Here is a 57,671-nt window from a genome sequence, read left to right as displayed (position 1 = left end):
GCTTGCCATCGTCGATCTCCTCGAGCAGCTTGCGTAGTTCGGCGATGTCCTTGCGGCTCAGCTTGCGGTGCTGGCTGAAGTGCGCGACCAGCGGCGCAACGCGCCCGCCGAATAGCCGGTCGAGCAGGCTCTCGCTCTCATCCAGCACCCAGTCCTCGCGGCGCAGCACCGGCGCGTACAGGTAGCGACGCCCATCCTTCTCCGCGGTGATGGCACCCTTCTTCAGCAGGCGGTTGAGCAGGGTCTTGATCGTGGCCTCCTGCCATTGCCGGGCATCGCCCAACGCGGCTACCACGCCGTCGGCGGCCAACGGATGGCGACGCCAAAGCACGTCCATCACGATCGATTCGGCTTCGCTGATCTGCAACGCCCTCTCCGTTTACGTCCGTAATCATAATTTAGATTACACATGTAAATGACCCTGTCAAGCCCTTTCTTCCAGGCAGGGCGACACGGGCAGGAACGGGCAATGGCCAGGTGGCAGACGGGGCGACTCCGCCTGCCACCCCCTCAGTCGTGGCGCAACGCGGCGATCGGGTCCAGTCGCGCGGCCTGCCGCGCCGGGTACACCCCAAACGCCAGGCCGATGCCGGCGCAGAACCCCACCGACAACAGGATCGGCACCGGCGCCCACGCGACTTGCCAGTCCGCGAAGGCGGCAATGGCATAGGCCAGCAGCGTGCCGAACAGCAGACCCAGCAGGGCGCCCGCAACGCAGATCACCGTGGCCTCGCGCAGGAACTGGGCGATCACGTCGCGGCGACGCGCACCGAGCGCGCGCAGCAGGCCGATCTCGCGCCGGCGCTCCAGCACGTTGGCCAGCATGATGTTCATGATGCCGATGCCGCCCACCAGCAGGCTGACGCCGGCAATCGCACCCATCACCACGCGGAAGATGCGCTGGGTCTTCTGGTGCTGCTGGAACAGCTGCTGCGGCACCACCAGGCGGTAATCGTCCTCGCCCGCGTGGCGCTTCTCCAGCACTGCGTCGAGAACGCGCGCCCCAGCCGCCAATTGCTCCGGCGCGGTCAGGCGCAGCAGGAAGCGATCCACCTCATCCTCCTGCTCCTTGAAGGCGAAGCGCGCGCGGGCGCTGGCCAGCGGCACGTAGATGCGGTTGCTCTCCACGCCCAGCTTGACCCCTTCGAACTGGTCCTTGCCCAGGTCGCGGTCGGCCAGCACGCCCACTACGCGCAACCACACATGGTTGACCTTGAAATGCTGTCCCACCGCATTCCGCCCCGGGAACAGCGCGGTCGCGGCCTGGTGGCCGAGTACGGCCACCGCGGCCAGGCTGGCATCGTCGGCGGCGCTCAACGCGCGGCCGCTGGCCACGTTCAACGACGAGAGGCTGAACCACTCCGGGCTGACGCCGCTGGCTTCGGCGTCGACACTACCGAACTCGCTGAACACGCCGTGGGTGCGGATCGGTTTTTCCGCCGCATAGCGTTCCGCGCCGGGCACCACCGCAAGCGCGGCCGCGGCGTCGGCCAGGTTCAGGCCCAGGCTGCGCGCGCGCGTCTCCTTGAGGGTCTGCTCGTCCTGCGGCACCGCTTCGGCGATCAGGTTGTGCAGGCCCAGGCTCTCCACCATCGCCAGCGCCTCGCGCCGGCTGCCCTCGCCCACCGCCTGCATCGCGACGATGGCGCCCACGCCGAAGATCAGGCCCAGCAGCGTCAACAGCGTGCGCAGCCGGCGCCGCCACAGTTCCTCGATGGCCTCGCGCCAGATCGGTGGCAGTGCGTGCATCCAGCGGTTCATGCCTCGTCCTTTTTCTGGTCCTGCGTCGCCGCGTCGACGGCTTCGGCCTTGTCTTCGTCATCGTTCATACGCGTCAGCAGCACGGTCTCGCCGACGCGCAGCCCCTTGAGCACCTGCGAGCGCGCCGTGCCGCGTGCGCCCAGCACCACTTCGCGCCGCTGCAGTTCCCTGCCGGCCAGCACCTGGACGAAGCTCTTGCCGTCCTCGCTGCTGATGGCGATGTTGGGCACGCTCAGCGCGCTGGCCGCCTTGAACAGTTGCACCTGCGCGCGCATGCGCTGCCCCGGCACCAGGCGGAAGTCGCGCACCGCCGTCGCCGGCACCGGCGCCTTCATCGACACGTATTTCACTGGACTCTGCCGACTGCGCACCTTGGCGCCGCTGGCCACCCACGACAGCTTCGTGGTGATCGCCTGCCCGGGCCGACCGACCGGCGCCAGCAGTACTGTGTCGCCGGCCTTGAGCCCTTGCGCTTCCAACTGCGGCAGCGACAGTTCCACCTCCATCGCGGACACGTCCGGCAGGCTGCCGAACTCGAAGCCGGCGCGCAACGAAGAACCCACCTGCGGCTTGTCGCCGGTCCAGTTGGCGGCCAGCATCAGCACGCCATCGTGCGGTGCACGCAGTTCCAGCGCATCCAGGTCGTCCTGGCGGCGCTTGGCGTTGATCGTGTAGGTCGCGCGTTGCGCGTCCAGCACCGCCAGTTCGGCGCCGCCGCGGTGACCGAGCTGGCCCTGCCGCCATTGCAGGGTGTCCTGCTTGGTGCCGAGGAAACGCACGTCCTGCACCGCATCGAGCACCTCGTTGCGGGCGATGGTGTCGATGTCGGCATCGGCGTAGCGGCGGGCGATGCCCAACTGCGTACCCACCTGCGACAGGTCCACCGCGACACGCCCACGCCCGGTGGCCAGGTCGCCTTCCTTGCCCGCGCGCGCCAACGCATTGCGTTCCAGGTCGACCATGGCCTGGGCAAGCTCCAGCTTGCCCTGCTCCGCACTGAAGCGGGCGATGAGCTCACCCTTCCTTACCGGCGATCCCTCCGGCAGCGCCCATGCCAGTTGTCGCTCCGCCCATTGCGAGCCAGGCACCATCAGCGGCGTGGACTTGGCCGACTTCAGCTCGCCGTCGCCGTGCACGCTGAGCAGCAACGGGCCGGCGGTGACGGTTTCCACCACAGGCGCTGCCGCTTCATGGCCACAGCCGGCCAACGCCAGCAGCAACGACATCGCCACCACGCGCGGCGCGATCATGCCCCCACTCCCGCGCCCAGTTCGACGCTGACCGGTTGCCCCGGGCGGAGCTTGCTATCGCGATCGGACAGGGTGATCTCCAGGTCCAGGATCGGCACCGGCTTCACCCGCGATTTGCTGCGCACCGCACGGCCGATGCGCGTGACCTTGCCACGCAACGCGCTGCCGGCGCCGCCTTCCACCACCACGCGCGCCGGCGCACCCAGCACGACCTTGGCCAGGTCGCGCTCGGGCAGCTCGGCACGCACCGCCAGCGTGCGCGTGTCAGGGATCTCGGCCACGCCCTGCCCGCGCCACACCTGCGAGCCCACGTCGAACTTCTCGCCGCTCCAGGTGCTCTTGTGCATCATCAGGCCATCGCGCGGGGCGAGGATGTTGAGTGCGCCCAGCGAGCGCTGGATCACCGCAACTTCGCCCTGCAGCTGCGCCACCTCGGAACCGACCAGCCGCCGCTCCTGCACGCGCTGCTCGGCCGCCAGGCGTTGGCGGCGCTGGATCAATGCCTGGCGCTGCTCGGCCTTGCGCCGCTCCACCATCAGCTTGCGGTACTGCACGCCGGCAATCAGCGCCTCGGGCTGCTGGGTCTTGCGCTCGGCCTTCTCGCGCAGCGACACCGCCTCGGCGGTAGCCAGGGCTTCGTTGCGCTCGCGCTCGGCCAGTTCCAGCAGCAGCTTGTCCAACTGGGTCTGCTTTTCCTTGAGCACGCTCTGCTTCTCCATCAGGCGCTTCATCAGTTCGCTGCCGTCGAAGCCGAGCACCGGCTCGCCTTGCTTCACCGGCGCGCCGTCGGGCGCCAGCTGGGTGATGTTGAACTGCCACACATCGTCGATCGACGGTGGCATCAATGCAGCTGTCTCCCGCGCGAAAACCTCGCCATCGATCCGCAACGTGCGCGCGGCCGAGGACGCGGCGCCCTCGGCCTTGCCCGTCGGCGCTGCACCGTCGGCGGCGCAACCGCCCACGCCTGCCGCCGTCGCCAGTAACACCGCCAGCAACGTCCATTGCCCCATCGCGGCCCGCCTCATTGCGCACCTCCTGCGGCGACCCGAACGCTCATGCCCGGCAAGAGCTTCAGTCCGTGCCCGGGCTGAAATGCCACGTCCACCTGGAAATAGCGGCCTTCGCCCCACTCCTGCTTGCGGTCGGGCGCACCGGCAATCGCGGTGATGCGGCCAGCCAGCTGCCGGTCGGGCAACGCGTCGAACGCCAGGGTCACCGGCTGGCCGATGGCCAGGCCGCGGCGGTCCGGTTCCAGCGCCCAGGCGCGCACGCGCATCGCGCCGCCGCTGACCACTTCGCCGGCCTTGCTGCCCGGCATGGTGGAGGAGCCCTCGTCGATGCGCCCACCGATCCAGTTGTTGTTGAAACCGTGCAGCACCACGCCGTCACGGTCGGCGCGGACTTCGGCCTGGCCGACCTGCGCATCGTGATAGTCGCGCTGCACCTGCAGCTTGCGCACCTCCAGGCTGCCATCGCCCTGGCGGCGCGCCACCACGGCACGCGCCGTCGCCAGTTCCTCGCGCTTCAGTGCGGTCTCGCGCATCGCGCGCTCCAGTTCGCCCTGGTAGCGGTCGTAGTCCAGGCCCGAAATCAGTCCCTTGGGCAGGGCGGCATCGATCCGTGCGGTGGCCAGCGTGGCATCGGCGTCCACCAGCGCCAGTTCCGCATCCACCACCTTCACCTGCAGCTCGGCCAACTCCTTGGCCATGCGCGCGCGGGCCTGGTCGATCTGCGCGTCCAGCGTGCGGATCTGGCTGGCCGACTGCCCGGCGTCGATGCGCAGCACCACGTCGCCGCGCTTCACCACGGTGCCTTCCGGCACGTAGTAGCGCAGCATCACCGGCGACATGTTGGCCTGCGGGGTGTAGATCGGCTGCGCATCCAGCGACTGCAGTTCGCCGGTGATGACGATGGCTTCGGCTTCGGCGGACGCCTTCGGCGTTGCTGATTTCGTTACAGAGGTCGCGGTGGAATTCGTGGGCGATGCAGACCGGCTGCCCACCGGCAACGTGGCAGTCGCCGTCGGCACTGTCAGTACGTGCAATGCCGCTACCGCCCCCAGCCCAACCAGCAGCGAACCGCCGGCCAGCCGCGTGCGCGACGCACGACGCCGGACCGGGGGCACGCTGTCAACGCCGTTCGTCATGCTCGATCCTCCCGTCGCGCAGGCGCACTTCTCGCGGCGCACGACTGGCGATGTCGTGGTCGTGGGTGACCATCACCACCGTCTGCCCGTCCGCATGCACTTCGTCGATCAGCGCCAGCACGTCGGCGGCGCTGCGCGAATCCAGGTTGCCGGTGGGCTCGTCGGCCAGCAGCAAGGCCGGCTTGAGCAGCAGCGCCCGTGCGATGGCCGCACGCTGCATCTGTCCGCCGGAAAGTTCATTGGGGCGATGCTCCGCACGCTCGGCCAAACCGACGCGGGCCAACAACTCACGCGCACGCGAGCCAGCATCAGCGGGTGGATCGCGGTGGAAGCGCAGCGGCAGCAGCACGTTCTCCAGCACGGTCAGGCGCGGCAGCAGATGGAAGCTCTGGAACACGAAGCCGATACGGCGGTTGCGCACGTCGCTGGTGGCTTCGTCGTCGAAGCCGGCCACGTCCTCGCCTTCGATCAGGTAACGGCCGCTGCTCGGCCGGTCCAGGCAGCCGAGGATGTTGAGCAGGCTCGACTTGCCCGAGCCCGAAGCGCCGGTGATGGCGACGAACTCACCGGCCGCCACCTGCAAATCCACGCCCGCCAACGCATGCACGGCCTGCCCGTTCATGTCGTAGCAGCGCGTGACATGTTCCAGCGTGAGCAAACACGTAGCACCCTGTTCGTACCGTGCCGACATCCATCTCGTCCTCTTAACAAGATGCAATGCGCCACCGCCCGCTGGGCACTGCATCGAAAAAGTTCCTGGGCAGTTCCTACCGCGTTATTCTCCCAGCCCCGAGAGAGTCCTTGCCGGCACTTCGGCGATACGTGAATGCGAAGGCGAGTTTGATAGGAACAGGCTGCAGGACAGACGCGGCATCTTGACAGTCGACATCGGCCGGATGGGCTGGGCGGCACAGTGCGGCTGATACATACGACCAGTTACGAACCGCGCTCATTACCGCATCGCTGAACTCCAAGGCTAGCGCTGATATCGGCGCTTGGCATCCGTCCCCATCGACAACCGGCGCGACGGATTCCACCTCTCCAGCAATGTTTACGATGAACTCGACGCACACCGTCACAGGCGGAATGTTCGACGCATGCCCAACCGGCTGAAACACAGGCAAGGTCTCATCAACCGGGGCTGCCATGAGGAAGACTTCCCCGTCGTCCACCGTATGCCGCTCCGCGCCCGGTGGAAGCAGCATCCGGGTGTCCACGCGATCCAAGGAGAAGTGCGAAGTCCGGCAACCCGCCAGGATGACCACACTGAGCAGCCCGATAACCAACATCGTTGGAGATGAATATCGCACTTGCCAATCCTGGTCGCGATGCTCGAGAAGTGGCGCCGGCAGGACATGGCCTGCGCCACGAAGTGTTACTGCTGCTGGCGCTTATCGCGCACGCAAGTCACCTTTCCCCCAGAAGCAGTGCAGGTCCAGCCTGGCGGCGATGCCACCGGGCCATCCGGAAGACTGCCACCGGAGTCTTGCGCCAAGGCAGTTCCAGCAACCAGCGCGACACACATAGCTACGGCGAACAACACACGACTCTTCATATCCATTGCTCCTTGAGTTTGCACGTCCACAACCCCCAACATCCGATGGGGCATTTGATGGTACGGAATAAGGAAGCTTGGTGCCAGTGACATCCACGTCACCAGGGTCGCCGGTTGCATGGAACAGGCCTGGATCAGAATTCACCGGCTGCTTCGACATCGTCCGGGTGAGACAACACGCGCAACGCAGCTGCCTCGCTCGCAGGTGGGCTTGCCGACGGAAACCGTGCTGTCCAAGTCAGGCGACGCCGTCGATTCAATGTGCGATACCGCTGGGATCTCGCATCCGCGACCCCGCATCTACCACAGCACCAGACGCATCACCCCCGTCAGTGGGGCTGGCGATCGCATCGTTTGAATTTCATGCACGGGATGCAAAGCTGGGGCCGCCCAAATGGATGGTTGCGTGCAACCCGGCTTCACGCAAATGAGAACGGGGCCCCAAGGCCCCGTCTGGTTTCCGTGAAGCGCAGCCCGTTCAGAGCGCCCTCGCCGCCTCCACCACCTTCTCCACGGTGAAGCCGTACTTCTCGAACAGCCTCTCCGCCGGCGCACTGGCACCGAACGTGTCGATGCCGATCACCGCGCCATCCAGGCCCACGTACTTTCGCCAGAAGTCGCTCACGCCGGCTTCGATGGCCACGCGCTTGCGGCAGGCCTTGGGCAGCACGGCTTCGCGGTACGCCGCGTCCTGGCGGTCGAACACGTCAGTCGACGGCATCGACACCACGCGCACCTTGTCGCCCAGCTGCGCGGCGGCCTGCGTGGCCAGTCCGACTTCCGAGCCGGTCGCGATCAGGATGATCTCCGGCGCGCCGACGCTGTCCTTCAGCACGTACCCGCCACGCGCGATGTCGGCCACCTGCTGCGCGCTGCGCGGCTGGTGGGCGAGGTTCTGGCGCGAGAAGACCAGACAGCTGGGGCCGTCATGGCGCACGATCGCGGCCTTCCACGACACGGCGGATTCGACCGCATCGCACGGGCGCCACACGTCGTTGTGCGGGATATAGCGCAGGCTGGCCAGGTGCTCGACCGGCTGGTGGGTCGGGCCGTCCTCGCCCAGGCCGATGGAGTCGTGGGTGTACACGTGGATGGCCTGCGCGCCCATCAGCGCGCTCATGCGCACCGCGTTGCGCGCGTAGTCGCTGAACATCAGGAAGGTCGCGTCGTACGGGATGAAGCACTCGTGCAGGCCCAGGCCGTTGCTGATCGCGGTCATCGCGAATTCGCGCACGCCGTAGTAGATGTAGTTGGCGTCCGGGTCGTCGCTGGCGACCGACTTGCTGCCCTTCCACAGGGTCAGGTTGGAGTGGGCCAGGTCGGCCGAACCGCCGACCAGTTCCGGCAGCAGCGGCGCATAGGCCTCGATCGCCATCTGCGAGGCCTTGCGCGAGGCGACCACCGGACCCTCAAGCTGCAGCTTGGCGATGTAGGCATCGGCGGCTTCAATGAAGCCTTCCGGCAATTCGTTGCGGTTGCGACGCACCAGTTCGGCAGCCAGTTCCGGGTACTGCCTGGCGTAGTTGTCGAACAGGGTGTTCCACTGGTGTTCGCGCACGGTGCCGGCGTTGCCTGCGCGCCAGCCGTCGTAGACCGCCTGCGGGATCTCGAACGGCGCATGCGGCCAGGCCAGCGCCTCGCGCGTGGCGGCGACTTCATCCTTGCCCAGCGGTGCGCCGTGGCTGGATTCCTTGCCCGCCTTGCCCGGCGAACCAAACCCGATCATGGTGCGGCAGCAGATCAGGGTCGGCTTGTCGGTGGACTTCAGTGCGGTTTCGATCGCGGTCTTGATCTCCTGCGCATCGTGGCCGTTGACGCCGCGCACGACGTTCCAGCCGTAGGCCTCGAAGCGCGCCGGGGTATTGTCGGTGAACCAGCCGTCGGTGTTGCCGTCGATGGAGATCTTGTTGTCGTCCCAGAACGCGACGAGCTTGTGCAGGCCCCAGGTGCCTGCCAGCGAGGCGGCCTCGTGCGAGATGCCTTCCATCAGGCAGCCATCGCCCATGAACACCCAGGTGCGGTGGTCGACGATGTCCAGCTCGGGGCGGTTGAAGCGCTGTGCCAGCAGTTTCTCGGCCAGCGCCATGCCCACGGCATTGGCGAAACCCTGGCCCAGCGGGCCGGTGGTGGTCTCCACGCCCGGGGTGTGGGTGTTCTCCGGGTGGCCGGCGGTCCTGCTGCCCAGTTGGCGGAAGTTCTTCAGCTCATCGATGGGCAGGTCGTAGCCGGACAGGTGCAGCAGCGCGTACTGCAGCATCGAGCCGTGGCCGTTGGACAGCACGAAGCGGTCGCGGTTGAACCACTTGGGGTTGTTGGGGTTGTGGCTGTAGTAGTCGTTCCACAGCACCTCGGCGATGTCGGCCATGCCCATCGGCATGCCGGGGTGGCCGGAGTTGGCAGCCTGGACGGCGTCGATGGCAAGGAAACGGATGGCGTTGGCGAGGTCGCGGCGGCTGGGCGTCGTCATGGGGCGGCGTGGGCGTCTGGGAAGCGGAAGGAGGCGCGGCCGGGCCTGGACGGGCGGGCCGGACGCCTATTGTCCCATCCCCGGGGGGCTGTGTCGCCCTTGGCGCTGTTCAGCTTTTACTCCGCTCGAGGTTCGGCTCCGGAGGGGGCCGGCGATCTGGCCGGACATTGCTCCTCCGCTCCATCGCGGCATCCTGCCGCGAGTCGCGGCCGCGGGCCATCCATGGCCCGCTCTACGCAATACCCGGCCAGATCACCGGCCTCAATCGGCCAAAGTCCCTCGCTCCGTTGGGAGTGCGGTCCTGTGAGCCGCAGCCTTGGTGGAAAGAGCTTCGGCCCTCGCCTTCAACGTTCAAGCAGCCGGCGAATCCACTTCCCCGCGCGACACCACCGCAGCAGCCGCCAGGTCGCCGGTGACGTTCAGCGTCGTCCGGCACATGTCCAGGAACCGGTCCACGCCCAGGATCAGGCCGATCCCTTCCGGCGGCACGCCCACCATCCCGCAGATCAGCGCCACCACCGGCAGCGAACCGGCCGGCACGCCCGCGGTGCCGATGCCGCCCAGGATGCACACGAACATCACCGTCACCTGCTGCGCCAGCGACAGCTCCACGCCGAAGAACTGCGCCAGGAACAGCACCGTCACGCCCTCGAACAGCGCCGTGCCGTTCTGGTTGGCCGTCGCGCCCACGGTCAGCACGAAGCGCGACACCCGCTTGGGCAGTCCCAGTTCCTCCTCGGCCACGCGCAGCGCGGTCGGCAGCGTGGCGTTGCTCGACGCGGTGGAGAACGCCATCACCATCGCCTCCTGCGAGCCGCGGAAGAACTTCGCCGGCGAGTAGTTGCCGATGAACTTCAGCGCCAACGAATAGGTCACGAACATGTGCAGCGCCAGCGCCAGCACGACCACGCCCACGTACGCGCCCAACCGCACCAGCAGGTCCCAGCCGAACAGTGCGGCCAGGTTGAACATGAAGCAGAACACCGCGTACGGCGCCAGCTTGATGACCATGCCGATCAGCGTCATCGACACGTCGAACAGGCCTTCGATGGCGCGTTTGAGCGTGCCGGCGGCCTCGCTGCGCGTGGCGACCAGGCCAATGCCGAGCATCAGCGCGAAGAACATCACCGCCAGGATGGCGTTGTTGGAGGCGGCGGCCACCACGTTGTCGGGCACGATGGACAGCAGCATGTCCATGCCCTTGGGCTGTTCGGCACTGCTGCTGATGATCGACTGCGCGCGCTCGGAGCCTTCGGCCAGCATCTGCTGCGCAGCGGCCCGGTCCACGCCCGCGCCAGGCTGCAGCCAGTTGACCAGCACCAGCCCGATCAGCACCGCGATCGCCGACACCACGATGGTGTACGCCAGCGTGCGCCAACCGACGCGCCCGAGCGCGCGGATGTCGCCCATCTCGGCGATGCCCACCACCAGCGCGGAGAACAGCAGCGGGATCACCAGCATGAAGATCAGGCGCAGGAACAGCGTGCCGGCAGGCTGGGTCACGTGGCTCGTCAGCCATTGCACCCAGCCCGCATCGGCGCCGGCACTGTAGTGCACGAACATGCCGAGCAGCAGGCCGGCAAAGAAACCGATCGCCATCTTCCAGTGCAAGGGCAGCTTCTTCCTGCCTTGGGCGGCGGCGTCGGCTTCGGTCATCGTGCAGGTCCCCGTTTGAGTCCCGGGAGCTTAGCAAACCGCGCCAATGGCCTCAGCGCTCCGGGTAGAGCGGCGGCAGCAGGGGGGACGACCGGACGGCCGCGGCGGACTGCCAACGCGGCCCCTTGGCAAAGGCCTCGCGCAGCGCCGCGCGGGCGGCGCGGCCATCGCCATCGGCCCAACGCGCCTGCTGCAGCAGGTCGAGGGCCTCACGCTGCCGTCGATCCGCCAGCTGCCCGCGCAGCGCATCCATGCCGGTACAGGGCTGCGGCGCTATCGCGAGCAGCGCATCGGCGACCTCGCCCAGGCTGCCGGTATCCAGCGCGCGTCGCAGCGCGCTGGGATCGCCGGTGAGCGCACCGCCGCCCGTGGGCGGGGACGGCGGCACTGCCATCCCGGCGCGCGCGGCCCGCCCGACGGCTGGATCACGCGTGCCACGATGGCTCAACCACCACACCAGGGTCAGCAGCCACAGCACGGCAAACACGACGGTGGCGACGATCCATGGGTTGTAGCGCCAGGGCGGCCCGTCCCCTGCCGCGGCCGCCTGCGTCGATGGCAATGCCAGACGGGAGGAATCGCGCGGCGCGCTGGCGGCACCGGTGCCCGGTGCGGGCGCCGCCGTCAGTCGCAACGGCGGCAGGCTCGCGATCCTCGCACTGTCCGTGCCCACGTCCCACCACGTCACCTTGACCGAGGGCACGCGCACCTCGCCGGCGGCGGTGGGCACCAGCGAGAACCGGCGCACCAGCTTCACCCGCGGCCGACCGCCGGACAGTCCCTCGTCAGCCTGTACCGGGTCGGCGAATACCTGCGCACCTTCGACCGACGACAGCTGCATCTCGGGCATCTGCGCCGCGGTCGCGCCATCGGCGATGGCCTCCACCACCAGGTCGGTGGCCGCGCCTGCGCGCAAGGACTTCGGCACGGCGCGATAGCGCAGCTCAAGCGTGTGCAGGGGTAGCCATGGCTGCGGCGCATTGGCGGGCGGCGCCTGCACCTGCAGGAAGCGCGGGCGCGCCTGCGCCTGCAATGCGCCGCCGCGGTCACCGAACAGATCGTCGAAGAATCCGCCGGTACCGCGCCCCTCGAAACTCGCGCCGGGCAGGGTGAGCGTCCCGCTGCGCTCGGGCACCAGCAGGTAGCGGCGCTCCACCACCATGTAGCGGCGCCCACCCACGTCACGCATGTACTGCGCGTCCTCGCCCACCCGTTGCAGCGCGGCGCCTTCCGGTGGGGGCTGGTCGAGCTGGCCGGACACCAGCGGCACCGCGGAGTACAGCCGCACCACCCACCCGACCGCCTGTTGCACATACGGCGATGCATCGTCGGCTTCGCTTTCGATGAACACGTTGTCGCCGCTGCGCGCCGGTGCCGGGGTGGCGGCTGCGCCCGCCACCACCAGGGTCAGCGGCGCGGTGCGGGCGTTGCCCACCACCAGCGCCGGTACGGTGAGCACGCCATCGCGGCGGGGACGCAATGCAACGCCGTACAGCGAGCGCATCGTGGCGGTGCCGTTGCGCATCTGGAACTCGCGCCGGCTGGTGTTGCCGCTCACCACGAAGTCGCGCTGCAATGGCGCGAAATCGGGCGTGGGATTGCCCGGCTGCGTCGTCTCGACGTTGAGCGTGACCGTTTCGCCGGCACCGATGCGGTCGCGGTCCAGCCACGCGCGTGTCTGCGCGGCAGCCGCCGGCATCAGTGCGAGCTGCAGGGCGATGGCGCACAGCCATGCGCCGATGACGCTACGCGCGATGGTTGCGGGCGAACGGGTGGAGACAAGACTCACGGCGGTGTCGTTCCCGGCTGCAGGCGTCGCTGGTGCTCCAGGCGGAATTTCGCACGCAGCAGGCCGCCCGGATCGTCGGGGACGCGACGCAGCGCGGCTTCATTGGCGATGCGGCGCTCGCGCTCGGCCGGTGTTTCCGAGCGCGGTGCCTGGCCTGCCGCCGGGCGTTGCGGCTCGCCGCCCCTGCTGCCCTGCGCGAGGGCCCGCTGCATGCGCGCACGTTGCGCCTGGTCAGCCTGGGCCTGGGCGGCGGCATCCACGGGCTTTTCCCGCTCGCCCTCGGCCGTGCTTCCGGTCCCGTCGCGCTCGTCGTCGGTCCCGTGGTCGGGTTGGGAAGTACCGTTGGCGCCACGACCGGACGACGGCTGCGCTGCGCCAAGCTCACCCGCGCCCGTCGACCGGGGTGAGCCAGAGGGATTGCCTGGACTTCCGCGCTGACCCCCGTCCTGTCCCTGCGCACCCTCATTGCGTCCCGGAGGCGGCTTGCGCTGCATGACCGCCTGCACCGCGCGCCGGTTCGCCTTCGCGTCGCCCATGCCGGGCGCCAGCCGCAAGGCCTGGTCATACGCCTGGATGGCCTCGGCATAACGGCCCGCCTTGGCGAGTGCGTTGCCGCGGTTGTAATGCGCATCCGCGTTGTCGCCTTGTGCGAAACCCTGCGCCGCCGCTTCGAAGTCGCCACGCCGGTACCGTTGCGTCGCTGCCTCCATTGCCGCGTGTTGCGCCTGATCCGGGCGCCGCCACCATTCCGCGGCCTGTACCGCGCCCCATGGCCAACCGATGCCAACGACCAACAGCATCGCGGCCGCGCCACGCCGGAACGCCGGCAGCACCAGCAGCATCACCAACGGCAGCAACCAGTAGCCCTCGTCGGCCCAGTGCCGCCCGCTGCCCTTCGCCGTTCCCGGCGCATCCGCGCCGCGCGGTGCGAGCACGCCGAGTGCATGCAGGTCGGCGTCGTCGACGGTGATCCGCTGGTACGTGCCACCCCCTGCCTGGGCGAGTCGCCGCAGCGAGGCCTCGTCGAATCCCGGGGGTGCCGGACCCGCGGCTGCGCCTACCCCCAACACCGAAACACGCACGCCATTCGCCGCAGCGGCGGTTGCAGCGGCCACATCGGCCGCCGTCGCGTGATCGCCCATCACCAGGATGTCGCCGCGGCTGAAACCGGCCTGGCGCACGAGCTTCGTCGACCACACGATCGCGCGGTCGATGCGCTGCCCATCCACCGGCATGACGTCGGGCGCCAGCGCATCGAGGAACACGGCCACGTTGGCCGCATCGTCCGTGAGCGGCGCAACGGTGAAGGCATCGCCAGCATACGCCACCAGGGCGACCTGGCCGCCGGTGCGCTGCTGCAACAGCCGCGCCAGCTTGTGGCGCGCCTGCGCCAGGCGTGAAGGCGGCACGTCGCGCTGCAGCGCCGCGCTCGACAGGTCCAAGGCCACCACCAGCGGGGCCTGGTTGCGCCACAGCGGTTGCTCGACCTGTCGCCAGCCGGGCCCGGCCAGCGCGATCACCGCCAGCACGTAGGCCGCCGTCGCCAGCCATCGCCCCCACCGTCGCGATGGCGCCACCTCGTTCGCCAACAGATGCGGCAGCAGGTGCGCGTCGACCACGCCGTGCCACACGCTTGCCCGGCGCGCGCGCCGTGCGACCAACCAGGCCCACAACGGCAGCAGCAACAAGGCCCACAGCCACAGCGGGCGCGTCCAATGCAGCATGCCCAGGTCCATGCTCAGGCCCTCCCCTGGCGTGGACGCAGGAGTGCAAGCATCGCCAGCACCCACGCCACGCCGAGCGGCCACGCATAGCGCTCCAGGCGCGGCCTCACCGCTTCACCCGCGCGGAAGACCGGCTCAAGGCGGTCGATCTCGGCGTAGATGCCCGCCAGTTCCGCCGTATCGCGGGCGCGGAAGGAACGCCCGCCGGTCGTCGCGGCGATGGCGGCCAGACCCTTCTCGTCGATCTCGTCGTTGCCACCGGGCATCGGCAACTGGAAGCCGAACAGCGACAGGCTGCCTTCGCCACCGAAGGCGATGGTGTGCACGCGCACACCGGCATCGCGCGCCAGTTCGGCGGCCTTCGCCGGCTGCAGTGCACCGGCGGTGTTGACCCCATCGGTCAGCAACACCACCACGCGCTGCCCGTCCGACTGGGTGCGCAGCCGCTTGACCGCCAGGCCGATCGCATCGCCCAGCGCGGTTTCCTGCCCGGCCAGGCCCACGACGCTGTCCTGCAGCTGTTCGCGCACCGTCTGGTGGTCCATGGTCAGCGGCGTCAGCACGTACGCGTTTCGCCCGAAGGCGAGCAGGCCGATGCGGTCGCCACTGCGGCGATCGAGGAAGTCGGCGAGCACCGCCTTCGCCGCGGTCAGGCGGTCGACACGCTGGCCACCCAGTTCCATGTCCGGCTCACTCATGCTCCCGGACAGGTCCAGCGCCAGCATCAGTTCGCGCCCGGCCCGGGGCGGCAGAACCGGCTCGCCCAACTGCTGCGGACGCGCGGCAGCCAGACAGAGCAATGCCCATGCCACCCACATCGCCGCACTCCCAGCCCGCGCGGGCCGACGGCGACCACGCGATACCTGCGCGACCTGCAAACCGGTGCCATGTGGCAATCGCAGGGCGGGGTCGGCGTTGGACGCCGGCTTGGCCCACCACGCCACCAGCATCGGCAGCGGCAGCGCCAGCAACAGCCACGGCCATGCGAACGACACATCGCGTACGGCCATCGGCAGTGCCAGCCATTCATTCATCGCGGCACCATCCAGGCGATGAAGCGCGCGCGGGCGATGCGTCGCAAGGCTTCAACATCCGCCATGTCCAGCTCCGGACGGAACGCACCATCAAGCAGCAAACGCCCTTCCGGTGTGTTGAAACGCGGGGGCTGCTGGTCCCGGTCGAGCAGCGCCAGCCAGGCTTCGCCCTGCAACCGGTCCGCGTCGGGCTCGTGGCGCCTCGCCGCGCGGCGCAACAGTTCCGACATCGCCGCCACGGCACGTGGGGCCGAACCGGCCGTTGCCAGTGCGTCATCGAACAGGGCGGCCACGCGCGCACGGTGGCTTCGGCGACGCCGCACGCGCCACGTCCACACCGCGAGGCCGAGCAAGAGAATCGCAGCCACCAGCCACCAGCCGGGCGCGGGCGGCCACCACGACGGCGGCGGCGATGGGTGGATGTCGCGCAGGACCAGTGTGGGGTCCATGCTCACGCCACCAGCGGGCGTGGCCGCCCGAGCAGCGGCAACCAGGCATCGCTGGGCGCGTCGGTCGACAACGCGTGCACGCGGATGCCACGGGACGGCAAACCCGCCAGTGCCTCGCGCACCGGATCCGCAAACCGCGCCAGCCACTGCCGCCGCTGTACCGGATTGCCAAGATCCAGTTCGATCCGCTGCCCACCCGACTGCAACGGCAGCGACTGCGCTGGCGGCTGCTGTTCCAACGGATCGGTGAGCAGCAGCACGATGACCTCGTGGTGCTGGCCCAGCGCCGGCCAGCGCTCTGGCGGGACGTTGGCAAGGCTGGCCGGGTCGGCCAGTACGACCAGGCGCGAGCCCGGTCGCAGCAATCGCCGGGCGCGGTCCAGTGCGTCGGCGAGGCCTTCATCGTCTTCAGGCCGCTGCGCATACCAGCGCACCAGCGCATCCAGGACGCGCAACGCACCGCGCGCGCCAGCCGCCGGTGCGATGGGCGGTTCGCGGCGTGACCCACGCAGCGCGCACAGGCGGTCACCCTCGGCGGCCGCAACCCACGCAGCCACGGCACCGGCCCGCGCCGCCTGCACCGACTTGAAGCGCACGCGCGTGCCGAAATACAGGCCAGGCGCGGTGTCGGCCACCACCACGGTCATGCGCTCGCGTTCGGCCTGGAACAGCTTGGTGTGCGGTCGGCCACTGCGCGCGGTCAGGCGCCAGTCGATGTGGCGCGCGTCGTCACCGGCGATGTACTCGCGCGACTCCGCGTATTCCATGCCGCGCCCGCGCAGCGGCGAGAGCGCGGGTCCGCTGGCCCCATGATGCCCTTGGCGCGCGCGGTGGCGCCCGCTGGCAACGGCGCGCAACGCGACCAGTTCCTGCAGCGACGGGACCACCCCCTCGGCGTCTGTCACGGCCGTCTCGCGATGGCCTTCCCCGGCCATCGCCGATACGGCGGCGCGGTCGGGCGCTGGGCGACGGCGTAAGCGCACGCGACCGACCTCAGGGCAGCGGCACCAGCCGCAGCAACTCGCCGACCAGGCGATCGCCATCCCAGCCCTCGGCGGTGGCCTCGTAGGACGGCAGGATGCGATGACGCAGCACGTCGGGTGCGACGGCCCGCACGTCATCGGGAGTCACGAAATCGCGGCCGGCCAACCAGGCATGGGCACGCGCGCACCTCTCCAGCGCGATGGAGCCACGTGGGCTGGCGCCCCAGCCGATCCTGCGCGCCAGCGTCGGGTCGTAACGGCCGGCATCGCGCGAGGCGAGCACCAGTTCGATGATGTAGCGCTCCACCGCGGGCGCCATGTGCAGGTCCAGCACCAGGGCCCGTGTCGCAAACACCTCTGCCTGGGTGATGCGCGTTGGCTCGGTCTGGGGAACGGGCCTGACGGCCTGGCGGGCCTGTTCACGCGCCAGCCGCAGGATCTCCGCTTCGGCCTCCACCCGCGGATACCCGATGCGCACATGCATCAGGAACCGGTCCAGTTGTGCTTCCGGCAACGGGAACGTGCCCTCCTGCTCGATCGGGTTCTGCGTGGCCATCACCAGGAACAGCGGCGACAACGCATAGGTATGCCGGCCCACCGTGACCTGGCGTTCCCCCATCGCTTCCAGCAACGCGGACTGCACCTTGGCCGGCGCCCGGTTGATCTCGTCGGCAAGCAGGATCGAATGGAAGATCGGGCCCGGCTGGAACTCGAAACGACCCTCCTGCGGCCGCCACACCTCCGTGCCGGTCAGGTCCGCCGGCAGCAGGTCGGGGGTGAACTGCACGCGGGCGAAGTCGGCCTCCAGGTAGCCTGCAAGGGCCCGGATGGCCGTGGTCTTGGCCAGCCCGGGCGCGCCTTCGACCAGCAGGTGCCCGTCGGCCAGCAATGCAACCAGCAGCCGGTCGACCAGTGCCGCCTGACCGATGATCCGCTGGCTCAATTCGTCGCGCAGCGTCGAAAACGTCGCATGCAACGTTGCCGCCTGGGTATCCGCTCCGTCCATCGTCGTTCCGTACAGGGGATGCGTGGATTCTGACCGATCGCGGCGGCCAAGGTTCAACGAACGCGTCGCAGGTTCAGACTACGGAAACGCCAAGGGCCCCGCGGCGGGGCCCTTGGCGTCATTCCTCACGTCACCTCAGCGCTGCGCGACGCGCAGCACCTTCGGGGTGACGAAAATCAGCAACTCGGCCTTCTCCTTCGAGCGCCCCTTCTGCTTGAACAGGTTGCCGAGGAAGGGGATATCGCCCAGGAACGGCACCTTGGTCACGTCGTTGCGGTCGCGGAACTCGTAGACACCGCCGATCACCACCGTCTGGCCATCGTCGACCAGCACCGCGGTATTGATCGCGCGCTTGCTGATCTGCGGCACGTCGCCGATGGAGGTGTTGATGAACCCGTCGATCTCGTCCTTCTTCACGTCCATGTTGAGGAACACGCGGCCGTCGTTGGTGATGGTCGGGACGACCTTCATCTCCAGCAGCACGTCCTTGAACTGCACGTTCGGGATCGGAATCGAGTTGCCGCCCTGCTGCGGCGAGATGGTCACGTAGCCCACCTCCTGGCCCTGGCTGATCACCGCCTCACGCTGGTTGGCGGTGACGATGCGCGGGTTGGAGATGACCTCGCCGCGGCCTTCCTGCTGCATGGCCGACAGCTCCACGTCCAGCAGGTAGCCGGCGTTGAGGATCGACAGCGCCACGGCGCCAGCGGGGTTGGTCAGGCCCAGGTTGGTCATCAGGCCGCGGGTGATCGTAGAACCCTGAAACACCGGTCGCACTGGCTCCGCACCTTGGCGACCACCCGCGTTCCACGCGGCGAGCGCGGATTCGTACGCGTTCAGTGCCGTCTGGTTGGCCCGGTCCGTGTCATACACCGACTGGCGGGTCCTGGTGTTGGCGTCGAGGTTGCCGCTGTAATAGACGTTGTCGCTGTTGCCGCTCAGGCCGAACTTGGCGCCCAGGTCACGCGAGAAGCTCTCGGTGGCGATCACCACGCGCGCCTCGATCACCACCTGGTCCACCGGGCGGTCGATCACCTTGATCAGCTCGCGCATCTGCGCGACCTTCTTCGGGATGTCGCTGATCATCAGCGTGTTGGTGCGCTCGTCGGCCACCATGCGGCCCCGAGGCGACATGAAACCACTGTCCTGGTTGCTGCCGCCCTGGCCGCCGGAACCACCGCCGCCGCTACCGCCCACGCCCTTGGCCTCGGACAGCGCCTTGAAGATCTGCGCGGCGTTGTGGTAGTTGATCTGGATATACTCGGTGACCGTATCGACACGGTTGTCGAGGGCGATGCGCGCGTCTTCCTTGTCCTGCTCGTACTTGGCGAGCTCGGCCTGCGGCGCGACCCACACCACGTTGCCGCTGCGGCGCTTGTCCAGACCCTTGGCCTGCAGCACGATGTCCAGCGCCTGGTCCCATGGCACGTTGATCAGGCGCAGGGTGACGTTGCCCTGCACGGTGTCGGAGGCCACGATGTTGAGGCCCGACTCCTCGGCGATCAGCTGCAGGACGGTGCGCACCGGCACGTCCTGGAAGTTGAAGGTCACCGGCTTGCCGCCGTAGGTCTTGGCGGCGGGAGCGGTGCCCGTCGCGCCCACCGCCCGGCCGCCCGCGGCCTTGCCGCTGGCCACGGCCACCTTCGGCATGACCTCTACGATGTACTCGCTGCCAGTCTGGTACGCCATCGAGTCAAAACCGCCGCGGGTGTCCAGCACCAGCTGGGTGCCCGCGCCCACGGGGCGGACATCGATGCGCTGCACCGGGGTGGCGAAATCCGTGACGTTCAGCGGACGCTGCAACGCCGCCGGCAACGTGGCATTGCCCACGTCGATCACGATCTTCTGCCCCTGGTTCTTCAGGTCCGGTACGGCACCCGTGCCGTCGAACCTGATCACCAGGCGACCGGAACCGTCGTTGCCGCGCTTGAAGTCGATGTTGGATACCTGCACGGCACCCGGCAGCTTCTTGGCCGGATCGGCCGCTACGGGCACCCCGGTGGCCAGCGATGCCGGGGCCGCCACGGCAGGCGCGCCGACCGGTTCGGCGGCATGGGCCGCACTCAGCGCCGCGGCCACGCCGATCGCGAGGCCGATGCCTCCCGTCCGGAGCATCAACGAGCGCCGGGCGGGCCGGGAGTAATTGGCGTTGAAATCGGTCATCTTCCTGTCCCCCAGAATCATTGATCTTCCAACGCGATCGTGGCCGGACGTTCCAGCCAACCACCCGCGCCATCCGGCACCAGTTCCACCAGCTCGATGCGTTCCTCGAACACGCCGGTCACCCGACCGTCGCTCTGGCCCATGTAGGCACCGGGCTGCACACGATACGTCACCTTGTCGGGGGCCATCACCAGCGCCACCAGCCCCGCACCGCGCCCCAGCGTGCCGACCATGTCGAGGCTGTCCAGCGGAAACTGCTCCAGCACCTGCTTGCGGCGCGAAGCGTCCGGCCGCGGGCCGCTGCCGCCACCGTCATCGGTGAAGGCGGTGCTGAACGGATCACGCAGCGTCTGCGCCGCGTATTCGAAAGTCTCGAACTGCTGCATCACCGGCAACGGGTCCAGCGGCGGCGCCGGCCGCGCCTTGACTTCGGCGATCCATGTTTCGAGGTTCGGCGCGGCGCCCGGCGTGCTGGTCACGCCGCGTGCGCAGCCGGCCAGCGCAGCCACAAGCGCCACCGCCAGGATGCGGCGGGCCACGGGTGACCCGATGCGTAGATTCAATTCACCCATCTCAGGTCCCCCCCTGGCCCGACGCCGGCGCAGCGGCGGCATTCTGCTGTTGCGCCTCTTCCTCTTCGTCGAGGTATCGATACGTCTTCACCGTACCCGCCAGCTCCAGCGGGCTGTTGGGCGTGATCGCCCCGTCCCGGCCCTGCGTCGCTCGCGGACGCAGCTGGATGTCATGCATGGTCATGATCACCACGCGCGGCAGCGAAGCCACGCCGCTCACGAACGCGCCGAACTGGTGGTAGGTGCCCAGCATGCGCAGCGCGATCGGCTTCTCGGCGTAGAACTCCTTGGGCTGTTCCGGACCCGGCTGGAACAACTCGTTGGTGATGCCCGTGGCCAGCGCGGTCTGCGAAATGTCGACGATGAGGTCCGGCATTTCGGTCTTGCTGGGCAATTGGCGCAGCATCTGCTGCAGTTGCTGTTCCATCTGCGCGAGCTGCTGCTTGAGCGGCTCCAGGTTCGCCGCGCGGCCCTGCTTGGTCTCGAATTCCGTGCGCAGCTCGGACTCCTGGTTCTCCAGGCCTTCCAGTTCGGTGCGCTTGTCGCGCACGAACAGGTACCAGGCCAGGCCGATGATCACCAGGCCGATCAGCGCGCAGAAGCCGATCTTGGCCTGCCGCGGCCAAGCGCCCATGTTGTTGAAGTCAAGCTCCTTGAGTGAAACCTTCTTCTGGCTCACGACGAGGCTCCTGTTGCGGGCGCTGCAGTGGTCGGGGCCGGCGCAGGCGCGGCAGGCGTTGCGGCGGGCGCGGCCGGGGGGGTTGCCGGCGCGCCATTCGCGGATGCGGGTGCGGCGGCGGCCGGTGCGTCAGGCGCAGGCGTCGGCGGCGCGTCAGGCACGCCATCGCCGTCCTCGTCCTTGGGCGCGTTCGGATTCGCCAGCTTGACCTGCAGGCTGAACATGTACGGCAGGCCCTTGTCGGCGCCCTTGGCTTCGATGATCGACAGGTCGGGGTTGGTCATCCAGCCCGAGCTCTCGAGGTTGCGCAGGTAGGTCGACACGCGGGCATTGGACTGCGAGCGGCCTTCCAGTGTCAGCGTTTCCGAGTCCTGCTTGATCGAGGTGAGGATCACACCGTCGGGAATGGTGCGCACCAGCGAGTCGAACAGGTGCACCATCTGCGAGCGGTTGGCCTGCAATTGCTCGATCACTTCCTTGCGCGCCAGCAACTTGGCCTTCTTCTTGTCCAGCTCCTCGATCTCGACGATCTGCTTGTCGACCTCGGTGATGCGATCGCGCAGGAACTGGTTGCGCTCGTTCTGGCCGCTGATCTGGCTGCTGTAGAAGCTGATGATCAGGAACGACAGCAGTACCGCGCCCAGGGCCGACAGCCCCAGCATCGTGGCGAATTCCTTCTGCCGCTGCTTGCGACGCTCGACGCGCCAGGGGAGCAGGTTGATCCGTGCCATCAGTCGAAGCTCCTCAGGGCCAGGCCGCAGGCGATCATCAGTGCCGGGGCATCCTGTGCGAGCGCATGCGCCTGCACGCGCGGGCCCAGCGTCATCTGGGCCAGCGGATTGGCGACCGAGGTCGGCACGCCCAGTTGCTCCTCCACCATCTGCGCGATGCCCTGGATGGACGCGCCGCCACCGGCGATCACGATCTGGTCCACGCGGTTGAACTCGCTGCCGGCGTAGAAGAACTGCAGCAGGCGGCTGATCTGCTGGACCATCGCCTCCTTGAACGGCTCCAGCACCTCGGCCTCGTAGCTTTCCGGCAGGCCGCCCTGGCGCTTGGCCAGGCCCGCCTCCTCGTAGCTCAGGCCGTAACGGCGCATCACCTCGTCGGTGAGCTGCTTGCCGCCGAACACCTGTTCGCGGCTGTAGATGGTGCGGCCATTGCGCAGCACGTTGAGCGTGGTCATGGTCGCACCCGAGTCGATCAGGGCCACCAGGCCGTCGCGCGGGGTCTTCAGCTGGTCGGCGATCAGCGCGAAGGCGTTCTCGACCGCGAAGGCTTCCACGTCCATGACCTTGGGGGTCAGTCCACCGAGCTCCAGCGCGGAGGAGCGCACCTCGACGTTCTCGGCGCGCGAGGCGGCCAGCAGGACCTGCACCGAGTCGGGACTGTTGGGCATCGGGCCGAGCACCTCGAAGTCGAGGTTCACTTCCTCGATCGGGTACGGCACGTAGTTGACCGCCTCCAGTTCGACCTGCGACTCGAGGTCGTCCTCGTCCAGATCGGCTGGCATGGGGATGATCTTGGTGATCACCGAGGAACCGGCCACGGCCGCGGCCGCGAACTTGACGCGGGTGCCCGAGCGCGCCACGGCACGCTTGATGGCTTCGCCCACCGCCTCGACCTCGACGATGTTCTTTTCCACCACCGCATTGGGCGGCAGCGGCTCGACCGCATAGTGCTCGACCCGGTAGCGGTTACCCGCCCGGGACAGCTGCAGCAGTTTCACTGCCGTGGAACTGATGTCCACGCCGACCAGGGCCGGCTGGCTTTTCGTGATGACGCCCACAATATTCTCCCCTTGCCACAAGCGCTTGCGCGCACTTTGTGTGGCCGCGTCTTAAATAACGGACTTTCCCCCGGCTGGCAACCACTTCTTGTCAGAAAGTGACGAGCCGATTCCGTCTTTTCCCCAAAACGGCAATTGGAAGCGTGACCGGCCGCCCGGGGCGACCTCCCTCCTCCTCTATACTCCTCCGCCAATACACCCGCAATCGGACTGTTCCCCAGATGCCCCCACTTCGTCGCCTGTTCCGCTGGGCGCTGGTCGCCTTCGCCGGGTTGTTCCTGCTGGGCCTGGTCGCTGTTGGCGTCCTGTATTACCTGATCGCCCCCAACCTGCCGGACGTGGAAACCCTGCGGGACGTGGAGATGCAGGAACCGATGTACGTGTATTCGCGCGACGGCCAGCTGATGGCCCTGTTCGGCGAGACCCGGCGCTACCCGGCCAAGATCGAACAGGTGCCCGAGCGGCTCAAGCAGGCGTTCATCGCCATCGAGGATGCACGCTTCTACCAGCACCACGGCGTGGACTACAAAGGCACCGCGCGCGCGGTCTGGCTGCTGGCCACCACCGACGGCAAGCGCGTGCCCGGCGGCTCCACCATCACCCAGCAGGTGGCCCGCCAGTTCTACCTGAGCTCGGAGGTCAGCTACACCCGCAAGCTGACCGAGATGCTGCTGGCCATGCGCATGGAGCGCGAGCTGAGCAAGGACGAGATCTTCGAGCTGTACCTCAACAAGAGCTTCTTCGGCAACCGCGCCTACGGCGTCGCCGCGGCGGCCGAGTTCTACTACGGCAAGCAGCTGGCCGAGCTTTCGCTGGACGAAATGGCCTCGCTGGCGGGCATCCCGAAGTTTCCCTCCAGCGGCAATCCGCTCAGCAACCCCGAGCGCGCCAAGCAGCGCCGCGACTACATCCTGGAACGGATGGCCGAGCTGAAGTTCGTGTCCCGCGCCGAGGCCGAGGCGGCGAAGGCGGTGCCGATGCATGCCGCGCCGCACGAGCGGCCGGTCGAGGTCGAGGCGCCGTACGTGGCGGAAATGGTCCGCCAGGCCATGGTCGACCGCTTCGGGGCCGAGGCGCTGACCAAGGGCTACCACGTCACCACGACCATCGACCCGGTGTTGCAGGCCGCGGCCGACAAGGCCCTGCGCGATGGCCTGCACACCTATGACCTGCGCCACGGCTGGCATGGCGTGGAAAAGCACCTCGAGCTGGCCGCCGGCGAAACCGCCGAGCAGGCCCGCGTTCGCCTGCGCGGGATCAGCCAGCAGGCCGCCCTGCGTCCCGCGCTGGTACTGGCCGCCGCCGACCGCGCCGCGACCGTGGTGCTGGCCGACGGCACCACCGTCGAACTGGGCGCGGACCAGGGTTGGAACGGGCGCAACCCTGCCAGCCTGGTCAAGCGCGGCGATGTGGTGCGGGTCACGCGCATGGAGCCCCCCAAGGACGCGAAGCCGGGCACGACGCCAGCATCGGCACGCTACCGGCTGGCCCAGGTCCCGCGCGCGCAGGCGGCACTGGTGTCGCTGGAGGCGGACACCGGTGCGCTGCGTGCGCTGGCCGGTGGCTACAGCTTTGCCGGCAACAAGTTCAACCGGGCCACGCAGGCGCGACGCCAGCCCGGGTCCAGCTTCAAGCCGTTCGTGTACGCCGCGGCGATGGAGCGGGGCTTCAACCCTGCCTCGATCGTGCTGGACGCCCCGGTGGTGTTCAAGGACCGGCGCGGCCACGTGTGGCGCCCGCAGAACGACACCGGCAACTTCGCCGGCCCCATGCGGCTGCGCGAGGCGATGGTGCAATCGCGCAACCTGGTGTCGGTCCGCATGCTGGACGCCATCGGCGTGGACTATGCGCGCAAGTACATCAGCCACTTCGGGTTCGCCGAGTCGGACTTGCCGCCCAACCTGTCCATGTCGCTGGGTACCGCCTCGCTGACGCCGATCTCGGTGGCGCAGGGCTATGCCACCTTCTCCAACGGTGGCTTCCGGGTCAGCCCCTGGTTCATCGACGAGGTCAAGGACCGCGACGGCGCCATCGTGTTCAAGGAAAAGCCCGCCGTCGCCTGCCGCACCTGTGCCGCGGGTGTGACCACCGTCAAGGCCGCGCCCTCTGCCGGCACCGTGGTCGACGGCTTCGATTTCGGCCCCGCGGACGGCGCGCCCAAGGCGGCCGCGACGGCCAAGCCTGCCGCCCAAGGGCAGGACACGCCTGCGGCTGCACCGGCGCCACTGGACCTGGACAAGCTCTCGCTGGCACCGCGCGCCATCGACAACCGCATTGCCTATCAGATCGTATCGATGCTGCGCGACGTGGTGTTGCGCGGCACCGGCACCGCCGCCAAGGTGCTGGGGCGCGAGGACGTGGGCGGCAAGACCGGCTCCACCAACGACCATCGTGACGCCTGGTTCTCCGGTTTCGGCGGCTCGCTGGCCACCACGGTCTGGGTCGGCCGTGACAATTTCCAGTCGCTGGGCTACCGCGAGTACGGCGGCAAGGCGGCGCTGCCGATCTGGATCGATTACATGCGCGTGGCGCTCAAGGACCAGCCGATCCGCGCCAACGACCCGCCCGATGGCATGGTGCAGGTCTCGGTCGGCCCCGGCGGCCGACTGATCCCCGATGGCGGTACCGGCATCGTCGAATGGGTCAAGGCCGAGGACCTGGAGCGCATGGAGAGCTACGTCGACTACGGCCCCGAGGAAGCGGAAGCACCGGCCGAGGAGTCATTCGACATCTTCTGACGTGTGCTAGGGTTTGGTTGCCGGCCCGCGTGGCCGGCCGCGGCGGTTCCCGCCAGCGCCGTGCAGCCGCGGAGGTCGATTGTGAGCCACGCCCGACGGCACGCCCACCTGCACATGCAGACCCGTACCCGGGAGCGCCGCCACCGGCTGGCGCACGAAGCCGCCCGCCTGATGGCCGAAGGCGGCATCCGCGACTTCCACCAGGCCAAGCTCAAGGCCGCGGCGCGGCTGGGCATCCATGACGACGCCTCCTTGCCCCGCAACCGTGAGATCGAGGAGGCGTTGCGCGAGTACCAGCGCCTGTTCCAGCCCGGCAATACGGATGCCATCCGCCAGCGCCGCGAGGCCGCGCTGCGTGCACTGGCGTTCTTTGCCGGGTTCGAGCCGCGGCTGGTAGGCCCGGTGCTGGACGGCACCGCCGATGCGCGCAGCCCCGTGGCCCTGCACCTGCATGACGATGATCCCGACGCGGTGCCGCGGTTCCTCGAGCAGCACGGCATTCCCGCCGAGGCGCGCAGCCGCCACTTGCGCCTGGACCGCGCACGCGAAGGCGATTTCCCGGTGTGGGTGTTCAGTGCCGAGGACCTGACGTTCGACGTGACCGTGCTGCCGTGCACGGTGCTGCGCCAGGCACCGCTGTCCAGCGTGGACGAGAAGCCCATGCGGCGCGCATCGGCCACGCAGTTGCAGCAGTTGCTGGTGGAAGAGGACATCAGCGGATTCGAGCAGGGTCGCGGTTGACTCACGCGACCGGTTCACCCTTCCGTCCGCCCGTTGCCGCCGCCTCGCCGACCGCGCGACATGGCTACTTCGTCGCGTCGTTCAGGCCGGACTTCGCAGGTCCTGACGGTGCCGGCCGTAGCCGAACACGTTGAGCTCGATCACCACGAAGGCGGCCAGCCACAGCAGTGCATCCCAGGCGTCGAGCCAGGCCTGCAGCGGCTCGGAGCCGGTTGCGCCCTGCACGGCCCAGGCCATGAGCAACCCCAGCAGCGCGAGATAGAGCACGCCGGCGATGGCGCGGCGACCACGATGCAGGCGTACCGCCTCCCGCGGCAGCCTGACCTCAAGTTCCAGCAACGCGACCACGCCCAGCCACGCCAGCGCATTGGCGAAATCCAGCCACTGCCTTTCCAGCGCATAGCCCACGCACGCCACCACCACCGCCATCCCGGCGACCGCGCGCACCGCGTGCAAACCCACCCGCGCGCGCGTCGGCAACGGCCAGCCGCCGGTCTCCCATTCGAACAGCATCAGCAGCGCCAGCCATGCGGCGGTGTCGACCAGTTCGGTCACGCGGCCGTACAGCGAGAACAGCGCCACGTTGCCGGCCAGCAGCGCGTACATCAGCCACTTGAAAACGACGAAGCCGCGGCGAGGCCGCGGCTCCGTCATCGCGTCGGCGCGTGCGCCGGCGGGCGGTTGCGCCATGCGGATCAGCGCTTGTCGATGCCCACGTAGTCGCGCACCGGCGAGCCGGTGTAGATCTGGCGCGGACGGCCGATGCGGGCTTCCGGATCGGTCTGCTGCTCCAGCCAGTGGCTGACCCAGCCGGCGGTGCGGGCGATGGCGAACATGACCGTGAACATCTCGGTCGGGATGCCCAGCGCCTTGTAGATGATGCCGGAGTAGAAGTCGACGTTCGGGTAGAGCTTGCGCTGCACGAAGTACTCGTCCTTCAGCGCGGCCTCCTCGAGCTTCATCGCGACCTCGAGCAGCGGGTCGTTGATGCCCAGTTCGCCCAGCACCTTGTGGGTCATCTCGCGGATGATCTTGGCGCGCGGGTCGAAGTTCTTGTAGACGCGGTGGCCGAAGCCCATCAGGCGGAAGCCCGACTCCTTGTCCTTGGCCTTGTCGATGGCCGAGCCGACGTTCTCCGGACGGCCGATCTCTTCCAGCATCTTGAGCACGGCTTCGTTGGCGCCGCCGTGCGCAGGTCCCCACAGCGCGGCCACGCCGGCAGCAACGCTGACGTACGGATTGGCACCGGTGGAGCCGACCAGGCGCACGGTCGAGGTCGAAGCGTTCTGCTCGTGGTCGGCGTGCAGGATGAACAGCAGGTCCATGGCCTTGGCGGCCATCGGGCTGAGCTCCAGCGGCTCCGACGGCACTTCCTTCATCATGTGCAGGAAGCGCGTGGTGTACTCGAGGTTGTTCTTCGGGTAGCGCATCGGCCAACCGATGGAGTAGCGGTAGCAGGCGGCGGCAATGGTCGGCACCTTGGCCAGCAGGCGGATCGCGGCCAGGCGGCGCTGCTCCGGATCCTCGAGGTCGAGGTCGTTGTGGTAGAAGCTGGCCAGCGAACCGAGCATGCCCGTCAGCATGGCCATCGGGTGCGCGTCGTGGCGGAAGCCGTACAGGAAGGTGCGGAAGGCCTCGTGCATCATCGTGTGATGCGTGACCTCATGTTCGAACGAGGAGAACTGCGTCTTGCTCGGCAGCTCGCCGTGCATCAGCAGGTAGGCGACCTCGAGGAAGCTGGACTTCTCGGCCAGCTGTTCGATCGGGTAGCCGCGGTACAGCAGCACGCCGGCGTCGCCATCGATGTAGGTGATGGCCGACTTGCAGCTGGCAGTGGCGCCGAAGCCCGGGTCGTAGGTGAAGCAACCGGTTTCCTTGGGCAGCTTGGCGATGTCGATGCAGGGCGCGCCCAGGGTCGGGTGCTGCACGGGCAGGACGACGCTCTTGTCGCCGGCGGCAAGGGTGACCTGGGTCAGGCCGGACGGGTTATCGGACACGAAGCACTCCTCGATCTGCGCACCGCGGGAAACCCTTGGCGCGTAAGGGGGAAGGAAGCAGGTCGGACCGGCGGCGGGTGCCCAATCCGGCCCGGACTTGCGATCCTGAATTATCGCACAATGCCCTTGGGCCCGGGCTCTGACTTTAGTCAGGCGCACGCTGGAAAAGTCCATGCGCGGCGCGCCTCCGGCGTATGGCGCAGTGGCGATTCCGGCACGCGCCACGGAGGGGCGGACCAAGCCCACCGCCGTACGCGACCAACGGTTGCAGGCCGGCGGGCGCCTCGGGCGGAAACGCAAACGGCCGCCCGAAGGCGGCCGTCATGCAACACGGCGTTGCGGCGATTACTTGCCGTAGCGCTTGCGGAACTTGTCCACGCGACCGCTGGTATCCACGATCTTGTGCTTGCCCGTGTAGAACGGGTGCGAGGCCGACGAGATATCGACCTTGATCAGCGGGTACTCGTTGCCGTCCTCCCACTTGACCGTCTCTTTGGAACCGAGCGTCGAACGGGTCAGGATCTGGAATTCGGTGGTGACGTCCTGGAAGACGACGTCGCGGTATTCGGGATGGATGCCGGCCTTCATGGCACTCACCAATCTGTAAACGGGAAAGAGCGGCATTCTAGCCGGCAATTCCGCTCCGGGCAAGCCCACCCCTCAACCGGCGGCCAGCGCGTTCCGGATCAGGCCATGGAAACGCGCCGGGTCGTAGCGCAGCAGCACGCGCGCATTGTCCGTCCTGCCCGTCTGGCGGTTCCAGTCGACCACGGTCGCGCCGCGCGTGTGCCGGCCTTCCAGCTCCACCACGACCGGGCGATCCACGCACTCGACGGCGCCATCGGGCTGCAGCGCGAAGGCCATGGCCAGCGCGTCGGCCGAATGCCAGTACGCGCCGCGCCGGTCGGCGGACCATTCCCGGGTCCTGCGCGAAATGGCCTCGTAGAAGCGCGCGCGCGGCGAGTCCGCGCGCAGCCAGTCCACCACCTCCTCGTGCAGCAGCCCATGGGCGACGGTCGCCTCCCAGTCGGCCAGGTCGATGTGCGGGAATGCGCTGAACACCACGTGCGCCGCTTCGGGGTCGAAGGCGATGTTGAACTCGGCGGCGGGCGTGATGTTGCCGTGCGCGGTGACCGCGCCGCCCATCAACACCAGGCGCGCCACGCGCTGCGGCAGCGTCGGGTCCAGGCGCAACGCCAGCGCGATGTTGGTCAGCGGGCCGAGCGCCACCAGCAGCAGCCGGCCAGCATGCTCGTGCGACAGGCGCAGTATCGCGAGCGCGGCATGCTCGGCCTGCGCCTGCGTGGCGGCGGGGGCGTAGCCGATGTCGCCAAAGCCGTCCTGTCCGTGCACGTGCGCGGCATCCTCGGCTTCGTGCACCAGCGGCGATGCGCAGCCGGCGAACACGGGCACGTCCACGCCCGCGACCTCGCACAGCTTGAGCGCATTGGCCACGGTGTGGCGCAAGCCCACGTTGCCGGCGGCGATGGCGAGGCCCACCACCCGATGGCGCGGGTCGTTGAAGGCCATGAGCAACGCCAGCGCATCGTCCACGCCGGGGTCGGTGTCGATCAGCAACGGAATCAGGTCGGTCATGGGGCGATTATGCGCATTTCCACCGCGTCTGCCCCGAACGCTTCGGCGCGGCTAGGCGGACGCGTAGCGTGCTGCGCCGCCCACCCAGCGCGCCACGATGCGCTCGGCCGTGTCGGGCGCTTCGGCCAGCAACCGCTCGGCGAGTTGCTGCACGCGCGGCAACAGGTCGGCGTCGCGGACCAGATCGGCCACGCGGAACGCGACCAGGCCGGTCTGGCGCGTCCCCAGCAGCTCACCGGGACCGCGCAGCTCCAGGTCCTTCTCGGCAATGACGAAGCCGTCGTTGGTTTCGCGCATGGTTTCCAGTCGCTGCCGGGCCAGTTGCGACAGTGGCGACTGGTACAGCAACACGCAGCGCGAGGCCGCACTGCCCCGCCCCACCCGGCCCCGCAGCTGGTGCAACTGCGCCAGCCCCAGCCGCTCGGCGTTCTCGATGATCATCAACGAGGCGTTGGGCACGTCCACGCCGACTTCGATGACCGTGGTGGCCACCAGCAGGTCGATCTCGCCGCACTTGAACGCCAGCATGGTGGCCTGCTTGTCCGCCGCCTTCATGCGGCCATGCACCAGGCCGACGCGCAGCCCCGGCAACTGTCGGCCAAGCTCCTCGTACGTGGTCTGCGCGGCCTGCGCCACGACCTCGTCGCTGTCGTCGATCAGCGTGCAGACCCAGTACGCCTGCCGACCTTCGGCACAGGCCATGCGGATGCGTTCGACCAGTTCCGGGCGCCGCTCCGCGCCAAGCGCCACGGTCTGCACGGGGGTGCGGCCCGGCGGCAGCTCGTCGATGGCGGAGACATCCAGGTCGGCATAGGCGGCCATCGCCAACGTGCGCGGGATCGGCGTGGCGGTCATCACCAGCTGGTGCGGCACGACGTGGATGCGCTCGCGCTCGCCGTCGGCCAGCACGCCGGCGCCCTTGTCGCGCAATGCCAGGCGCTGGTGCACGCCAAAGCGATGCTGCTCGTCGACGATGGCCAGGGCCAGGTCGCGGAACACCACGCCCTCCTGCATCAGCGCATGCGTGCCCACCACCACCTGCGCCTCGCCGGCGGCCACGGTCTCCAGCACCTTGGCGCGCGCGCGGCCGGTGACCTTGCCCGCCAACCACGCCACGTTGACGCCCAGCGGCTGCAGCCAGCCACGCAGGTTGGCGAGGTGCTGCTCGGCCAGCAACTCGGTCGGCGCCATCAGCGCGGCCTGCCGACCCGCGGCGACGGCCATCACCGCGGCCATCGCGGCCACGACGGTCTTGCCGGAGCCGACATCGCCCTGCACCAGCCGCAACATGGGTGACGGTCGGCCCAGGTCGCCACGGATCTCGGCAAATACCCGCTGCTGCGCCCCGGTCAGCGCAAATGGCAGCGACTCGCGCAGGCGCGCCGCCAACGTCGTGTCGCGCAGCACGACGGCCGCATGCGTCTGCTGGGCGATGCGCTGGCGACGCAGGCTGAGGTGGTGCGCCAGCAGTTCCTCCAGCGCCAGGCGTCGCTGCGCCGGATGCGTGCCGGCCAGCAGCGCGGGCAAGTCGGCCCCGGGCGGCGGCCGATGCACGGTGAGCAGTGCCTCGCGCAGCGTCGGCAAGCGCAGTTCGCTGCGCAGCCGTTCTGGCAGCAGTTCCAGCGCCTCCACCTCGGGCAACCGGTCCAGCGCCAGCCCGATCAGGCGGCGCAGGGTCGCGGGGCCGATGCCCTCGATGGCCGGGTATACCGGATCGAGCGAATCCCCCAGCGCGTCGTCGGCCTCGCCGATGATGCGGTAGCTCGGATGGACGATCTCCAGGCCGTGCTGGCCAGGCCGGGGGGTGCCGTAGCAGCGCACGCGGACACCGGGCCGGAACTGCGCCACCTGGGCGGCGCGGAAATGAAAGAACCGCAGCACCAGGGTGCCACGCGAGCCATCGTCCAGCGCGACGCGCAACATCGGCCGATAGCGGAACCCGCGGTCCACGGCCTCCACCCGCCCTTCCACCTGCGCCGGTACGCCCGGCTGCAATGCGGCGATCGGCGTCAGCCGGGTGCGGTCTTCGTACTGGCGCGGCAACTGCAGCCACAGGTCCTGCAGCGACTGCAGGCCACGTGCCGCCAGTTTCTCCGCCACCCTGGGCCCGCAACCGGGCAACGCCGTCAACGGCGTTTCACCGATGGCAGCGAGCGCGGGCGCAGGCCGGGGGGCGCGGGGCATTCCCTGGGTGGCGCAGGATCAGTCCAGCACCATCACCGCATCGACCTCGAACAGCACGCCGCGCGGCAGCCCGGAGACTTCGATGGTGGAGCGCGCGGGGAAGGGGGCATTGAAGTACTCGCCCATCACCGCGTTGACCGTTGCGAACTCGCCCAGGTCGGTCAGGTACAGGCCAAGACGCACGATCTTTTCCAGCGACCCGCCGGCGGCCTCACACACGGCGACGAGATTGTCGAATGCGCGACGCGTCTGCGCGTCGATGCCGCCTTCGACCACCAGCCCGGTGGCCGGGTCCAGTGGAATCTGCCCGGACAGGTACACGGTGTTGCCGGCACGCACGGCCTGCGAGTACGGGCCGATGGCGGCAGGGGCCTTGTCGGTGTGGATGATCTGGCGGGACATGCGGGCTCCTTGTGAAGCAATGCGGGATGGCGAAGCGATGCCCCAGTCTAGCGGACTGGCCCACCGGTCCGCGCTGCGGATCAGAAGCGCTGGACGCCCAGCACCACCCCCAGCCTGCGGACGCGTCGCATCACATCGGCAAGGTGGCGGCGGTCGCGCACCTCCACGCCGAAACGCAGCACCGCCATGTTGGTATCGCGCTCCAGGTACTCCACACGGTCGATGTTGGAGTCGGCTTCGGCAATGGCCGCAGCCACCTGCGCCAGCGCCCCGGGCCGGTTGTCCACCTCGATCTTCAACGCTGCGCCGAAGTGGCCCTCGACCTTCCGGTCCCAGCCAATGGACACCCAGCGGTCCGGCGACTTGCGGTACTCGACGACGTTGGGACATTCCACGCGGTGCACGACGATGCCCTTGCCCGCGGTGTGGTAGCCCATGACGTCGTCGCCGGGCACGGGCTGGCAGCAGTTGGCGAAACTGATCACGCCGCGCTCGCGGCCGGTGATCAGGATCCGGTCTTCCGCCGCGGGCTTGCGCACCTCGCGGCGCCCGAGCTTTTCCGGCGCGGTGCGCACCAGCGCCTGGGCCACCTGCACGGGCATGCGGTTGCCCAGGGCGATGTCGGCCAGCAATGCCTCCAGCCGCGCGTAGCGCTGCTCTGCCAGATAGGCATCCATGCGCACCGCCGGCACGCGCTCCAGCGAGGTTTCCAGCACCTCCAGCGCCCGGTCCAGCATGCGGTGGCCCAGTTGCACCGCATCCTCGTGCTCCAGTTGCTTGAGCTGCTGGCGGATCGAGGTGCGGGCCTTGCCCGAGACGACGAACTCCAGCCACTGTGGCTTGGGTGCGGACGACTTGGCGGTGATGATTTCCACGCGCTGGCCGCTGGCCAACCTGCTGCGCAGCGGCACCAGCTTGCCGTCCACGCGCGCGGCAACGGCGCGGTTGCCGACATCGGTATGCACGGCATAGGCGAAGTCGAGCGCGGTGGAATTGCGCGGCAACGACATGATGTCGCCCTTCGGCGTGAACAGGTACACCTCGTCCGGGAACAGGTCGACCTTGACGTTCTCGAGGAATTCCAGCGACGAACCGGTGGCATGCTGCGCCTCCACCAGGCCGGTGATCCAGTCCTGCGCTCGGTTCTGCGCACTCGTCGAGCCTTCGCCACCCTGCTTGTAGGACCAGTGCGCGGCGATACCCCGTTCGGCGACCAGGTCCATCTCCTCGGTGCGGATCTGCACCTCGATGGGGGACCCATACGGACCGAACAGGACGGTGTGCAGCGACTGGTAGCCGTTGGCCTTCGGAATGGCGATGAAGTCGCGGAAACGGGCATCCAGCGGTTTGTACGCCGCATGGACCACGCCCAGCGCGTGGTAGCAGTCGGCCACGCCGCGCAGCACGATGCGGAACCCGAACACGTCCATCACCTGGGCGAAGTTCTTGTGCTCGGCGCGCATCTTGCTGTAGATGCTCCACGGCGATTTGACCCGACTGACCAGGCGGTTGACCAGCTTCTCCTTGGCCAGTCGCTGCGCCAGCGTGGCCTCGATCTGCACCAGCGCCTCGCGCCGCACCACCGGCTGGGTGCGGATGCGCTTCTCGATCACCGCATGCCGCCATGGATGCAGGGCACGGAACCCCAGGTCCTGCAGTTCGGCCTTGATCAGGTTCATGCCCAGGCGCTGGGCGATGGGCGCGTAGATCTCCAGCGTCTCGCGTGCGATGCGGTGTCGCGCCTCGGTGCCCTGCGCGCCCAGCGTGCGCATGTTGTGCAGGCGGTCGGCCAGCTTGATGAGGATCACGCGCAGGTCGCGCGCCATGGCCAGCAGCATCTTGCGGAAGCTTTCTGCCGCTGCTTCCTGGCGGTCGCGGAACTGCAGCTTGTCCAGCTTGGTGACGCCATCCACCAGCTCGGCGACGGTGTCGCCGAATTCGGCGACCAGGCCGTCATAGTCCAGCGGGGTGTCCTCGAGGGTATCGTGCAGGATCGCCGCCACCAGGGTCTCGACATCCAGTCCCTGCTCGGCCAACACCTGGGCCACCGCCACCGGATGGGTGATGTACGGCTCGCCGGACTTGCGGGTCTGCCCCGCGTGTGCGGCCGCACCGACCGCCCAGGCGCGACGCAGCAGGCGCAGCTGTTCCGGCGGCAGGTACGTGGCAACCCGCTCGAGGTCGCGCACGTAGTCCGGCACGCCCGCGTCGTCGGACGCAGGCGCCGGGGCTGGGTGCACGGCGGTCTCGCGAGGGTTCATACAGGCAATCTACGCGGCGCGGCGCGGTGCGGCAACGCGCGGCTGAACAGCGGAAACGACACGGCCCCGCCAAGGCGGGGCCGTTGCGTCCGATGCACGCGCCAGGGGCGCGCGGCAGGTATCTCAGTCGTCGCCCTTGGACATGTCGTCGTCGGCCACGACTTCGGCGGCGGCCCACTCCAGCGCCTCGCGCTCCTTGCGCTCGCGCTCGGCCTTTTCCACCGCGTCGATGTATTCGGGGTCGATGCGACGCGCGGCGATCTCGCGCAGGGCAAGGACGGTCGGCTTGTCATTGGACTCGCTGTTGTCCAGCTGCGGCTCGACGCCGTTGGCCAGCTGGCGGGCACGCTTGGCGGCCATCATGACGAGTTCGAAGCGGTTGTTGACCACTTCCAGGCAATCTTCAACGGTGATGCGGGCCATGGGGCTCCTGGCGGCCGTGGGCCGTCCATACAGACTCGGTGGGACCGGAGATTATACCGGGCTTGGGCGCATCACAGCAAGTCATTGTTTCAAAAGCGTTTTCCATCCGCGAGAAGGCTCCGCTGCTGGCCTCCGGCGCCGCGGAATGCCACCACCCGGGGGAGGATTGGCGCAAGGGCACGCTACGCAGCCCCCCTTACCGGGAGCCGCCCGCGCCGCTCAGTCCGCCAGCAACGCCGTGATCAACCGCCCGTGGCGCGCCACCTGCTGTTCGCGGCGAAGGCGGCTGGCGGTGAACACCGAGCACATCTCGTCCACCGCCACCGCGAAGTGCTCGTTGACGATCACGTAGTCGAATTCGCCGTAGTGCGACATCTCCTCGCGCGCGGCCGCCAGGCGCTGCAGGATCACCGCATCGGAGTCCTGCCCGCGGTCGCGCATGCGCTGCTCCAGCGCCTCGCGCGAGGGCGGCAGGATGAACACGCTGATCGCCCCCGGCACCTTGTCGCGTACCTGCCGCGCGCCCTGCCAGTCGATCTCCAGCAGCACGTCCTTGCCGGCGTTGAGTTGCGGCTCCACCGACTGGCGCGCCGTGCCCTTCCAGTCGCCGTGCACCAGGGCGTGCTCGAAGAAGTCGCCGGCCGCGACCATGCTTTCGAACTCGTCCTTGCGGACGAAGTGGTAGTGCTCGGCGTGGCGCTCGCCTGGCCGCGGCTGGCGCGAGGTGAACGAGATCGACAGGGCGATGTTGGGGTCGCGCGCGAGCACCGCATTGACGATGCTCGACTTGCCCGCACCCGAAGGCGCCGCGACGATGAACAGGGTTCCGCGCATGGTCATTCGATGTTCTGGATCTGTTCGCGGACCTGGTCGATCAGGACCTTGAGCTCGATGGCCGCGGCCGAGGTGCGGGCATCCACCGACTTGGAGCCCAGGGTGTTCGCCTCGCGGTTGAATTCCTGCAGCAGGAAGTCGAGCCGACGGCCGACTGCTTCCTTGAGCTTGAGTACCCGGCGTGCTTCGCCGACGTGGGCGTTGAGGCGATCGAGCTCCTCTTCCACGTCAAGTTTCTGCAGCCACATCACCAGCTCCTGCTCCAGCCGACCGGGGTCGGCGGGCTGCGCCAGGTCGGACAGGCGCGCCTCGAGTTTCGCGCGCTGTCCGGCACGGATGGCAGGCATCAGCTCGCGAACCTCGACCGCGATGGCGGCGATGCCGTCCACGCGCTCGGTGATGACCGCGGCCAGCTTGGCGCCTTCGCGCTCACGTGCGGCGATGAACTCATCCAGCACGGCGTCCAGCAGCGCCAATGCTTCAGCCTGAAGCGCCGCCGGGTCGGTGGCCTTGGCCTGGAGCACGCCAGGGAACTGCAACAACTGGGTGAATTCGGTCTTCAGCGCGGGGAAGCGCGCGGACAGGTCCACCGCCAGGTCCGACAGTTCGCGGATCCGGGTCGGGTTGACCTGCAGCTCGGCTTCGCCCTCAGGCGCGCGCAGGCGCAGGGTCAGGTCCAGCTTGCCGCGCGCGACGCGGGCGCCGATGCGCTCGCGCAGGGCCGGCTCCATTGCGCGCAATTCGTCGTGCAGGCGCACGCCCACTTCGAGGAAACGGTGGTTGACCGAGCGCAACTCGCACGAGAGCGCGCCCCATTCGGTGTCGCGTTCGCCGCTGGCGAAGGCGGTCATGCTGCGGATCATGCGTCAGTCCTGTCCGGAAGCGGGCCGGCAAGGGGCGAATGGTAAACTCGCCGGCCCCAAACCCGGTAATCGCACTGATGACCAGCTCCCTGCCGCAAGGCTTTTCCCGCCCCAGCGGCCGTGCCGCCGACCAGTTGCGCGAGGTGCGGATCGAGCGCGGCTACACGCGCCATGCCGAAGGGTCGGTGCTGGTCAGCTTTGGTGACACGCGGGTGCTGTGCACCGCCAGCGTGGAGAACAAGGCGCCGGCATTCCTGCGCGGCAAGGGCGAAGGCTGGGTGACCGCCGAGTACGGCATGCTGCCGCGCGCCACCAACACCCGCAGCGACCGCGAGGCCGCGCGCGGCAAGCAGGGCGGACGCACGCTGGAGATCCAGCGCCTGATCGGCCGCTCGCTGCGCGCCTGCGTGGATCGAAAGGTGCTCGGCGAGCGCACCATCACTCTGGACTGCGACGTGCTGCAGGCCGATGGCGGAACGCGTACTGCGGCGATCACCGGTGCCTACGTGGCGCTGGTCGATGCGGTGCGCTGGCTGCAGGCGCGCCGGGAAATCAGCCGCGACCCGGTGTTCGGCGCGGTCGCGGCGGTGTCGGTGGGCATCTACCGCGGCGTGCCGGTGCTGGACCTGGACTACGCCGAGGACAGCGACTGCGATACCGACATGAACGTGGTGATGAACGACGGCGGCGGCTTCATCGAGGTACAGGGCACGGCCGAGGGCCACGCTTTCCGCCGCGAGGAGTTGCACGCGATGACCGCCCTCGCGGAAATCGGCATCGCCCGGCTGGTCGCGTTGCAGCGCGAAGCATTGGCCGGCTGACGCGCCTTCCTGCGATCCTGGCGCGGATGATCCCGCCCGGGCCCTCCCTTGGCGCCACCGCCCTGCACGTGACCGCAACGCCATGAAACTGGTCCTGGCCTCAGGCAACGCCGGCAAGCTCGCCGAACTCAACGCCATCCTCGGCGAATCCGGCTTCACCCTGGTGTCCCAATCGAGCCTAGGGGTCGAAGACGTACCCGAAACCGGCCTGACCTTCCTCGAGAACGCGTTGATCAAGGCGCGCCACGCGGCACGAGTGACCGGCCTGCCTGCGTTGGCCGACGACTCCGGGCTGTGCGTGGATGCGCTGGGCGGCGCCCCCGGCCTGTACTCGGCGCGCTATGCGGGGGTGCAGGCCGATGCGGAAGCCAACATCGACAAGCTGCTGGCCGCGATGAACGGCATGCCCGAAGCGGCCCGCACCGCGCACTTCATTGCCGTGCTGGTGCTGCTGCGCCAGGCCGACGACCCTCAACCGCTGGTGGTGGAGGGCCGCTGGGAGGGCTTGGTGCTGCCGGCCCGGCGCGGCGCGGGGGGCTTCGGCTATGACCCGGTATTCCTCGACCCCGGATCGGGACAGACGGCCGCCGAACTCGCCCCCGCCAGCAAGAACCGCATCAGTCACCGCGGGCAGGCCCTGGCGCAACTGAAGGCCCGGCTGCAGGCATTGTCGCTGAACGATCCGCTGCACGCACGCTGATCCGCCCCGCAGCGCTCGCGCCGCGGTGGGACAATACGCCGATGACGCTGACCACCCCGCCGCTGTCCCTGTACGTGCACGTTCCCTGGTGCGTGCGCAAATGTCCGTATTGCGATTTCAACTCGCACGAACGGCGCGGCGAACCGCCTTTCGAGGCCTACGTGGATGCGCTGCTGGCCGACCTGGACCACGACCTGCCGCTGGTATGGGGCCGCAACGTGCGCACCGTGTTCTTCGGCGGCGGCACGCCCAGCCTGATGCCGCCCGAGGCCATCGACCGCTTCCTGCAGGGCGCCAGTGCGCGCCTGCGCTTCGCGCCGGGCTGCGAGATCACGCTGGAGACCAATCCAGGCACCGCCGAGCATGGCCGCTTCGAAGGCTACCGCGCCGCCGGCATCAACCGGCTCAGCTTCGGCGTGCAGAGCTTCGACGACGGCTGCCTGCAGCGCCTGGGACGCATCCACGACAGCGCAGAGGCCGAGGCCGCGGTCAAGCTGGCGCAGGACGCCGGCTTCGACAACATCAACCTGGACCTGATGTACGCCCTGCCCGGGCAGACCCTTGCGATGGCCGGGCACGACCTGCAACGCGCGTTCGCGTTGCAGCCCACGCACGTCTCGCACTACCAGCTGACGCTGGAGCCGAACACGGTGTTCGCGGCGCGACCGCCCGCCGGCATCCCCGATGACGACGCCAGTTGGGACATGCAGGAGCATTGCCAGACCCTGCTGGCCGATGCCGGATACGCGCAGTACGAAGTGAGCGCCTACGCGCGGCCGGGAAAGCGCTGCGACCACAACCTCAACTACTGGCGTTACGGCGATTACCTGGGCATCGGCGCTGGCGCGCACGGCAAGCTCACCCTGGGCAGCGAACAGGCCATCCTGCGTCGCTGGAAGCACAAGCACCCGGCCACCTACATGGCACACGCGGGTACGGCCTCGGCGATCGGCGGCGACGAACGGGTCGACGTGGAGAGGCGTCCCTTCGAGTACATGCTCAACGCCCTGCGGCTGGTGGAAGGGTTTGCCCTGTCGGAGTTCGCTGCGCGAACGGGGCTGGATCCTGCGCATGTCGCCAGCCGGTTGGACAAGGCATGCCGCGCGGGGTGGCTCGAGCGCAAGGACGATGTGGTGTCGCCGACCGAGTTGGGCCGTCGGTTCACCAACGACGTGGTCAACCTTTTCCTGGACGAGGCTGCCTGACGCCCTGTCCTGCCCCGAGTCGGTGTAACGTAGGACATCCTAGGGCTTCACCTGCGGCATCCATACGACGGGCGAAGGACCAGGGGATCCTCGTCAGGCCAGGTGCAGCCATGGAAACCAATGTAGGCACGGGAGTTCATCCGATGCGGTCAACCCTCGACTCGGCACGGCTGCCCGCTCGCGTCCAGCACATCCTTGAACGCGTCCTGGCCCTGGCGTCCGATGACCTGGCCCGCCGCCTGGACAAGATGCTGGTCGACTACGAGGAGCAGTTGTTCCGGCTTGCGGAACAAGCACGCAATCCGTCGCAGCAGGCGGTGCACTTCGAGACACTGCGCAGCGTGCGCGTCAACCGCGCCGACCTGGTGCCGCGCTACCTGCATGAACTCGAGCGGGTACTGAGCGTGATTCGCCAACCGCCTGCCAAGCCAGTCGAAACGTCACATCCGGTCGTGGGCTTCGGCCACCTTCGCCTGGTAGAGGATGACGCGATCACCGAAGCGGGCAGCCTGCGGGCCATGGCCGTCAGGCACGAGGCACGGTGCAGCCTGCCGTTGCTGTTGCTGGGGCAACGCTTCGGTGTCCTGGCAGGATCGCCTGCCTTCGACGCCGAGCACCTGCCGGTGGGGCCCCAGCAACTCTCGCGCATCCTCGCAGACGCCAGCCATGTCCTGCAGATCAGCCAGGACGCGCGGCTCCAGCTCTTCAAGTGCTTCGATACCCACGTCCTGTCCGGCTATGCGCACCTGGTGGAGGCGTTGAACAGCCTGCTGGCCCAGCAAGGCGTGCTGCCCAATCTGTCGTACGTGCCGTTGCGCACGCGCCCGGTGAACCCGGTGGCCGCGGCGGCCTCCGCGCAGCGCACACCGGCGGGACAGCGCGCGACCGCGTCCCCGCCGCCCCTGCAGCGCCCACACACCGGGCGGATGGGCGACGACAACGCGGAAACTCCGGATGACGAATCGGGAGTCACCTTTCCGCTGCTGCAGGAGTTGCTGGCAGGCCGCAGCGAGCTCATTGGAAAGCTACGCCCGGAGGTACCCCGTCCCTTGCGGCAGCAGATGTCGCCCCACGACCTGCAGACCGCGCTCGACGCCCAGCAGTCCCAGGACCGCGTGCCGCGCCCCGGGGCTTCAGGGTTGTCAGAACTGCGCCAGGCCCTTCTCGCGCACGGCCGCCGCAAGTACGGGGAATCGATTTCGCTTTCACCGGAAGACAGCGATGCCATCGAATTGCTGGGGATGCTGTATGCCGAACTGGCGCGAGAGGTCCGGCGCGAGTCCTCCAGCAGCTCCCTGCTTGAACGCCTGCAGCTGCCGATGCTGCGCGTGGCGCTGCAGGACCATGATTTTTTTGCCCGCGCCCACCATCCTGCCCGCCAGTTGCTGAACGCGGTGGCGGAATCCGGGGCCAACTGGCTCGCGGACGACGAGCGCGACCCGATATTGGAAGAGCACCTCAGGCGTGCGGTGGACCACGTGGTCCAGCACTACCGCGGTGACGCGGCTGTGTTCTCCAAGGCCAACCAGCCATTGCAGGACCACCTGCACGCAATGGCGCGCAAGTCCGAGGTCAGCGAACGACGCCATGTAGACGCGGCCCGGGGCAAGGAAAAGCTCGAGGTATGCAAGCGCAGAGCGCAGGATGTCCTCACCGAACTCATCGGCACGCGCTCCCTGCCCCGCTTCACCCATGCCCTGCTCGACCAGGCGTGGGCTGATGTCCTGACGCTGACCCTGCTGCGCAATGAGGAGGACTCGGACGCCTGGAAAACCCGGTACGAGGACACGAGGAGCATCATCGCGTCCGCCTGTGACGGGATCGCCGCCCCGGAGGGTTTGCAGCAGCGGATCATCCATGGCCTGGACCTGGTTGGTTACCACGGCGAAGAAGCCGCCCTGATCGCCAGGCGCCTGTGCGCAGACGAAGTCCAGGTGACCGACCAGCTCGCAACACGGACCGAGTTGGCGATCAAACTCAAGTCGCGGGCCCGCCTGGGTGAGCAGATGGGCGCGGACAGGCCCTCGCTACCGGAACGCGACGACGGCGAAGAGGCCTCTTACCAGGAGTTGACCCAGTTGCCTTTCGGGACCTGGTTCGAGTTCGTGACCAACCAGCAGGGCGACGTCGTCAGGCGGCGCCTGGCATGGTTCAGTACCGTTACGGGGCACGCGCTGTTCGTCAACCAGCGTGGGCAACGCGTGGACGAACAGACGCTGGACAGCCTCGCACGCATGATGGCCAAGAACCAGGCCCGGGTGGTCACCGCCGGCCGGAACCACCTGATTGATCGCGCATGGCAAGCCACGTTGGCGGCGCTTCGCAATTTCGCCAACCCTTCCCGTAATGCCCGGGGGTCGACATGACTGAAGATTACCGTCGCGCGCGGCGAGTTCAGGCGCCGGAGAACATCGAAGTACTGGACACGATGACCGATCGTGTCATTGGCCACGTGGGCAATCTGTCCGAAACCGGCATGCTGCTCACGTCGGGGAGTCCATTGGTGGACGACGCGCTGTACCAGCTGCGATTCGAGTTGCCGGACGGCACCGGCAGCGAACCGATCGAGGTCGGCGCGCACCTGCTGTGGCAGAACATGGCCAGTGCACCCGGACAAACGTGGGCGGGATTCCGCTTCATTACCCTGTCCGAGTCTTCTCAGGCCTGCCTGCGCGCATGGCTTGGTCCGTCACAGTGATTCTCCTGCCCGCTCAGGCCGCCTGGAACGGCACCGCCGTCGGCTGGTGCAACGCGAACCCCTGCGCATAGTCGACATCAAGCGCCACCAGCGCATCCAGGATCTCCTGGCTGGATACCCATTCGGCCACCACCTTCAAACCGCGCTGGTGGCCGATATCGGTCACCGCACGGACGATGGCATGGCTCATGGGGTCGTTGACCAGGTCACGAATGAAGCTGCCATCGATCTTGATGATGTCCACCGGCAGGTTCTTGAGGTATCCGAACGAGGACATTCCCGCGCCGAAATCATCCAGTGCGATCCGGCAGCCCGCTTGGCGCAGCCTGTCGATGAACCGCGACACCTGCGCCAGGTTGCGCACCGCCACCGTTTCGGTGATCTCGAAGCACACCCGTTGCGGCGCCACGCGATATCGATGCAGCAGCTGCAGGATGAGCTCCGTCAACGATTCGTCCTCCAGGCTGGCGCCGGAAACGTTGATGGTCGCCAGTGACAGGTCCTTGCCGCTGGGATGCAGCCGATCGAAATTGGCCAGTGCGTTCTCGATCACCCATCGATCGATCATCGGCATGAGGCCATAGCGCTCCGCCGCGGGCATGAATGCCCCAGGCACCACGAGTCGGCCCTCCTCGTCGCGGAAACGCAGGAGCAGCTCCACGCGGTGCACGCCACCCTGCTCCGGGCGCAACGAGCGCACCTCCTGGTATTGCAACTGCAGCCTTCCCTCGTCGATCGCCCAGCGCAACCGGTTTGCCCACTCCATTTCACTGCGCCGGCGCGAAGTCTCGTCATCCTGCTCCGAGTAGAAATGCACCCGGTTCCGGCCTGCCTCCTTGGCCAGGTAACAGGCCGTATCGACCTGCGCCATCACGTCCTTCAGGGTCACGCCGGGGTGGTCGATCATCACCGCGCCAATGCTCGCGCTGATGGTGTAGGTGTTCTGCTCCCAGACGAACATGAAGCCGTCGATGTGCTCGCGGACCCGCTCGGCCAGCAACCGCGCGCCGGCACGGTCGCCCACGTCGCAGGCAAGCACGCCGAACTCGTCGCCCCCCAGGCGGGCAAGTATGTCGCCACCTCGCAGTTGTTCGTGCATCAACGTAGCCAGCTGGATCAAGAGCTGGTCGCCCGCGATGTGCCCGGACGTATCGTTGATCAGCTTGAACTGGTCCAGGTCGATGTAAAACAGGGCCGCGGCCGGGCCGCCGGCAACCACCGATTGGACCACCAGTTCCGCCCTCCGCTCGAACTCCCGGCGATTGAACAATTCCGTCAACCCATCGTGGCTGGCCTGATAGATCAGCATCTCGGTGAGCTGTCGCTGCTCGGAGACGTCGGTAGCCACCAACAACCATTGTTCATGTTCGTCCAGCATGGCCGGCGACAGGGAAAGACTGGCCCAGAACCGCTTGCCGTCCGCGTCACGCAATTCGACCTCCGCCGACCCCACGCCCTCGTCCGCGGACTGGACCAGTTGTTCGTGGACCGCGGGATCTTCGAACACGGCCGCCAGTCCTTGCTCCAACCTGGCGCGCCCCAGTCGCGTACGCGCGGCCTGGTTGGCATAGCTGACCTGGCCTCCCTCGCGATCGACCAACAGCACCAGTGCCGGCAGGAGTTCGTTCAAAGCCCGGAACCGTTCCTCGCTCTCGCGGTACTGGTGGCTCATGCGCTGGCCCAGTTCCAGCGCGCGCCGCCGGGTGGTGGCCAGCGACCACACCAGCAACGCCAGCAATACGCTCGCCAGCAAGCCAGGCCAGAACACCGAATCCTGCCAGTTCAGGTCTGCCGATCTGTGTTGTAACGGCTGGATGCGCACCTGCCAGACGCGTCCGCCATAACGCAATAGCCGGTGGAAGCCCGGCGCACCGTCTACGGCGTTGAATCCAGGGTTCGAGTCGAACAGCAAGCGGACATACCCGTCCGTCACGTCCGACACCGCCACGCGAAGCACGTCGCGCGTTTCGTGGCGCATGGCGCTCCCGATCACGTCGCGAATGCGGAACGAGATCGCCAGCGAACCAAGCAACCGCTTCTGCCGAACCTCGGGCGTATCGGGACGAACGCCGGGCGAGAACACCGGCAGGCGCAGGATCATGCCTTCGGCCGGGGCGCCCGTGGCATCTGCCTGCACGAGGGTAAAGGGCGCCGAAAGCGTTGGCTGGTCAGTGAGCGTGGAGCGTTGCAGGGCTTGCAGGTTGGGGGCCTGTCGCGCGACGTCAAGCCCCAGCACCCGCTCGTTGCCTGCCAGGGGAACGACCCGCGTGGTGATGAACCGATCGCCCTCAGGCGTTGGCCGGCGCTCGGCGTAGGCCAACGCAAGCAGGCCGGGAAACCGTTCGCGGGGATTCAGGTTCGCGTAGATGTCGTCGAACTCCTGCGCCGTGACCTGCTCGGATGTCAGGAACAGGGTCTGTACGGTGCGTGCCAGCATGCCGCACGCGTCCAGTTGGGCCCGCAGCGCCTCATAACCGCGATCAGCCATGGCATCGAACGCCTGGCGTTGCTCTGCATCAAGCCGTCGTTGTTGTGCAACGGTCACCACGGTGATCAGCACGATGCCCACCAGCAGCGCCGCCAGGCTCCAGGCCCAGACGGTGACGCCCCAGGGACGCTCGTCCTGGACACTGGCCACCGACCGCTGCGAGGTGGAGAATCCGTCAAACTCCTTCGACGTCCCCAAGAGTGGCCCCATGATGATCCAAGATCTCGCGATGTTATACCCGCAGCACGTGCAAACAACGTGTGAGCGGACGAGCGAGGCCCTGGCCCGCGGCGGCTACGACCATCTGGTCGTGCCCAGTGGAACCTTGCATTACCACGTGTTCGACGATCGCGATTACCCCTTCGCGACGAATCCGCAGTTCAAGGCGTGGGTGCCGCTCACGCGCCACCCCGGCAGCTGGGTCGTGGCCACCCCCGGCCGCAAGCCCAAGCTGGTCTACCTGCAGCCGGCCGACTACTGGCACGTCGTGCCGGAGGCACCGGCAGGCTGGTGGGTGGAGCAGTTCGACATCGTGGTGATCCGCACGCCGGAAGAGGCACTGCAGCACCTGCCGGCCGACCCGTCACGCTGCGCCATCCTCGGCGAGCCGCAAAGCGCACTGGGCAACTTCGTGCCCAACAACCCACCCGCCGTGTTGAACTACCTGGAGTTCCATCGCGCGTTCAAGACACCGTATGAGATCGCGATGATGCGCGAGGCGACGCGCATCGGCGTGCGTGCGCACCGCGCCGCCGAACGCAACTTCCGCGCTGGGTCCAGCGAATTTGGCATCCACCTGGCTTACTGCCAGGCGGCCGGGCAAGATGCCAACGACCTGCCGTACGGCAACATCATCGCGCTCAACGAGCACGGCGCCGTGCTGCATTACACCGAACGCGACCGGGTCGCGCCGCGCGAGTCGCGCAGCTTCCTGATCGACGCTGGCGCCAGTTTCCATGGATACGGCTGCGATATCACCCGCACGCATGCGCGCGACACGCAGGGCGAATTCCAGGCGATGATCGACGCCATGGACGCAGCACAACTGCGCATGTGCGACGAAGTGCGTGCGGGTTTCGACTACAGGCAGCTGCATCTCAACGCGCACCTGGCCATTGCCGGCATCCTGCGCGATTTCGGCATTACCAGGCTCTCGCCGGAGGCCGCGGTGGAAACCGGCGTGAGCAGCGTGTTCTTCCCGCACGGCATCGGCCATGGGATCGGCCTGCAGGTGCATGACGTGGCTGGTTTTGCCGAAAGCGACCGGGGCGGCACGATCCCCAAGCCTGCGGGCCATCCATACCTGCGCCTGACCCGCGTACTGCAGCCGGGCATGGTAGTCACCATCGAGCCGGGCCTGTATTTCATCGACCTGCTCATGGACGAACTGCGGCAAGGGCCGCGGGCCGGCGACGTTGACTGGGCGCGGGTGGAGGCATTCAAGCCTTATGGCGGCATCCGCATCGAGGACAACGTGGCCTGCACCGATGCCGCACCCACGAACCTTACTCGGGAAGGCTTCGCGGCCGCATAACGCGCCCTGCGCCCGGGCCCGCGGACAACCGCGGGCTCCTGCTCCGTGGCGCTACGTCGCCCGGGGCCGGCATCAGCCCGCGGCACGGTTGCCGGCCATGTAGGCCTCGATCTCCTCGGCGCTGCGCGCCAACCCCTCGGTCAGCACCCTGTGTGCGTCGCGGGTGACCAGCACGTCATCCTCGATGCGGATGCCGATGCCGCGCCACCTGGCATCTACGCTGGTGTCGTCGGCGGGCACGTACAGGCCTGGCTCGATGGTGAACACCATGCCCGGCTCGAGCAGTCGCGACTCGCCATCGAAGCGGTACTCGCCCACGTCGTGCACGTCCAGGCCCAGCCAATGGCCGGTCTTGTGCCGGTAGTAGCGGCGATAGTGGCCTTCGGCGATGTTCTTCTCGAGCTTGCCCTTGAGCAGGCCCAGCCTCAACAGCCCTTCGGTCAGCGTTTCCACCGCGGCGGCATGCCCGGCCTCGTAGGGCACGCCCGGCCGCGCCTGCGCCAGTGCGGCGCGCTGCGCTTGCAGCACCAGGTCGTGCAGCGCGCGTTGCGGCGCGGTGAAACGGCCGTTGGCGGGGAACGTACGGGTGATGTCGGCGGCATAGCCACGGTATTCCGCGCCTGCGTCGACCAGCACCAGGTCGCCATCGCGCACCGGTGCACTGTTGGCGCGGTAATGCAGCACGCAGGCATTGCCTCCCGTACCGACGATGCTGCTGTAGGCCGGCTCGGCTTCGTGCAAGCGGAATTCGCGCTCCAGCTCTGCCTGCAGGGTGTACTCGTGGACCCCGGGGCGCACCGCGCGCATCGCCGCTTGGTGCGCCAGCACCGAAATGTCGGCCGCGCGCTGCATCAGCTTCAACTCGTCGCGGTCCTTGAACAGGCGCATCTCGTCCAGCAGATGGCCCAGTTCCAGGAACTCATGCGGCGGGCGGTCGCCCATCTTCATGATCGCGCGCACGCGGTTGACCCAACCGATCAGCTTGAGGTCGAACTCGGCATCGCGGCCAAAGTGGTAATACACGCGACCACGTCCTTCCAGCAGGCCTGGCAGGATGTCGTCGATGTCGGTAATGGGGTAGGCGTCGTCCATGCCGAATGCCTCGATCGCGCCCTCGGTCCCGAACCGAGGGCCGTCCCAGGCCTCGCGCTCGGGGTGGCGCTCACGGCAGAACAGCAGTGTTTCACCGTGCTTGCGGCCGGGTACCAGCACCAGTACCGCCTCCGGCTCCGGAAACCCGGTCAGGTACCACAGATCCGAATCCTGGCGGTACGGAAAGTGCGTGTCCCGGCTGCGGATGCGTTCGGTCGCGGCCGGCAGCACCAGGATCGCGTCATTGCCGGCCATGCGCATCAGCTGCTTGCGCCGGCGCGCGTATTGCGCGGCGGGAATGCCGGTGTGGTGGGCCATCGATCGCCTCAATTCAGCCGGGCACGATGCTGGGCGGCGAGCACGCAGTCGCCGTGCAGCAACAGCGCCGCCACGCGCACGAACTCCTCGATCTCGACGAGGGCCGCTTCGTCCTCGTCGTCACCTTCATCCTGCGGTTGCGCGGCCGCGAGCTTGGCCAGGTCGGCCAGCGCCTCGGTACTTTCCGGGGACAAACGTGGGTTGGCACCCACTGCAAGGCCAAATGCCCCCAGGAAACCGCGGCACCAGTCGAACAGCGCCTCGCTCCGCACGGCCAGCGAGGCCTCCGGGTCTGGCAGCAGCAGATCGAAGCCGAAATCGCGATCGCTGAACTGGGCCACTGCGACTTCGCGCAACTGGTCCAGCGGTGACTGTTCCTCGGGCGTCCCCAATGAAGCATCCACCAGCACCTTGGCCGGCCAGTCCCGGACGGCTGCGCCACCACCCGCCAGCCAGCCACACAGGGCGCCATGCAGTTCCGACGGACTCAGTGCCAAGGCCAAGCGGCGGATTTCCGCCTCAACGCTGGCCAGGGATGGCAATTCGGGATTGGGCACATGCATCGCCACGCTTGGGGGATGCCAGTGTACCAACCAGCGCAGCGACAGCCGCACTTCCGTTCGGGTTGTGGTGCCCGCACGGCCTGCCTACACTGGCCCAGGTTGCCCTCTCGCGCCTCGGTTGCCGTGCCGCCTTCCTCCCACCGCAAAGCCGTAGGCCAAGGCCTGCTGGCCCTGGTCCTGGCCTTGCTGGGACTGGCCCTTCCACCGCCTGCTGTGGCGGCAACGCGCGAGTTCTACTTCCAATCGCTGGGAAGCGGCCACGGATTGGTGCAGAACACCGTCACCTCCCTGGCCCAGGATCGCCAGGGCTTCGTCTGGGTGGGCACGCAGGGTGGCCTGCACCGATTCGACGGCCAGCGCTTCGTCCCCTATCGGCACGACCCGCAGAATCCCGCCAGCATCCCCGACAGCTACATCACCGCGCTCGCCCTGGACAGGGAACGCGGGTTATGGATCGGCACCCGGTCCCGATACGTCGCCCGCCTCGACCTGGGCAATGGGACGGTGCGCCGTTACCTTGCCAATCCGTCGCCCTCCGGGCCGCGCCACCATGTCCTCGCACTGGCTGCGCAGGGTGATCGCCTGTGGGTCGCCTCGGTCGACGGCCTGGAATGGCTCGAACCCGAGAGTGGACAGCGTCATCCGGTAGTGGCGCTGCAGCCCACTGCGGATCGCGACACCGCGCCGCAGAACCTGCTGACCGATGCGCACGGCACCCTCTGGTACGGCAACCGGACGGGCCTGTTCCGGATCAATCCCGATGCACAAGCCACCCGCGTTGGGCCTGCGGTTTCCGTGACGAGCCTGTCTCTGGATCGGCAGGGACAATTGTGGGTTGGACGCGGCGACGGCTTGTACCGGCTTCACTCCAATGGCCGCGACGTATTGCGCGTATGGCCGGATGGGTCGGCGCCCGCCGCTGGCGATGTGCGCTCGATCATCGAGGCCCCCGACCGCCACCTGTGGTTCAGCGTGGGCAGCGAAGGGCTTCGACGGTTCGACCCACAGACGGGGACGGTCAGCGTCATCGAGGAGAATGCATCTGTCCCCGCCAGCCTCCCGGAAGATGCCATCACCGCGCTGATGGTCGACCGCAGCGGCATGTTGTGGGTGGGTGGCCAGTTCCGCGGAGCGGCGATCACGGATCCACGTGGCTCCCGCTTCACCTATGTGCTGGAGTTGGACGGCACCCGCAAAGGCAGTGCGGCGGCGGATGACAGCATCCGCTCGGTCCTGGAGACGGAACCGGGTGTGCTGTGGCTGGGTACGGACGACGGGCGCCTGCTCCGCTACGAAACGGCCGACGACCGGTTCACCGACTGGACCCCACGGTTGCCCACGCCACTCGCTTCGACCAAACGCCGGGTGATGGCCATGGGCAATGCTGGCCACGGCCGGCTCTGGCTTGCCACTACCCATGGGCTGCTCCGCCTGGACACTGGCAGCGGCAGTGCCGAGACGATTCCGCTGGGTGCGTTTGGTCAGCCCAGCCTGCGCTCCCTGCTGCTCGCGCGTGATGGCGACCTCTGGTTGGGCTCCCTGAAAATGGGTGTGTTCCGCTACCGTCGCGACGGATCGGGTGTCAGCCAATATGCCTGGCGCGAAGGTGACCCGCGCTCGCTGTCCCACCCCACCGCCAATGCCCTGCTCGAGGACGGCGAGGGACGCATGTGGATCGGTACGAACGGCGGCCTGGATGTGCTGAACCCCGCCACCGGCCAACTCCGGCACCTGCGCCACCATGACCACGCCCCGGGCAGCCTCGCGGGGAACGTGGTACGTAGCCTCTCGCAGACCGCGGACGGTACGGTGTGGGTGGGCACGCATTCCGGGTTGAGCCGCGCGACCGAAGCGGCCGACGGCTCCATCCATTTCAGCCAGCCGCTCAGCGGCAAGCTGGCCACTTCGACCACGCCAGCGATCTACTCCATCAGTCAATCCGGCGGGCGCGAGCTGTGGCTGGGTACCGACATCGGCATGCTCCGGCTCGACCCCGGCAACGGATCGGTCCGCACCTATGGCGTCGCGGACGGACTGCAGGACCTTGAGTTCAATGGCGGCGCAGCCACACGGCTGCGCGATGGCCGACTGGCCTTCGGCGGCGTGCGCGGCCTTAATCTGTTCGACCCTGCGCGCATCGTCGATTCCAGCTTCAGCCCGCCCGTGCGGTTGCTGGCGGCCCGCATCGGGCTCGACGCGTCGGGCGACAGCGGTGCCCTGTGGCTGCCCTCGCAACTCGACATTCCCGCCGGAGCCGACCTTCTGCGCCTGCGGATCGGCGCCTTCGACTTCCACCCGGCCGCGCGCATCCGCTACCGCTATCGCCTGGAGGGCTTCGACCGAGGGTGGGTCGACAACGGCACCTCTCCCGACATCACGTACACCCGCTTGCCTCCTGGCGGCTACACCCTGCGTGCTCAGGCCACCAACCGCGACGGCATCTGGAGTCCCGATGAACTGCAGGTCCCTGTCCACGTCGCGCCACCGCTCTGGCGTCACCCGCTGGCCATTTTCGCCGCAGTCCTGGTCGTGTTGGGCGCGATCGCGGCCGCGGCCTGGCACTGGAACCGCCGCCGCCGAATCGAACAGAACTATTTCGGTCAGATCCGCGAACGCGAAGAGCGCCTGAAGCTGGCCCTGTGGGCCTCTGGCGAACAGTTCTGGGACTATGACCTCGCGCACGGGCAGGTGCATCGCATGCGCGTGGACGACCCCACCGGTGGCCCCGGCGGTGGCGAAATCCGCACCCAGATCACGACCGATCACGTCATCCATGGCGACGACCTGCCGCAGGTCCTCGACCAGCTTCGGCAACACCTTCACGGCGATTCAGCCTTGTTCCTGTCCGAGCACCGCACGCGCGCGCCCGATGGCAGTTGGCAGTGGGTGCGGGCCCGCGGGCGCGTGGTCGAGCGTGGCCCCGATGGCCGTGCGCTCCGGGTGGCCGGCACCGCACGCGACATCACCGCCAGCCGCAGCGCCGAGCGTGAACGTCGCATTGCCAGCGAAGTACTTCGCAGCATGGCCGAGGCCGTCGCCGTATTCGACCGCGACTTCAACTTCGTCTCGGTCAATCCCGCGTTCTCGCGCATGACCGGTTACAGCGACGCCGAGGTCATCGGCCGTGACACAGCGCTGCTCGACAGCCTGCAGCACGACCCCGACTTCTACCAGCACATGCGCGTCGAGATGGAACGCACCGGTCGCTGGTCCGGAGAAGTCTGGCAGCGGCGCAAGGACGGCACCGAGTTCCTCTGCTGGCTGCAGGCGAGCATCGTGCACGATGCCAGCGGACAACGTGGCCACTACGTCGCCGTTCTCGGTGACATCACCGACCAGAAGCGCGCCGAGCAGGAGCTGCGCTACCTGGCCAACTACGACACCCTCACCGGCCTGCCCAACCGCACGCTGCTCTCGGAACGACTGTCGCGCGCCATCGTGCGTGCCCGGCGGCAGAACCACCGCATTGCAGTCCTGTTCCTCGACCTGGACCGTTTCAAAGACATCAACGACTCCCTCGGCCACGCCGCGGGCGATCGCATCCTGCGCGCCGCCGCCGCACGCCTGCAGCAGACCGTCGGTGCCCAGCACACCGTCGCCCGCCTGGGTGGCGACGAGTTCAACGTGGTACTGGAGAACATCGACAACGCGGAACAGGCCGAACAGGTCGCGTTGGAGATCATCGCCGCGTTCGAGCGGCCACTGGACCTGGAGGAGCGCCACGAAGTGGTGATCTCGCCCTCCATCGGCATCAGCCTGTACCCGGACCACGCCCAGGTGCCGACCGACCTGCTCAAGCACGCCGACACCGCGATGTACCAGGCCAAGGCCATCGGCCGACGTACCTTCATGCGCTACACAGAGAGCATGGATCACGAAATCCGGCAGCGCGCCACCATCTCCACCGCGCTGCGCAAGGTGCTCGACCGCGGCGAGTTGCGGCTGGTATTCCAGCCGCGCATGGCGCTGGCGGACCGGCGCATCACCGGCGTGGAAGCACTGCTGCGCTGGACCAGCGCCGAGCATGGCGAAATCGCCCCGATCCAGTTCGTGCCCCTTGCCGAGGAGACCGGACTGATCATGGAGATCGGCGAATGGGCGCTGCGCGAAGCCTGCACCATACTCAAGCGCTGGCAGGACCAGGGCCTGGATGACCTCACCATGGCGGTCAACGTGTCGGCACTGCAACTGCTGCGGGGCGACCTGCCGACGGTGGTCTCCCGCACGCTGGAAACCACCGGCATCGACGCCCGGGGCCTGGAACTGGAACTGACCGAAAGCGTGATCATGGAGAACGCCGAGCAGACCGCCTCCACCCTGCAGGCGTTCCGCGAACTCGGCATCGCACTGGCCGTGGACGACTTCGGCACCGGCTACTCCTCGCTGGCCTATCTCAAGCGCCTGCCGATCAATACGCTGAAAATCGACAAGGCGTTCATCGCCGACCTCACCATCGATCCCGACGACGAGGCCATCACCACCACGGTCATCGCCATGGCGCACTCCCTGGGCCTGAACGTGATCGCCGAAGGCGTGGAGACGGAGGCGCAGATGCACTTCCTGCGGACCCACGAATGCGACGAAATCCAGGGCTACTGGCTCGCAAGGCCGATGGAGGAGCCCGAGTGCCTGGCCTTCATCCTCGACTGGGGCCGCCCCCGGCACGTGACCGCCGTAACTTGACCGGCCGCCCGACACTGCTATCGTTCACCGCATGGACCGCGACGAACTCCTCGCACAGCTGCAAGCGCTCAACGCCCGCATGGACGAATTGACCGACCGTGCGCGCCGCCTGGGCGAGGAAAACCGCAGCCTGCGCCAACAGCAGGAGCAACTGGTCGGCGAGCGCTCCGCGCTGTTGGCCAAGAACGAGATGGCCCGCACCCGGGTCGAGGCGATGATCGCGCGGCTGAAGTCGCTGGAGCAGCACACGTGAGCGCGCCCCACCCGGTCACCATCCGCATCCTCGACCGCGAGTACACCGTCGGCTGCGAGCCCGATGAACGCGACAGCCTGCTGGCCGCAGCCAAGGTGCTGGACGGCAAGATGCGCGAGATCCGCGGCAACAACCGCATGGCAGCGCTCGACCGCGTCGCCGTGCTCGCCGCGCTGAACCTTGCACACGAACTGCAGCTGGCACGCAGCGAGAACGAAGGCCGCGACCGCGAACTGACCCGCACCTTGGGCGACCTGCAGCGCAAGCTTGACGGCCTGTTCGACGCCACCGCCCGCTGAGTCCAGGCGGCTGCTCTACTGGCAAACGTCCCCTCCGGGATGCCCGCCGCCATCACCACCGCCGACACATCCGGTAACGCGTGTGGCTGAATGCCCCCCGCGCGACACCGACGGGCGGACACTCGCCTTCGTCTGCCCGCGCTATACTGCGTTCACGTCCTCTGCTGTGTTCGACGGCGTACGCAAACATTCGCCTTGTCCCTTAATTACGACCACGGGGGCGCGACCGAGGCCCGGAGTGCAAGTCCGCCACGCAGCGGGAAGCCCGACGGCCACCAAGCGTCCCCACTTGAACCCCGGGTTCAAGGTCGTTTCGTAAGCATCGGCACGAGCGGAGGACTTCCTTTTCATCGCCGGCGGTGCGGGCCACTGTCGGCGCACCCGGCCAACCGTGGCCAGGCTCGCCCGCTGCCCCGGATTGCGCTGGATGACCGACGACCTTGCGGCGGAACGCCGACAACTCCGTACCGTGTTGCGCGACCGACGTCGTGCCCTGCCTCCCGCCATCCGCATTGCCGCCGCCGAACAATTGGCCGCGCGTTTGCTGATGCTGCCATTCGCGCCCGTTCAGGGGTATGTGGCTGGCTACTGGGCGATGGACGGCGAGATCGCCCTGCATGCCTGGCAGCTCAAGCTTCCGCCGGGTTGCGTGTACTGCCTGCCGGTACTGGGCGACGACGAATGCCTGCGATTCGCGCCGTGGCGTCCGGGCGACCCGCTGGTGAGCAACCGGTTCGGCATCCCCGAGCCCGATCTGGCGCCCGCGTCGCTGCTCGAGGCCTCACAACTCGCAATGGCGGTGATGCCGCTGGTCGGCTTCGACCGCTGCGGCCAGCGCCTTGGCATGGGGGGCGGCTGGTACGACCGCACCTTCGCCTTCCGCCACCGTGCCCCGGCCCCGCCTTTCCTGGTGGGCGCGGCATTCGACGTCCAGCATGTCGAGGCACTCGACCAGGCCGCATGGGACGTTGCCGTCGACGCGGTATGCACTGAATCCTCATTCATCGATTGCCGGAATTGCCCATGAGCCTCCGTCGCCGCTACTGGCTGATGAAGTCAGAACCCGACGCCTTCTCCATCGACGACCTGCAGCGGGTCGGCACCGAGCCCTGGAACGGCGTGCGCAACTACCAGGCGCGCAATTTCATGCGCGACCAGATGCAGGTCGGTGACGGCGTGCTGTTCTACCACTCCAATTGCGTGGTACCGGGTATCGTGGGTACCGCAACCGTCGCCAGCCGCGCCTACCCGGACGCCACCCAGTTCGACCCGAAGTCCGACTATTACGACCCCAAGGCTACCCGCGAGGAACCGCGCTGGTTCCTGGTGGACGTCGCATTTGAACGCAAACTCCGGCGCACCATCGCACTGGACGAGATCAAGCAGCATGCCGATGCGCTGGGCGAGGAGTTTGCGTTGATCCGGCGTGGCAACCGCCTGTCCGTGTTCCCGGTTAGCGCCACGCAATGGAAGCACTTGCTCGCACTGGAATGAGCCGTATACGCCGGCCGCTGCATCTTGATGGCCGCTTGATGGCCACCCGGCGCCGGCGGACCGGGTTGGCACTGGCACCCCGACCCTGCTCGACCCGCTCCCAACCACCCTTTCCCACTGCAATTTCGAGAGATACCCCATGAGTGAAGCCAAGCGTCTGGCAGGTGAAAAGGCCATCGAATACGTCGAAGACGGCATGATCGTCGGCGTGGGTACCGGCTCCACCGTCGCCTATTTCATCGATGCCCTCGCCCGTATCAAGGACCGGATCAAAGGCACCGTCTCCAGTTCGGACCAGAGCACCGAACGCCTGCGGGCCCATGGCATCGAGGTCCTTGACCTGAATGCCACCGGCCCACTGTCGCTGTACGTGGACGGTGCCGACGAGTGCGACCCGCGCAAGTGCCTGATCAAGGGTGGTGGCGCAGCCCTCACCCGCGAAAAGATCATTGCGGAAGCCAGCGACCGGTTCGTCTGCATCATCGACCCGGCCAAGCGTGTCGAGGTACTCGGGAAGTTTCCGCTCCCGGTCGAAGTCATTCCGATGGCCCGGAGCCTGGTGGCGCGCGAGCTCCTCGCCATGACCGGCGGCCAGCCCGTGTGGCGCCAGACGACGGAAGGCCAAGGCGTGGTTACCGATAATGGCAATCTGATCCTCGACATCCACAATCTGTCCATCACGGACCCGACTGCCATGGAGCAGGCGATCAACCAGATTCCCGGCGTGGTCAGCGTGGGGCTGTTTGCCCGTCGACGGGCGGACGTAGTGATCGTTGGTGGCGAGCCTCCGACCGTCTTCTGACGAGGGCGGTTCTGGTTACCAGAAGACGCGTGCAGCACGAACCAGGAGCGGGGCGTGCTGCCTCTGGTCCACCGTCTCGGTGATTGCGTATTCATGCTGGCTGGTATCGCGCAGTATCGGAACGGTGGCCACGCTGCCGTTCGGCATCAACAAGCGCCCCACCGCTGGGTGGGCGGCATTCTCGCTACGGCGACGCACCACGCCCACCTCGCCGTTGTTCAATCGCACCAACGTGCCTGGCGGGAATATCCCGATCTCCTTGATGAATGCCTGCGCCAGCGATTCGTCGACCGTGCTGCCGCGTTCCAGGAAAATCGTGCGCAACGCAGTTCTGGCGTGGATGGCACCGCGGTACGCACGCGGCCGAACCATCGCTGTGTAGATGTCGACAATGGCAAGCATGCGGGTCAGCGGAGGGATCGCGTCGCCCACCAAACCCATTGGATAACCTGATCCATCCAGCCGCTCATGGTGCAGCAATACCGCATTGAGCCAAAGCGGGTCGGCTGCCCCAGCGTCGGTCAGCAAACGATGTGCGTCTCGTGTATGAGACTGAACGATCGCCCGTTGCTCGGCGGTCATGCCGCCGCTTTGACGGTTCAATTCGGCTACCTGCGCTCCCAGTACAAGATCGTGAGTTAACCCAGCCAGCAGCAACGAACGCGATTCGGCTTCGTCCAGCCGAAGCACTCTCGCTCCCAGTACACAGAGCGCGCCCGCGTGCAGCTGCCTGGCGGCATGGTTGTCCACGTCGACATCCAGCTGCAGGGCCGCCAGCATCGCGTCAGCATCCCGCCGCATGAGCAGTTCGACGGCATCAGCCAACCCCTGCAGGCATACCAGGGATTGGACAGCCCCGTTCAACAACATCCAATGTGCCTTCTGCATGTCCCGTTGAAGCGCTTGGGCCGCCTCGAAAACGGGTAGCACCTCGGCCTGGGCAAGCGATTCGGCTTTTTCAGAATCCTTCGCGCTGGCGTAGACACCACGCTCACGCAGCGCTTCGAGCTGCGCCGGGCCATTTATCACCATGCCTCGGCCGAGCAGGAGTTTGCCTTGGCGATCGTAAACCGGCCATTGCAGCGCGACACCTATCGCCAGGTCATCGGGTGTAATGGTCGCCATGCCAAAGGACTCCTCGTCGCTTCAATAACGGCACGGCTCCGGAGATACTGAAGCCAATAGGAACAACAGGGACCTGGAGCGCCAAAGGACCGTCCCGCGCCTGTCGCGCGTGAGCGTGGCTTGTCTTCTCCAACGCCCCTGGGCGGAAACGGTGTCGTTGTTGTTGGCGTTGACGCGGTTATTGCGCGCGCAAAAGAAGAAGGCCGGATCCTGTTGGATCCGGCCTTCGGTGTAAAGCCCCTGGCGATGACCTACTCTTGCATGGCTTGAGCCACACTACCATCGGCGCGTGTGCGTTTCACTTCCGAGTTCGGGAAGGGATCGGGTGGTTCCACACAGCTATTGTCACCAGGGAGAGGGTGGAGGGTCGCCATCACGGCGCACGCGCTCTCGTTGGTTGCCCTGGACGGATCGATGCACTGATCTGCCTTGGGCGAATAGTTTGGAATGTAGCGAGGTATTGTGCCGAACGTCGAACGTGTCGTCGAGTCCAAGGCCACTTGAGGTTATATGGTCAAGCCACACGGATCATTA

48 protein-coding genes, 1 rRNA gene and 1 other RNA gene (2 of these 50 only partly in view) are annotated in these 57,671 nt (G+C 67.8%); 15 read left to right on the top strand and 35 right to left on the bottom strand.

Annotated features, from left to right (window positions below; genetic code table 11):
• A protein-coding gene (locus IP93_RS12715; protein WP_144816282.1) for a TonB family protein crosses the window boundary here: on the bottom strand, positions 1 to 9 show its start. Its footprint begins 2,028 nt before the window's first position; the window shows 9 of its 2,037 coding nt (coding positions 1-9); its start codon is at positions 7 to 9; the stop codon falls past the left edge of the window.
• A protein-coding gene (locus tag IP93_RS12710) for a BlaI/MecI/CopY family transcriptional regulator (RefSeq protein WP_144816280.1) crosses the window boundary here: on the bottom strand, positions 1 to 367 show its 5' portion. 5 nt of this gene lie to the left of the window's left edge; only the first 367 of its 372 coding nucleotides appear in the window; it begins with the start codon at positions 365 to 367; the stop codon falls past the left edge of the window. The genes IP93_RS12715 and IP93_RS12710 overlap by 14 nt, the downstream gene beginning before the upstream one ends.
• 143 nt (positions 368 to 510) lie before the next feature.
• The gene (locus IP93_RS12705) at positions 511 to 1,761 is read right to left on the bottom strand and encodes an ABC transporter permease (RefSeq protein WP_144816279.1); all 1,251 of its coding nucleotides are present in this window, start codon (positions 1,759 to 1,761) and stop codon (positions 511 to 513) included.
• A complete protein-coding gene (locus tag IP93_RS12700; protein WP_199747223.1) occupies positions 1,758 to 3,011 on the bottom strand; it encodes an efflux RND transporter periplasmic adaptor subunit in 1,254 nt (417 codons plus the stop codon). The genes IP93_RS12705 and IP93_RS12700 overlap by 4 nt, the downstream gene beginning before the upstream one ends.
• Positions 3,008 to 4,036 carry an HlyD family secretion protein gene (locus IP93_RS12695; RefSeq protein WP_144816277.1) on the bottom strand — a complete coding sequence of 343 codons (1,029 nt, stop codon included), beginning with the start codon at positions 4,034 to 4,036 and terminating at the stop codon, positions 3,008 to 3,010. Before IP93_RS12695 ends, IP93_RS12700 begins: the two co-directional genes overlap by 4 nt.
• Positions 4,033 to 5,157: an HlyD family secretion protein gene (locus tag IP93_RS12690; RefSeq protein WP_144816275.1), complete on the bottom strand. Its 1,125-nt coding sequence runs from the start codon at positions 5,155 to 5,157 to the stop codon at positions 4,033 to 4,035. The genes IP93_RS12695 and IP93_RS12690 overlap by 4 nt, the downstream gene beginning before the upstream one ends.
• Positions 5,141 to 5,848, bottom strand: a complete 708-nt coding sequence (locus IP93_RS12685; RefSeq protein ID WP_144816273.1) for an ABC transporter ATP-binding protein — start codon at positions 5,846 to 5,848, stop codon at positions 5,141 to 5,143. Before IP93_RS12685 ends, IP93_RS12690 begins: the two co-directional genes overlap by 17 nt.
• Positions 5,849 to 7,190: 1,342 nt before the next feature.
• Positions 7,191 to 9,179 (bottom strand): transketolase, encoded by a 1,989-nt coding sequence (tkt, locus tag IP93_RS12680; RefSeq protein WP_144816271.1) that lies wholly within the window; start codon positions 9,177 to 9,179, stop codon positions 7,191 to 7,193.
• A gap of 351 nt (positions 9,180 to 9,530) precedes the next feature.
• Complete coding sequence (locus IP93_RS12675) at positions 9,531 to 10,835, bottom strand: dicarboxylate/amino acid:cation symporter (protein ID WP_144816270.1); 1,305 nt, start codon at positions 10,833 to 10,835, stop codon at positions 9,531 to 9,533.
• Positions 10,836 to 10,887: 52 nt separating this feature from the next.
• On the bottom strand, positions 10,888 to 12,534 hold the full coding sequence (locus IP93_RS12670) for a BatD family protein (protein WP_144816405.1): 1,647 nt from the start codon (positions 12,532 to 12,534) through the stop codon (positions 10,888 to 10,890).
• 86 nt (positions 12,535 to 12,620) lie between these two features.
• The gene (locus IP93_RS12665) at positions 12,621 to 14,360 is read right to left on the bottom strand and encodes a VWA domain-containing protein (RefSeq protein ID WP_144816268.1); all 1,740 of its coding nucleotides are present in this window, start codon (positions 14,358 to 14,360) and stop codon (positions 12,621 to 12,623) included.
• Between the two features lie 2 nt (positions 14,361 to 14,362).
• On the bottom strand, positions 14,363 to 15,382 hold the full coding sequence (locus IP93_RS12660) for a vWA domain-containing protein (protein ID WP_144816266.1): 1,020 nt from the start codon (positions 15,380 to 15,382) through the stop codon (positions 14,363 to 14,365).
• Positions 15,379 to 15,831 carry a DUF4381 family protein gene (locus tag IP93_RS12655; RefSeq protein WP_144816264.1) on the bottom strand — a complete coding sequence of 151 codons (453 nt, stop codon included), beginning with the start codon at positions 15,829 to 15,831 and terminating at the stop codon, positions 15,379 to 15,381. Before IP93_RS12655 ends, IP93_RS12660 begins: the two co-directional genes overlap by 4 nt.
• Positions 15,832 to 15,833: 2 nt before the next feature.
• Positions 15,834 to 16,766 carry a DUF58 domain-containing protein gene (locus tag IP93_RS12650; protein WP_144816403.1) on the bottom strand — a complete coding sequence of 311 codons (933 nt, stop codon included), beginning with the start codon at positions 16,764 to 16,766 and terminating at the stop codon, positions 15,834 to 15,836.
• A gap of 58 nt (positions 16,767 to 16,824) precedes the next feature.
• Positions 16,825 to 17,820 (bottom strand): AAA family ATPase, encoded by a 996-nt coding sequence (locus IP93_RS12645; RefSeq protein ID WP_144816262.1) that lies wholly within the window; start codon positions 17,818 to 17,820, stop codon positions 16,825 to 16,827.
• A gap of 135 nt (positions 17,821 to 17,955) precedes the next feature.
• The gene (locus IP93_RS12640; protein ID WP_242006862.1) at positions 17,956 to 19,983 is read right to left on the bottom strand and encodes a type IV pilus secretin PilQ; all 2,028 of its coding nucleotides are present in this window, start codon (positions 19,981 to 19,983) and stop codon (positions 17,956 to 17,958) included.
• A gap of 17 nt (positions 19,984 to 20,000) precedes the next feature.
• Positions 20,001 to 20,555 (bottom strand): pilus assembly protein PilP, encoded by a 555-nt coding sequence (locus IP93_RS12635; RefSeq protein ID WP_144816260.1) that lies wholly within the window; start codon positions 20,553 to 20,555, stop codon positions 20,001 to 20,003.
• A 1-nt stretch (position 20,556) separates the two neighbouring features.
• The gene (locus IP93_RS12630; protein ID WP_144816259.1) at positions 20,557 to 21,234 is read right to left on the bottom strand and encodes a type IV pilus inner membrane component PilO; all 678 of its coding nucleotides are present in this window, start codon (positions 21,232 to 21,234) and stop codon (positions 20,557 to 20,559) included.
• On the bottom strand, positions 21,231 to 21,965 hold the full coding sequence (locus IP93_RS12625; RefSeq protein ID WP_144816257.1) for a PilN domain-containing protein: 735 nt from the start codon (positions 21,963 to 21,965) through the stop codon (positions 21,231 to 21,233). Before IP93_RS12625 ends, IP93_RS12630 begins: the two co-directional genes overlap by 4 nt.
• Positions 21,965 to 23,023, bottom strand: coding sequence for a pilus assembly protein PilM (locus tag IP93_RS12620; protein WP_144816255.1), 1,059 nt, complete (start codon positions 23,021 to 23,023; stop codon positions 21,965 to 21,967). Before IP93_RS12620 ends, IP93_RS12625 begins: the two co-directional genes overlap by 1 nt.
• Positions 23,024 to 23,244: 221 nt before the next feature.
• On the opposite strand from IP93_RS12620, the gene IP93_RS12615 reads away from it, so the two are divergent.
• On the top strand, positions 23,245 to 25,761 hold the full coding sequence (locus tag IP93_RS12615; protein WP_144816253.1) for a penicillin-binding protein 1A: 2,517 nt from the start codon (positions 23,245 to 23,247) through the stop codon (positions 25,759 to 25,761).
• Between the two features lie 114 nt (positions 25,762 to 25,875).
• On the top strand, positions 25,876 to 26,502 hold the full coding sequence (locus tag IP93_RS12610) for a hypothetical protein (RefSeq protein ID WP_144816399.1): 627 nt from the start codon (positions 25,876 to 25,878) through the stop codon (positions 26,500 to 26,502).
• 81 nt (positions 26,503 to 26,583) lie between these two features.
• On the opposite strand, the gene IP93_RS12605 is transcribed toward IP93_RS12610, so the two are convergent.
• The 10 genes from IP93_RS12605 to IP93_RS12560 form a co-directional block, all read right to left on the bottom strand.
• Positions 26,584 to 27,192 carry a hypothetical protein gene (locus IP93_RS12605; protein WP_144816251.1) on the bottom strand — a complete coding sequence of 203 codons (609 nt, stop codon included), beginning with the start codon at positions 27,190 to 27,192 and terminating at the stop codon, positions 26,584 to 26,586.
• Positions 27,193 to 27,197: 5 nt separating this feature from the next.
• Entirely contained in the window at positions 27,198 to 28,499 is a 1,302-nt protein-coding gene (locus IP93_RS12600; protein WP_144816249.1) for a citrate synthase, read from the bottom strand.
• A gap of 345 nt (positions 28,500 to 28,844) precedes the next feature.
• On the bottom strand, positions 28,845 to 29,087 hold the full coding sequence (locus tag IP93_RS12595; protein WP_144816247.1) for a type B 50S ribosomal protein L31: 243 nt from the start codon (positions 29,085 to 29,087) through the stop codon (positions 28,845 to 28,847).
• Between the two features lie 72 nt (positions 29,088 to 29,159).
• Positions 29,160 to 30,095, bottom strand: coding sequence for a nucleoside hydrolase (locus IP93_RS12590; RefSeq protein WP_144816246.1), 936 nt, complete (start codon positions 30,093 to 30,095; stop codon positions 29,160 to 29,162).
• A gap of 51 nt (positions 30,096 to 30,146) precedes the next feature.
• Positions 30,147 to 32,279: an ATP-dependent DNA helicase RecG gene (gene recG / locus IP93_RS12585; RefSeq protein WP_144816244.1), complete on the bottom strand. Its 2,133-nt coding sequence runs from the start codon at positions 32,277 to 32,279 to the stop codon at positions 30,147 to 30,149.
• Between the two features lie 18 nt (positions 32,280 to 32,297).
• Positions 32,298 to 32,681, bottom strand: coding sequence for a RidA family protein (locus tag IP93_RS12580; RefSeq protein ID WP_144816242.1), 384 nt, complete (start codon positions 32,679 to 32,681; stop codon positions 32,298 to 32,300).
• A gap of 80 nt (positions 32,682 to 32,761) precedes the next feature.
• Complete coding sequence (locus IP93_RS12575) at positions 32,762 to 34,942, bottom strand: RelA/SpoT family protein (protein WP_144816240.1); 2,181 nt, start codon at positions 34,940 to 34,942, stop codon at positions 32,762 to 32,764.
• A gap of 123 nt (positions 34,943 to 35,065) precedes the next feature.
• Positions 35,066 to 35,365, bottom strand: a complete 300-nt coding sequence (rpoZ, locus tag IP93_RS12570) for a DNA-directed RNA polymerase subunit omega (protein ID WP_036135665.1) — start codon at positions 35,363 to 35,365, stop codon at positions 35,066 to 35,068.
• A gap of 219 nt (positions 35,366 to 35,584) precedes the next feature.
• A complete protein-coding gene (gene gmk, locus IP93_RS12565; RefSeq protein ID WP_144816239.1) occupies positions 35,585 to 36,199 on the bottom strand; it encodes a guanylate kinase in 615 nt (204 codons plus the stop codon).
• A gap of 2 nt (positions 36,200 to 36,201) precedes the next feature.
• Entirely contained in the window at positions 36,202 to 37,062 is an 861-nt protein-coding gene (locus IP93_RS12560) for a YicC/YloC family endoribonuclease (RefSeq protein ID WP_144816237.1), read from the bottom strand.
• A 77-nt stretch (positions 37,063 to 37,139) separates the two neighbouring features.
• Here IP93_RS12560 and rph point away from each other — a divergent pair, with 77 nt between their 5' ends.
• The 5 genes from rph (at position 37,140) to IP93_RS12535 (ending at position 42,486) form a co-directional block, all read left to right on the top strand.
• Entirely contained in the window at positions 37,140 to 37,883 is a 744-nt protein-coding gene (gene rph / locus IP93_RS12555; RefSeq protein WP_144816235.1) for a ribonuclease PH, read from the top strand.
• Positions 37,884 to 37,965: 82 nt separating this feature from the next.
• A complete protein-coding gene (rdgB, locus tag IP93_RS12550) occupies positions 37,966 to 38,583 on the top strand; it encodes an RdgB/HAM1 family non-canonical purine NTP pyrophosphatase (RefSeq protein WP_144816233.1) in 618 nt (205 codons plus the stop codon).
• A 41-nt stretch (positions 38,584 to 38,624) separates the two neighbouring features.
• Entirely contained in the window at positions 38,625 to 39,788 is a 1,164-nt protein-coding gene (gene hemW / locus IP93_RS12545) for a radical SAM family heme chaperone HemW (protein WP_144816232.1), read from the top strand.
• Positions 39,789 to 39,931: 143 nt separating this feature from the next.
• Positions 39,932 to 42,154: a DUF1631 family protein gene (locus tag IP93_RS12540; protein ID WP_158636341.1), complete on the top strand. Its 2,223-nt coding sequence runs from the start codon at positions 39,932 to 39,934 to the stop codon at positions 42,152 to 42,154.
• Positions 42,151 to 42,486: a PilZ domain-containing protein gene (locus IP93_RS12535; protein ID WP_144816228.1), complete on the top strand. Its 336-nt coding sequence runs from the start codon at positions 42,151 to 42,153 to the stop codon at positions 42,484 to 42,486. The genes IP93_RS12540 and IP93_RS12535 overlap by 4 nt, the downstream gene beginning before the upstream one ends.
• Before the next feature lie 13 nt (positions 42,487 to 42,499).
• On the opposite strand, the gene IP93_RS12530 is transcribed toward IP93_RS12535, so the two are convergent.
• Positions 42,500 to 45,184: a bifunctional diguanylate cyclase/phosphodiesterase gene (locus IP93_RS12530; protein ID WP_144816227.1), complete on the bottom strand. Its 2,685-nt coding sequence runs from the start codon at positions 45,182 to 45,184 to the stop codon at positions 42,500 to 42,502.
• Here IP93_RS12530 and pepQ point away from each other — a divergent pair.
• The gene (pepQ, locus tag IP93_RS12525) at positions 45,183 to 46,508 is read left to right on the top strand and encodes a Xaa-Pro dipeptidase (RefSeq protein WP_144816225.1); all 1,326 of its coding nucleotides are present in this window, start codon (positions 45,183 to 45,185) and stop codon (positions 46,506 to 46,508) included. The two genes, IP93_RS12530 and pepQ, sit on opposite strands and share 2 nt — an antisense overlap.
• A gap of 72 nt (positions 46,509 to 46,580) precedes the next feature.
• On the opposite strand, the gene IP93_RS12520 is transcribed toward pepQ, so the two are convergent.
• Together IP93_RS12520 and IP93_RS12515 are read right to left on the bottom strand one after the other, a co-directional pair.
• On the bottom strand, positions 46,581 to 47,918 hold the full coding sequence (locus tag IP93_RS12520) for an aminopeptidase P N-terminal domain-containing protein (RefSeq protein WP_144816223.1): 1,338 nt from the start codon (positions 47,916 to 47,918) through the stop codon (positions 46,581 to 46,583).
• Between the two features lie 8 nt (positions 47,919 to 47,926).
• Positions 47,927 to 48,481 (bottom strand): UPF0149 family protein, encoded by a 555-nt coding sequence (locus tag IP93_RS12515; RefSeq protein WP_144816221.1) that lies wholly within the window; start codon positions 48,479 to 48,481, stop codon positions 47,927 to 47,929.
• Between the two features lie 123 nt (positions 48,482 to 48,604).
• Between IP93_RS12515 and IP93_RS12510 the strand changes: the two genes are divergently transcribed.
• The 7 genes from IP93_RS12510 to rpiA all read left to right on the top strand — a co-directional run bounded on the left by IP93_RS12510 (position 48,605) and on the right by rpiA (position 56,012).
• Positions 48,605 to 53,164 (top strand): EAL domain-containing protein, encoded by a 4,560-nt coding sequence (locus tag IP93_RS12510; protein WP_158636340.1) that lies wholly within the window; start codon positions 48,605 to 48,607, stop codon positions 53,162 to 53,164.
• A gap of 31 nt (positions 53,165 to 53,195) precedes the next feature.
• On the top strand, positions 53,196 to 53,417 hold the full coding sequence (locus IP93_RS12505; RefSeq protein ID WP_144816218.1) for a TIGR02449 family protein: 222 nt from the start codon (positions 53,196 to 53,198) through the stop codon (positions 53,415 to 53,417).
• Positions 53,414 to 53,716 carry a cell division protein ZapA gene (locus IP93_RS12500; protein ID WP_144816216.1) on the top strand — a complete coding sequence of 101 codons (303 nt, stop codon included), beginning with the start codon at positions 53,414 to 53,416 and terminating at the stop codon, positions 53,714 to 53,716. Before IP93_RS12505 ends, IP93_RS12500 begins: the two co-directional genes overlap by 4 nt.
• Before the next feature lie 155 nt (positions 53,717 to 53,871).
• Positions 53,872 to 54,058, top strand: a non-coding RNA gene (ssrS, locus tag IP93_RS12495) — 6S RNA.
• A gap of 85 nt (positions 54,059 to 54,143) precedes the next feature.
• Positions 54,144 to 54,743, top strand: a complete 600-nt coding sequence (locus tag IP93_RS12490; protein WP_144816214.1) for a 5-formyltetrahydrofolate cyclo-ligase — start codon at positions 54,144 to 54,146, stop codon at positions 54,741 to 54,743.
• Entirely contained in the window at positions 54,740 to 55,210 is a 471-nt protein-coding gene (locus tag IP93_RS12485) for an EVE domain-containing protein (RefSeq protein WP_144816212.1), read from the top strand. The genes IP93_RS12490 and IP93_RS12485 overlap by 4 nt, the downstream gene beginning before the upstream one ends.
• Positions 55,211 to 55,349: 139 nt before the next feature.
• The gene (gene rpiA / locus IP93_RS12480) at positions 55,350 to 56,012 is read left to right on the top strand and encodes a ribose-5-phosphate isomerase RpiA (protein ID WP_144816210.1); all 663 of its coding nucleotides are present in this window, start codon (positions 55,350 to 55,352) and stop codon (positions 56,010 to 56,012) included.
• 15 nt (positions 56,013 to 56,027) lie between these two features.
• Here rpiA and IP93_RS12475 read toward each other — a convergent pair whose 3' ends face one another.
• Together IP93_RS12475 and rrf are read right to left on the bottom strand one after the other, a co-directional pair.
• Positions 56,028 to 57,137 (bottom strand): HD-GYP domain-containing protein, encoded by a 1,110-nt coding sequence (locus IP93_RS12475; protein ID WP_144816209.1) that lies wholly within the window; start codon positions 57,135 to 57,137, stop codon positions 56,028 to 56,030.
• Between the two features lie 238 nt (positions 57,138 to 57,375).
• A 5S ribosomal RNA gene (gene rrf / locus IP93_RS12470) occupies positions 57,376 to 57,490 on the bottom strand.
• Positions 57,491 to 57,671 lie beyond the last annotated feature (181 nt).

Source organism: Aerolutibacter ruishenii, from assembly GCF_007830115.1.
Classification (GTDB): Bacteria; Pseudomonadota; Gammaproteobacteria; order Xanthomonadales; family Xanthomonadaceae; genus Aerolutibacter; species Aerolutibacter ruishenii.
This window is presented reverse-complemented; position numbering and strand designations above follow the sequence as displayed.

What these genes read in the sequence shown, in the direction of transcription:
- IP93_RS12705 (WP_144816279.1), bottom strand. Translation starts at nt 1,761, where the DNA reads ATGAACCGCTGGATGCACGCACTGCCACCGATCTGGCGCGAGGCCATC.
- IP93_RS12700 (WP_199747223.1), bottom strand. Translation starts at nt 3,011, where the DNA reads ATGATCGCGCCGCGCGTGGTGGCGATGTCGTTGCTGCTGGCGTTGGCC.
- IP93_RS12695 (WP_144816277.1), bottom strand. Translation starts at nt 4,036, where the DNA reads ATGAGGCGGGCCGCGATGGGGCAATGGACGTTGCTGGCGGTGTTACTG.
- IP93_RS12690 (WP_144816275.1), bottom strand. Translation starts at nt 5,157, where the DNA reads ATGACGAACGGCGTTGACAGCGTGCCCCCGGTCCGGCGTCGTGCGTCG.
- IP93_RS12685 (WP_144816273.1), bottom strand. Translation starts at nt 5,848, where the DNA reads ATGTCGGCACGGTACGAACAGGGTGCTACGTGTTTGCTCACGCTGGAA.
- tkt (WP_144816271.1), bottom strand. Translation starts at nt 9,179, where the DNA reads ATGACGACGCCCAGCCGCCGCGACCTCGCCAACGCCATCCGTTTCCTT.
- IP93_RS12675 (WP_144816270.1), bottom strand. Translation starts at nt 10,835, where the DNA reads ATGACCGAAGCCGACGCCGCCGCCCAAGGCAGGAAGAAGCTGCCCTTG.
- IP93_RS12670 (WP_144816405.1), bottom strand. Translation starts at nt 12,534, where the DNA reads ATGCCGGCGGCTGCCGCGCAGACACGCGCGTGGCTGGACCGCGACCGC.
- IP93_RS12665 (WP_144816268.1), bottom strand. Translation starts at nt 14,360, where the DNA reads ATGGACCTGGGCATGCTGCATTGGACGCGCCCGCTGTGGCTGTGGGCC.
- IP93_RS12660 (WP_144816266.1), bottom strand. Translation starts at nt 15,382, where the DNA reads ATGAATGAATGGCTGGCACTGCCGATGGCCGTACGCGATGTGTCGTTC.
- IP93_RS12655 (WP_144816264.1), bottom strand. Translation starts at nt 15,831, where the DNA reads ATGGACCCCACACTGGTCCTGCGCGACATCCACCCATCGCCGCCGCCG.
- IP93_RS12650 (WP_144816403.1), bottom strand. Translation starts at nt 16,766, where the DNA reads ATGGCCGGGGAAGGCCATCGCGAGACGGCCGTGACAGACGCCGAGGGG.
- IP93_RS12645 (WP_144816262.1), bottom strand. Translation starts at nt 17,820, where the DNA reads ATGGACGGAGCGGATACCCAGGCGGCAACGTTGCATGCGACGTTTTCG.
- IP93_RS12640 (WP_242006862.1), bottom strand. Translation starts at nt 19,983, where the DNA reads ATGACCGATTTCAACGCCAATTACTCCCGGCCCGCCCGGCGCTCGTTG.
- IP93_RS12635 (WP_144816260.1), bottom strand. Translation starts at nt 20,555, where the DNA reads ATGGGTGAATTGAATCTACGCATCGGGTCACCCGTGGCCCGCCGCATC.
- IP93_RS12625 (WP_144816257.1), bottom strand. Translation starts at nt 21,965, where the DNA reads ATGGCACGGATCAACCTGCTCCCCTGGCGCGTCGAGCGTCGCAAGCAG.
- IP93_RS12615 (WP_144816253.1), top strand. Translation starts at nt 23,245, where the DNA reads ATGCCCCCACTTCGTCGCCTGTTCCGCTGGGCGCTGGTCGCCTTCGCC.
- IP93_RS12610 (WP_144816399.1), top strand. Translation starts at nt 25,876, where the DNA reads ATGCAGACCCGTACCCGGGAGCGCCGCCACCGGCTGGCGCACGAAGCC.
- IP93_RS12605 (WP_144816251.1), bottom strand. Translation starts at nt 27,192, where the DNA reads ATGGCGCAACCGCCCGCCGGCGCACGCGCCGACGCGATGACGGAGCCG.
- IP93_RS12595 (WP_144816247.1), bottom strand. Translation starts at nt 29,087, where the DNA reads ATGAAGGCCGGCATCCATCCCGAATACCGCGACGTCGTCTTCCAGGAC.
- IP93_RS12590 (WP_144816246.1), bottom strand. Translation starts at nt 30,095, where the DNA reads ATGACCGACCTGATTCCGTTGCTGATCGACACCGACCCCGGCGTGGAC.
- recG (WP_144816244.1), bottom strand. Translation starts at nt 32,279, where the DNA reads ATGCCCCGCGCCCCCCGGCCTGCGCCCGCGCTCGCTGCCATCGGTGAA.
- IP93_RS12580 (WP_144816242.1), bottom strand. Translation starts at nt 32,681, where the DNA reads ATGTCCCGCCAGATCATCCACACCGACAAGGCCCCTGCCGCCATCGGC.
- IP93_RS12575 (WP_144816240.1), bottom strand. Translation starts at nt 34,942, where the DNA reads ATGAACCCTCGCGAGACCGCCGTGCACCCAGCCCCGGCGCCTGCGTCC.
- rpoZ (WP_036135665.1), bottom strand. Translation starts at nt 35,365, where the DNA reads ATGGCCCGCATCACCGTTGAAGATTGCCTGGAAGTGGTCAACAACCGC.
- gmk (WP_144816239.1), bottom strand. Translation starts at nt 36,199, where the DNA reads ATGCGCGGAACCCTGTTCATCGTCGCGGCGCCTTCGGGTGCGGGCAAG.
- IP93_RS12560 (WP_144816237.1), bottom strand. Translation starts at nt 37,062, where the DNA reads ATGATCCGCAGCATGACCGCCTTCGCCAGCGGCGAACGCGACACCGAA.
- rph (WP_144816235.1), top strand. Translation starts at nt 37,140, where the DNA reads ATGACCAGCTCCCTGCCGCAAGGCTTTTCCCGCCCCAGCGGCCGTGCC.
- rdgB (WP_144816233.1), top strand. Translation starts at nt 37,966, where the DNA reads ATGAAACTGGTCCTGGCCTCAGGCAACGCCGGCAAGCTCGCCGAACTC.
- hemW (WP_144816232.1), top strand. Translation starts at nt 38,625, where the DNA reads ATGACGCTGACCACCCCGCCGCTGTCCCTGTACGTGCACGTTCCCTGG.
- IP93_RS12540 (WP_158636341.1), top strand. Translation starts at nt 39,932, where the DNA reads ATGCGGTCAACCCTCGACTCGGCACGGCTGCCCGCTCGCGTCCAGCAC.
- IP93_RS12535 (WP_144816228.1), top strand. Translation starts at nt 42,151, where the DNA reads ATGACTGAAGATTACCGTCGCGCGCGGCGAGTTCAGGCGCCGGAGAAC.
- pepQ (WP_144816225.1), top strand. Translation starts at nt 45,183, where the DNA reads ATGATGATCCAAGATCTCGCGATGTTATACCCGCAGCACGTGCAAACA.
- IP93_RS12530 (WP_144816227.1), bottom strand. Translation starts at nt 45,184, where the DNA reads ATGGGGCCACTCTTGGGGACGTCGAAGGAGTTTGACGGATTCTCCACC.
- IP93_RS12520 (WP_144816223.1), bottom strand. Translation starts at nt 47,918, where the DNA reads ATGGCCCACCACACCGGCATTCCCGCCGCGCAATACGCGCGCCGGCGC.
- IP93_RS12515 (WP_144816221.1), bottom strand. Translation starts at nt 48,481, where the DNA reads ATGCATGTGCCCAATCCCGAATTGCCATCCCTGGCCAGCGTTGAGGCG.
- IP93_RS12505 (WP_144816218.1), top strand. Translation starts at nt 53,196, where the DNA reads ATGGACCGCGACGAACTCCTCGCACAGCTGCAAGCGCTCAACGCCCGC.
- IP93_RS12490 (WP_144816214.1), top strand. Translation starts at nt 54,144, where the DNA reads ATGACCGACGACCTTGCGGCGGAACGCCGACAACTCCGTACCGTGTTG.
- IP93_RS12485 (WP_144816212.1), top strand. Translation starts at nt 54,740, where the DNA reads ATGAGCCTCCGTCGCCGCTACTGGCTGATGAAGTCAGAACCCGACGCC.
- rpiA (WP_144816210.1), top strand. Translation starts at nt 55,350, where the DNA reads ATGAGTGAAGCCAAGCGTCTGGCAGGTGAAAAGGCCATCGAATACGTC.
- IP93_RS12475 (WP_144816209.1), bottom strand. Translation starts at nt 57,137, where the DNA reads ATGGCGACCATTACACCCGATGACCTGGCGATAGGTGTCGCGCTGCAA.